General features: G+C 73.0%; 57 protein-coding genes (1 of these 57 cut by a window edge). 28 read left to right on the top strand and 29 right to left on the bottom strand.

Translation table 11 applies throughout. The features are described from left to right. From O7617_RS01780 to O7617_RS01770, 3 genes are all read right to left on the bottom strand, one after another. Window positions 1–549: the beginning of a cation:proton antiporter gene (locus tag O7617_RS01780; protein ID WP_282261035.1), read on the bottom strand. The gene continues 741 nt to the left of window position 1, outside the view; 549 of the gene's 1,290 nt are visible here — the first part of the coding sequence; the start codon lies at window positions 547–549; its stop codon lies beyond the left edge, outside the window. 106 nt (window positions 550–655) lie between these two features. After that, on the bottom strand, window positions 656–1,336 hold the full coding sequence (locus O7617_RS01775; protein ID WP_282261034.1) for an HAD family hydrolase: 681 nt from the start codon (window positions 1,334–1,336) through the stop codon (window positions 656–658). 29 nt (window positions 1,337–1,365) lie between these two features. Next, entirely contained in the window at window positions 1,366–3,504 is a 2,139-nt protein-coding gene (locus O7617_RS01770; protein ID WP_282261032.1) for a SpoIIE family protein phosphatase, read from the bottom strand. Between the two features lie 199 nt (window positions 3,505–3,703). On the opposite strand from O7617_RS01770, the gene O7617_RS01765 reads away from it, so the two are divergent. After that, on the top strand, window positions 3,704–4,513 hold the full coding sequence (locus O7617_RS01765; protein WP_282261031.1) for a hypothetical protein: 810 nt from the start codon (window positions 3,704–3,706) through the stop codon (window positions 4,511–4,513). A 101-nt stretch (window positions 4,514–4,614) separates the two neighbouring features. On the opposite strand, the gene O7617_RS01760 is transcribed toward O7617_RS01765, so the two are convergent. Next, window positions 4,615–4,968, bottom strand: a complete 354-nt coding sequence (locus O7617_RS01760) for a DUF6401 family natural product biosynthesis protein (protein WP_282261030.1) — start codon at window positions 4,966–4,968, stop codon at window positions 4,615–4,617. Between the two features lie 163 nt (window positions 4,969–5,131). Between O7617_RS01760 and O7617_RS01755 the strand changes: the two genes are divergently transcribed. After that, a complete protein-coding gene (locus O7617_RS01755) occupies window positions 5,132–5,623 on the top strand; it encodes a hypothetical protein (RefSeq protein WP_282261028.1) in 492 nt (163 codons plus the stop codon). Here O7617_RS01755 and O7617_RS01750 read toward each other — a convergent pair. Beyond that, window positions 5,620–5,829 carry a hypothetical protein gene (locus O7617_RS01750; RefSeq protein WP_088990443.1) on the bottom strand — a complete coding sequence of 70 codons (210 nt, stop codon included), beginning with the start codon at window positions 5,827–5,829 and terminating at the stop codon, window positions 5,620–5,622. The genes O7617_RS01755 and O7617_RS01750 overlap by 4 nt on opposite strands. A gap of 157 nt (window positions 5,830–5,986) precedes the next feature. Between O7617_RS01750 and O7617_RS01745 the strand changes: the two genes are divergently transcribed. Then, entirely contained in the window at window positions 5,987–7,279 is a 1,293-nt protein-coding gene (locus O7617_RS01745) for an MFS transporter (protein WP_282261026.1), read from the top strand. Here the strand turns inward: O7617_RS01745 and O7617_RS01740 are convergent. The 4 genes from O7617_RS01740 to O7617_RS01725 form a co-directional block, all read right to left on the bottom strand. Further along, window positions 7,237–7,497: a hypothetical protein gene (locus O7617_RS01740; protein ID WP_282261025.1), complete on the bottom strand. Its 261-nt coding sequence runs from the start codon at window positions 7,495–7,497 to the stop codon at window positions 7,237–7,239. The genes O7617_RS01745 and O7617_RS01740 overlap by 43 nt on opposite strands. A gap of 109 nt (window positions 7,498–7,606) precedes the next feature. Further along, window positions 7,607–8,068 (bottom strand): SRPBCC family protein, encoded by a 462-nt coding sequence (locus O7617_RS01735; protein WP_088990440.1) that lies wholly within the window; start codon window positions 8,066–8,068, stop codon window positions 7,607–7,609. A gap of 51 nt (window positions 8,069–8,119) precedes the next feature. Further along, the gene (locus O7617_RS01730; RefSeq protein WP_203149384.1) at window positions 8,120–8,536 is read right to left on the bottom strand and encodes a DUF2795 domain-containing protein; all 417 of its coding nucleotides are present in this window, start codon (window positions 8,534–8,536) and stop codon (window positions 8,120–8,122) included. Window positions 8,537–8,626: 90 nt separating this feature from the next. Next, a complete protein-coding gene (locus O7617_RS01725) occupies window positions 8,627–9,613 on the bottom strand; it encodes a YihY/virulence factor BrkB family protein (protein ID WP_282261023.1) in 987 nt (328 codons plus the stop codon). A gap of 173 nt (window positions 9,614–9,786) precedes the next feature. On the opposite strand from O7617_RS01725, the gene O7617_RS01720 reads away from it, so the two are divergent. After that, window positions 9,787–10,188 (top strand): ChaB family protein, encoded by a 402-nt coding sequence (locus O7617_RS01720; protein ID WP_282261022.1) that lies wholly within the window; start codon window positions 9,787–9,789, stop codon window positions 10,186–10,188. 54 nt (window positions 10,189–10,242) lie between these two features. Here the strand turns inward: O7617_RS01720 and O7617_RS01715 are convergent, their stop codons facing one another. Then, window positions 10,243–11,676: an aldehyde dehydrogenase family protein gene (locus tag O7617_RS01715; RefSeq protein ID WP_282261020.1), complete on the bottom strand. Its 1,434-nt coding sequence runs from the start codon at window positions 11,674–11,676 to the stop codon at window positions 10,243–10,245. A 72-nt stretch (window positions 11,677–11,748) separates the two neighbouring features. Here O7617_RS01715 and O7617_RS01710 point away from each other — a divergent pair, with 72 nt between their 5' ends. Beyond that, window positions 11,749–13,356, top strand: a complete 1,608-nt coding sequence (locus O7617_RS01710) for an NAD(P)/FAD-dependent oxidoreductase (RefSeq protein ID WP_282261019.1) — start codon at window positions 11,749–11,751, stop codon at window positions 13,354–13,356. A gap of 279 nt (window positions 13,357–13,635) precedes the next feature. On the opposite strand, the gene O7617_RS01705 is transcribed toward O7617_RS01710, so the two are convergent. From O7617_RS01705 to O7617_RS01695, 3 genes are all read right to left on the bottom strand, one after another. Further along, the gene (locus O7617_RS01705) at window positions 13,636–14,403 is read right to left on the bottom strand and encodes a polyprenol monophosphomannose synthase (RefSeq protein ID WP_282261018.1); all 768 of its coding nucleotides are present in this window, start codon (window positions 14,401–14,403) and stop codon (window positions 13,636–13,638) included. 188 nt (window positions 14,404–14,591) lie between these two features. Further along, a complete protein-coding gene (locus tag O7617_RS01700; protein WP_282261016.1) occupies window positions 14,592–15,593 on the bottom strand; it encodes an SDR family oxidoreductase in 1,002 nt (333 codons plus the stop codon). 2 nt (window positions 15,594–15,595) lie between these two features. Beyond that, window positions 15,596–16,018: an SRPBCC family protein gene (locus O7617_RS01695; RefSeq protein WP_348774165.1), complete on the bottom strand. Its 423-nt coding sequence runs from the start codon at window positions 16,016–16,018 to the stop codon at window positions 15,596–15,598. A gap of 171 nt (window positions 16,019–16,189) precedes the next feature. Between O7617_RS01695 and O7617_RS01690 the strand changes: the two genes are divergently transcribed. The 8 genes from O7617_RS01690 to O7617_RS01655 are packed head-to-tail and all read left to right on the top strand — an operon-like array spanning window position 16,190 to window position 24,826. Beyond that, a complete protein-coding gene (locus O7617_RS01690) occupies window positions 16,190–17,878 on the top strand; it encodes an HAD-IIIA family hydrolase (protein WP_282261014.1) in 1,689 nt (562 codons plus the stop codon). Next, on the top strand, window positions 17,875–18,849 hold the full coding sequence (locus tag O7617_RS01685) for a glycosyltransferase (RefSeq protein WP_282261011.1): 975 nt from the start codon (window positions 17,875–17,877) through the stop codon (window positions 18,847–18,849). The genes O7617_RS01690 and O7617_RS01685 overlap by 4 nt, the downstream gene beginning before the upstream one ends. Beyond that, window positions 18,834–20,051 (top strand): glycosyltransferase, encoded by a 1,218-nt coding sequence (locus tag O7617_RS01680; protein WP_282261010.1) that lies wholly within the window; start codon window positions 18,834–18,836, stop codon window positions 20,049–20,051. The genes O7617_RS01685 and O7617_RS01680 overlap by 16 nt, the downstream gene beginning before the upstream one ends. Beyond that, window positions 20,048–20,740 carry an SIS domain-containing protein gene (locus O7617_RS01675; protein ID WP_282264605.1) on the top strand — a complete coding sequence of 231 codons (693 nt, stop codon included), beginning with the start codon at window positions 20,048–20,050 and terminating at the stop codon, window positions 20,738–20,740. Before O7617_RS01680 ends, O7617_RS01675 begins: the two co-directional genes overlap by 4 nt. A gap of 16 nt (window positions 20,741–20,756) precedes the next feature. Continuing rightward, window positions 20,757–22,211, top strand: coding sequence for a PfkB family carbohydrate kinase (locus tag O7617_RS01670; protein WP_282261009.1), 1,455 nt, complete (start codon window positions 20,757–20,759; stop codon window positions 22,209–22,211). After that, window positions 22,208–22,909, top strand: a complete 702-nt coding sequence (locus O7617_RS01665; RefSeq protein ID WP_282261007.1) for an SDR family oxidoreductase — start codon at window positions 22,208–22,210, stop codon at window positions 22,907–22,909. The genes O7617_RS01670 and O7617_RS01665 overlap by 4 nt, the downstream gene beginning before the upstream one ends. Beyond that, the gene (locus tag O7617_RS01660) at window positions 22,906–23,859 is read left to right on the top strand and encodes a glycosyltransferase family 9 protein (RefSeq protein ID WP_282261005.1); all 954 of its coding nucleotides are present in this window, start codon (window positions 22,906–22,908) and stop codon (window positions 23,857–23,859) included. Before O7617_RS01665 ends, O7617_RS01660 begins: the two co-directional genes overlap by 4 nt. Continuing rightward, a complete protein-coding gene (locus O7617_RS01655; RefSeq protein WP_282261004.1) occupies window positions 23,843–24,826 on the top strand; it encodes a DNA topoisomerase IB in 984 nt (327 codons plus the stop codon). The genes O7617_RS01660 and O7617_RS01655 overlap by 17 nt, the downstream gene beginning before the upstream one ends. Before the next feature lie 155 nt (window positions 24,827–24,981). Here O7617_RS01655 and O7617_RS01650 read toward each other — a convergent pair whose 3' ends face one another. Both O7617_RS01650 and O7617_RS01645 read right to left on the bottom strand, forming a co-directional pair. Next, on the bottom strand, window positions 24,982–26,016 hold the full coding sequence (locus O7617_RS01650; RefSeq protein ID WP_282261003.1) for a helix-turn-helix domain-containing protein: 1,035 nt from the start codon (window positions 26,014–26,016) through the stop codon (window positions 24,982–24,984). Between the two features lie 10 nt (window positions 26,017–26,026). Beyond that, on the bottom strand, window positions 26,027–26,788 hold the full coding sequence (locus O7617_RS01645; protein WP_282260999.1) for a TetR/AcrR family transcriptional regulator: 762 nt from the start codon (window positions 26,786–26,788) through the stop codon (window positions 26,027–26,029). An 83-nt stretch (window positions 26,789–26,871) separates the two neighbouring features. On the opposite strand from O7617_RS01645, the gene O7617_RS01640 reads away from it, so the two are divergent. Beyond that, a complete protein-coding gene (locus O7617_RS01640) occupies window positions 26,872–28,461 on the top strand; it encodes an MFS transporter (RefSeq protein WP_282260998.1) in 1,590 nt (529 codons plus the stop codon). On the opposite strand, the gene O7617_RS01635 is transcribed toward O7617_RS01640, so the two are convergent. From O7617_RS01635 to O7617_RS01620, 4 genes are all read right to left on the bottom strand, one after another. Then, window positions 28,451–28,954 (bottom strand): hypothetical protein, encoded by a 504-nt coding sequence (locus tag O7617_RS01635; protein ID WP_282260997.1) that lies wholly within the window; start codon window positions 28,952–28,954, stop codon window positions 28,451–28,453. The genes O7617_RS01640 and O7617_RS01635 overlap by 11 nt on opposite strands. An 88-nt stretch (window positions 28,955–29,042) precedes the next feature. Continuing rightward, on the bottom strand, window positions 29,043–30,674 hold the full coding sequence (locus O7617_RS01630; protein ID WP_282260996.1) for a RecQ family ATP-dependent DNA helicase: 1,632 nt from the start codon (window positions 30,672–30,674) through the stop codon (window positions 29,043–29,045). 76 nt (window positions 30,675–30,750) lie between these two features. Further along, window positions 30,751–31,701, bottom strand: coding sequence for a TIGR03557 family F420-dependent LLM class oxidoreductase (locus O7617_RS01625; protein ID WP_282260995.1), 951 nt, complete (start codon window positions 31,699–31,701; stop codon window positions 30,751–30,753). Between the two features lie 128 nt (window positions 31,702–31,829). Beyond that, window positions 31,830–31,955: a hypothetical protein gene (locus tag O7617_RS01620; RefSeq protein ID WP_255421242.1), complete on the bottom strand. Its 126-nt coding sequence runs from the start codon at window positions 31,953–31,955 to the stop codon at window positions 31,830–31,832. 216 nt (window positions 31,956–32,171) lie between these two features. Between O7617_RS01620 and O7617_RS01615 the strand changes: the two genes are divergently transcribed. Beyond that, on the top strand, window positions 32,172–33,662 hold the full coding sequence (locus O7617_RS01615; protein ID WP_282260994.1) for a glycoside hydrolase family 3 N-terminal domain-containing protein: 1,491 nt from the start codon (window positions 32,172–32,174) through the stop codon (window positions 33,660–33,662). A gap of 100 nt (window positions 33,663–33,762) precedes the next feature. On the opposite strand, the gene O7617_RS01610 is transcribed toward O7617_RS01615, so the two are convergent. Both O7617_RS01610 and O7617_RS01605 read right to left on the bottom strand, forming a co-directional pair. Next, a complete protein-coding gene (locus tag O7617_RS01610) occupies window positions 33,763–34,050 on the bottom strand; it encodes a GNAT family N-acetyltransferase (protein WP_145783975.1) in 288 nt (95 codons plus the stop codon). After that, a complete protein-coding gene (locus O7617_RS01605) occupies window positions 34,047–35,273 on the bottom strand; it encodes a cysteine desulfurase-like protein (RefSeq protein ID WP_282260988.1) in 1,227 nt (408 codons plus the stop codon). Before O7617_RS01605 ends, O7617_RS01610 begins: the two co-directional genes overlap by 4 nt. A gap of 76 nt (window positions 35,274–35,349) precedes the next feature. Between O7617_RS01605 and O7617_RS01600 the strand changes: the two genes are divergently transcribed. The 7 genes from O7617_RS01600 to O7617_RS01570 all read left to right on the top strand — a co-directional run bounded on the left by O7617_RS01600 (window position 35,350) and on the right by O7617_RS01570 (window position 39,826). Further along, window positions 35,350–35,715: a hypothetical protein gene (locus tag O7617_RS01600; protein ID WP_282260987.1), complete on the top strand. Its 366-nt coding sequence runs from the start codon at window positions 35,350–35,352 to the stop codon at window positions 35,713–35,715. Window positions 35,716–35,776: 61 nt separating this feature from the next. Beyond that, on the top strand, window positions 35,777–36,598 hold the full coding sequence (locus tag O7617_RS01595) for a DUF1206 domain-containing protein (protein WP_282260985.1): 822 nt from the start codon (window positions 35,777–35,779) through the stop codon (window positions 36,596–36,598). A gap of 83 nt (window positions 36,599–36,681) precedes the next feature. Beyond that, a complete protein-coding gene (locus O7617_RS01590; protein ID WP_282260984.1) occupies window positions 36,682–37,869 on the top strand; it encodes a mechanosensitive ion channel domain-containing protein in 1,188 nt (395 codons plus the stop codon). Window positions 37,870–38,273: 404 nt separating this feature from the next. After that, entirely contained in the window at window positions 38,274–38,708 is a 435-nt protein-coding gene (locus O7617_RS01585; RefSeq protein WP_282260983.1) for a phage holin family protein, read from the top strand. After that, a complete protein-coding gene (locus tag O7617_RS01580; RefSeq protein ID WP_282260982.1) occupies window positions 38,705–39,067 on the top strand; it encodes a DUF3618 domain-containing protein in 363 nt (120 codons plus the stop codon). The genes O7617_RS01585 and O7617_RS01580 overlap by 4 nt, the downstream gene beginning before the upstream one ends. Then, complete coding sequence (locus tag O7617_RS01575) at window positions 39,064–39,336, top strand: DUF4235 domain-containing protein (protein WP_088990412.1); 273 nt, start codon at window positions 39,064–39,066, stop codon at window positions 39,334–39,336. Before O7617_RS01580 ends, O7617_RS01575 begins: the two co-directional genes overlap by 4 nt. 286 nt (window positions 39,337–39,622) lie before the next feature. Then, a complete protein-coding gene (locus tag O7617_RS01570; protein ID WP_030338233.1) occupies window positions 39,623–39,826 on the top strand; it encodes a cold-shock protein in 204 nt (67 codons plus the stop codon). A gap of 105 nt (window positions 39,827–39,931) precedes the next feature. On the opposite strand, the gene O7617_RS01565 is transcribed toward O7617_RS01570, so the two are convergent. Both O7617_RS01565 and O7617_RS01560 read right to left on the bottom strand, forming a co-directional pair. Further along, window positions 39,932–40,126, bottom strand: coding sequence for a hypothetical protein (locus tag O7617_RS01565; protein ID WP_282260980.1), 195 nt, complete (start codon window positions 40,124–40,126; stop codon window positions 39,932–39,934). 88 nt (window positions 40,127–40,214) lie between these two features. Then, window positions 40,215–41,198 (bottom strand): aldo/keto reductase, encoded by a 984-nt coding sequence (locus O7617_RS01560; protein WP_282260978.1) that lies wholly within the window; start codon window positions 41,196–41,198, stop codon window positions 40,215–40,217. An 82-nt stretch (window positions 41,199–41,280) separates the two neighbouring features. On the opposite strand from O7617_RS01560, the gene O7617_RS01555 reads away from it, so the two are divergent. Both O7617_RS01555 and O7617_RS01550 read left to right on the top strand, forming a co-directional pair. Then, window positions 41,281–42,102, top strand: a complete 822-nt coding sequence (locus O7617_RS01555) for a trans-aconitate 2-methyltransferase (RefSeq protein WP_282260977.1) — start codon at window positions 41,281–41,283, stop codon at window positions 42,100–42,102. Continuing rightward, window positions 42,099–43,121 carry an adenosine deaminase gene (locus O7617_RS01550; protein ID WP_282260976.1) on the top strand — a complete coding sequence of 341 codons (1,023 nt, stop codon included), beginning with the start codon at window positions 42,099–42,101 and terminating at the stop codon, window positions 43,119–43,121. Before O7617_RS01555 ends, O7617_RS01550 begins: the two co-directional genes overlap by 4 nt. A gap of 232 nt (window positions 43,122–43,353) precedes the next feature. On the opposite strand, the gene O7617_RS01545 is transcribed toward O7617_RS01550, so the two are convergent. Beyond that, complete coding sequence (locus tag O7617_RS01545; RefSeq protein WP_282260975.1) at window positions 43,354–44,754, bottom strand: HAMP domain-containing sensor histidine kinase; 1,401 nt, start codon at window positions 44,752–44,754, stop codon at window positions 43,354–43,356. Window positions 44,755–44,783: 29 nt separating this feature from the next. Next, on the bottom strand, window positions 44,784–45,473 hold the full coding sequence (locus O7617_RS01540) for a response regulator transcription factor (RefSeq protein WP_282260974.1): 690 nt from the start codon (window positions 45,471–45,473) through the stop codon (window positions 44,784–44,786). A gap of 73 nt (window positions 45,474–45,546) precedes the next feature. On the opposite strand from O7617_RS01540, the gene O7617_RS01535 reads away from it, so the two are divergent. Beyond that, complete coding sequence (locus tag O7617_RS01535) at window positions 45,547–46,461, top strand: ADP-ribosylglycohydrolase family protein (protein WP_282260973.1); 915 nt, start codon at window positions 45,547–45,549, stop codon at window positions 46,459–46,461. Window positions 46,462–46,554: 93 nt separating this feature from the next. Here O7617_RS01535 and O7617_RS01530 read toward each other — a convergent pair whose 3' ends face one another. Beyond that, a complete protein-coding gene (locus tag O7617_RS01530) occupies window positions 46,555–47,436 on the bottom strand; it encodes a DUF1775 domain-containing protein (protein WP_282260972.1) in 882 nt (293 codons plus the stop codon). 177 nt (window positions 47,437–47,613) lie between these two features. Between O7617_RS01530 and thrS the strand changes: the two genes are divergently transcribed. Then, on the top strand, window positions 47,614–49,623 hold the full coding sequence (gene thrS, locus O7617_RS01525; protein ID WP_282260971.1) for a threonine--tRNA ligase: 2,010 nt from the start codon (window positions 47,614–47,616) through the stop codon (window positions 49,621–49,623). A gap of 44 nt (window positions 49,624–49,667) precedes the next feature. Here the strand turns inward: thrS and O7617_RS01520 are convergent, their stop codons facing one another. Beyond that, window positions 49,668–50,396, bottom strand: a complete 729-nt coding sequence (locus tag O7617_RS01520) for a D-Ala-D-Ala carboxypeptidase family metallohydrolase (protein ID WP_282260969.1) — start codon at window positions 50,394–50,396, stop codon at window positions 49,668–49,670. 178 nt (window positions 50,397–50,574) lie between these two features. Between O7617_RS01520 and O7617_RS01515 the strand changes: the two genes are divergently transcribed. Then, the gene (locus tag O7617_RS01515) at window positions 50,575–51,087 is read left to right on the top strand and encodes an HIT domain-containing protein (RefSeq protein ID WP_282264604.1); all 513 of its coding nucleotides are present in this window, start codon (window positions 50,575–50,577) and stop codon (window positions 51,085–51,087) included. Between the two features lie 32 nt (window positions 51,088–51,119). Here the strand turns inward: O7617_RS01515 and O7617_RS01510 are convergent, their stop codons facing one another. After that, window positions 51,120–51,602 (bottom strand): hypothetical protein, encoded by a 483-nt coding sequence (locus tag O7617_RS01510; RefSeq protein ID WP_282260968.1) that lies wholly within the window; start codon window positions 51,600–51,602, stop codon window positions 51,120–51,122. Between the two features lie 97 nt (window positions 51,603–51,699). Here O7617_RS01510 and O7617_RS01505 point away from each other — a divergent pair, with 97 nt between their 5' ends. Next, window positions 51,700–52,758, top strand: a complete 1,059-nt coding sequence (locus O7617_RS01505; RefSeq protein ID WP_282260967.1) for an aldo/keto reductase — start codon at window positions 51,700–51,702, stop codon at window positions 52,756–52,758. A gap of 14 nt (window positions 52,759–52,772) precedes the next feature. Here the strand turns inward: O7617_RS01505 and O7617_RS01500 are convergent, their stop codons facing one another. Beyond that, the gene (locus tag O7617_RS01500; RefSeq protein WP_282260966.1) at window positions 52,773–54,929 is read right to left on the bottom strand and encodes an elongation factor G-like protein EF-G2; all 2,157 of its coding nucleotides are present in this window, start codon (window positions 54,927–54,929) and stop codon (window positions 52,773–52,775) included. Window positions 54,930–55,138: the final 209 nt, after the last annotated feature.

The raw sequence follows: 55,138 nt of genomic DNA, 5'->3' as shown, positions 1-55,138 counted from the left end.
CGAGGCGATGGCGATGGCGGCGTAGACGAACGGGAACGCCAGCCCGTCGTTGAGCCCGGCCTCGGAGGTCAACGCGAAGCGGACCTCGTCCTCGGAATCCTCCACATCGGTCGGCTCGCCGACCTGCACGTCGGCGGCGAGCACCGGGTCGGTCGGGGCCAGCGCGGCACCCAACAACAGGGCGGCGGCCGGGACCAGCCCCGCCCACCACCAGCCGAGCAGGGCGACCGCCGCGATGCACAGGGGCATCGCGATCGCCAACAGCCGCCAGGTGGACGACCACCGCCGCCAACTCAACGGTCGGTCGATCTTGAGCCCGGCGCCCATCAGCGCGACGATCACGCCGATCTCGGTGAGGTGAGTGGCCAGCTCCGGGTGGGCCAGCGGGTCGGGTGTCGGCAGCCCCACCGGCAGCAGGAACACCAGCATGCCGAGGGCGAGGAACGCGATCGGCATGGACAGGGGACGCTGCTCCAGGATCCGCGGGAGGATGCCCGCGAGCAGAGCGCCCACACCGACCAGCGCGAACGCCACATCTACCGGCTCCACGGCACCACCTCTCGGCCGCACCCGCGCGGCGCGGGCAGGTGGTGACAGACCTTGCCCCGCACGGGCTCGCGCTATGCGCGGACCGGCGGGTGAACCGGAGGGAGACTCACCCGCTGCGGCGGGCCAGCGGTGACTGCGCCAATTCGCCCAGCAACGCGGCCGGGTCGTCGTACACCGCCACCGCCCCGGCACCGGCCAGCTCGCCTCGGCTGGTGCCGCCACAGGTCAGCCCCACGCACGGGATGTCGAGCTTGCCGGCCGCGACGACGTCCCACACCGAGTCGCCGACGAAGACCACCCGCTCGGCCGCCAACCCGGACTGCTCCAACGCCGCGACCAGGATGTCCGGGGCGGGCTTGCTCTGCTCCGCGTCCGCCGAGGAGGTGATCGTGTCGATCACGTCGTCGACGGCCAGCGCGCGACGCAACGCCCCGACCTCCGGTTCCGAGGCGGAGGTGGCGAGCACGATCCGTAACCCCCGCTCCGCGCAGGCGCGCAGCAGGTCGGCCGCTCCGGGCAGCGGCGTGAGCCGCTCCCAGTACTCGGCGTACAGGGTGTCGTGCGCGTCGCGCAGCCTGGAGTCGCCGTCGCGGTCCCGCTCGGGACCGAGCAGGTGGTCCAGCAGTTTGTCCGAACCCATCCCGATCGAGCGGTGCACCGTGGCCATCGGCACCGGCTGGTCGGTCTGGCGCAGCGCCTCCCACCAGCTCACGGTGTGCAGGTAGGTGGTGTCCACGAGAGTGCCGTCGACGTCGAAGAGGACCCCGGCGGGTGTGTCGGTACGCATGGGCGTCCTCCTACCCGTTGGGGTGGTTTTCAGGCCGCGCCCGGGGCTCGGGTGCGGATCTCGAACCAGACCGTGGAACCGCGGACCGACGGGTCGGTGCCCCAGGCGTCGCTGAGCTCCTCGATCAGGCCCAGACCGCGCCCACGACTGCTCAACGTGTCGGTGCGGGCCCGGGTCACGGTGCCCCGGGTGCCGGAGTCGGCGACCGAGACCAGCAGCCGCTCGGGGCTGAGGTCGATCTCCACCCGGGCCGCGGTGCCGGCGTGCAGCAACGCGTTCGTCGTCAACTCGCTGGTGCACAGCACCGCCGCCCCGATCACCGACTCGGCCACCTGCCACTCGGTGAGCTGACCGGTCATCCAGTGCCGGACCCGGCTGGGCGCGGTCGGCTCCGCGGGCATCTCCATGCTCGCCGACCGGCTCGGCTGGAGGGCGTGTTCGACGGCGAGGACCGCCACGTCGTCCTCGGTGCCGCCCGGCACCGCCGCGGTCGCCACCGCGCAGAGGGCGCGCGGGTCACCGCTGCCGGCCTTGGCGACGGCGTCGCCGAGGGTGGTCAGCCCGGCGGTGAGGCTGTGCCGGCGGCGCTCCACCACCCCGTCGCTGAACAGCAGCAGGGTGTCACCGGGGCGGAACGGGACCGTCGTGGTGCCCGGCCGACCGCCCAGGCCCAGCGGAGGGCCGGGCGGGACGTCGAGGTATTCGGCGTGCGGGCGGCCGGCCGCGTCGCCGCGACGGATCAGTGGCGCGGGGTGCCCGGCGCTGGCCAGGGTCAGCTCCCGCCGCTCCGCGTCGATCACCCCGAACACCACGGTGACGAACAGCTCGTGAGTGCCGGCCTCCACGCCCAGGCTGGTGACCAGCCGGTCCAGCCCGGTCAGCACGGCGGCCGGGGCCGGGTCGGCCAGAGCCAGCGCGCGCAGCGCGGCCCGGACCTGACCCATCCGCGCGGCGGCCTGCACGTCGTGGCCGGCGACGTCACCCAGCACCACGCCGAGCGCACCGTCGGGCAACAGGAAGGCGTCGTAGAAGTCGCCGCCGGCGGCGTTGCCGTCGACCCCCGGGTCGTAACGGGCCGCGACCCGCAGCCGGGGCAGGTCCGGCAGGTGCTCCGGCAGCATGCTGCGTTGCAACAGCTGGGCGGTGCCGTGCTGGGTCTCGAAGCGGCGGGCCCGCTCGGCGGCCTGACCGATCAGCTCGGCCGAGGCGGCCAGCAGGGCCCGCTCGGCCGGTGACCAGGTGTGCGGAATCTGGTAGCCGACCGCCAGCCCACCGCGCACCACCGACGTGCCCAACGGCAGGGCCGCCACCGAGCGGACCTTCTGGTCGTGGCGGTCGACCGCGGTGTCCCGCAGTGGTTGCCCGTCCCGGACGAACGACGGGCGACCCGAGCGGGCCGCCTGCACCACGGGCGTCGACCAGTCCGCCGGTGCGCGCCGCCAGAGCGGGGGGAGACGTTCGTCGGCCTCGTCCAGCAGTTCGCCGCGGACCCGGCGCACCATCCGCCAGCCGCCGCCGCCCTCGTCGACGACGAACGAGGCCTGGTCGGGGTCGAACGTGGTGATCGCGTACCGCAGCGCCACCCGGGCCACGTCGTCGAGGGTGAGCGTGCCGGCGAGCGCCGCGGCGACCTCGCTGAGACTCTGCAACTGCTCGGTGACGTGCGTCGTCTCGGCCGCGACCGTCAGCACGCCGACGGTCCTCCCGACGCTGTCGCGCACCGGCGAGTAGCCACGGGTGAAGACCGCCTGCTCCGCCGTGGGGGAGTGGCCACGGACCAGTGGCAGGGTCGACTCCTTCTCCAGGAACGGCACACCCTGCCGGTAGCAGCGTTCGATCACCGCGCCGACGCCCGGAAGCGCCCAGATCTCGGCGAACACCTCGGCGGCCGGGCGGCCGAGCGCGCCCGGGTGTTTGGTGCCCAGCAACTCGGCGTAACCGCTGTTGTAGAGCAGCACCAGGTCGTCGCCGTACGCGAGTGCCATCGGCATCGGCGAGGCGAGGATCAGCTCCACCGCTGCTCGGACCGCCACGTCCCAACTCTGCGGCGGGCCCAGCGGGGTGCCGGCCCAGTCGTGGGCGAGCACGGCAGCACCCACACCGGACCCGGGGGACGCGCCCGGGCCGGGAGTTGCTGGCGTGGGGACCCGCCCGACCGTTCCTGGCATGTCCGCAGCCTAGTCGGCCGGTGGGAAAAGGCATCCGATCATGACCGCGAGCCGTCGTCGCCCCCGGCCGCGACGGACGTTCGGGCAGTTCAGGGCCCCTGTCGGGTGGCTTGTCGTAAAAATGTCGGCGCTCCTCGCGGACTGCCGCACCGGTTGCCGGGTATGCGCCCGGCGCAGTCCATGCGACAGGAGGGACATCATGCTGAAAACCCTCGCGGTCCGGCAGGCCGACATCGGCGATGCCATCGCCGACACCTGGAGGTCAGTGCTGCTCTTCATCCCGAAGGCAGTGGCCTTCATCGTCATCCTCGTGGTCGGCTGGCTGATCGCCAGAGCCGTCCTCAAGATCGTGGATTCGGTGCTGGAACGGGTGCGCTTCGACCAAGCGGTCGAACGCGGCGGGATCAAACGGGCCCTGGAGAGAACGAAGTACGACGCCAGCGACATCCTGGCCAGACTCGCGTACTACGCCGTACTGCTGTTCACGCTCCAGTTCGCCTTCGGAGTCTGGGGACCCAACGCGATCAGTGACCTGATCAGCGGCGTGGTGGCCTGGCTGCCGCGTGCGTTCATCGCGATCGTCATCGTGGTGGTGGCGGCCGCGATCGCCAACGCCGTCCGGGATCTGGTCACCGGCGCGCTGGGAGGGCTCTCGTACGGCAAGGTGCTGGCCGACCTGACGGCGATCTTCATCATCGCTCTCGGTGTGATCGCCGCGCTGAACCAGGTGGGTATCGCCACCACGGTGACGACCCCGGTGCTGATCGCGGTGCTCGCCACGGTGGCCGGCATCCTGATCGTCGGTGTCGGTGGTGGTCTGGTGAAGCCGATGCAGAACCGTTGGGACGGTTGGCTGCGTCGGGCGGCCGAGGAGGCGCGGGCGGTGCAGCAGCAGCGTGCGGCGACGACGGCCGGGCGCAGCGACGTGGAGCGGCAGATGGCCGACCGCGGCGGCGATCGTACCCAGGCGATGCCTCGGGTGGACGAAGCCCAGCAGTACCGCTCGTAGGCGGGCGGAACGGCACGGCTGGTGGGGAGGGTGTTCCGCGGACGACGCGGCACGCCCTCCTCGCGCCGTACCCGGGCGGTGGCCGCCGGGCCGGCCGGCCGTCAGGCCCGGTCGAGCGAGCGGGCCAACGCGCAGACCGCGAGTAGTCGGGTGAGCAGCCACTCCGGGTGGCTCCAGTCCACCGGCCCGGCCGGTGGCGTCCACCCGTGCTCCAGGGCGGCCGTGCGGACCCCCTCGGCGTAGCCGGCGAGCATCGCCTCGCTCAGCGGTCGGCGGTCCCCGTCGAGACTGTCCCGCACGGCGGCCGCGTGCTGGTCGACGAGGGCGAGCAGCCCCGGTCGCGCGGCAGCGGCGGCGAGGCCGACGGTGCCCACGGAGACGGTGAGGGCGGCCAGGGTGTACCGCGCCGAGTCGACGGCGGTACGGGAGGCGACCCGGGTGAACGGCACACGCATGGTGACCGAGGCTAACCGACGGGTGACAGCGTCGACCTCGGCCGGTCGGCGGATGTCGGCTACGCCACCGGACGACCGGGTGCTGACCGTGGGGGTTGATCCGGCACAGACGGGGCAGCAGGAACAGCACCCGCAGACGGCGGCATACGGCACGGAGGCACGAATGGCACAGCAGGTGGACGGTCCGGACGAGCGGCACCGGCGGCCGGCCGGCGTGAGCGACGCGACGGTCGCCGCGCTCGGCAAGCTCAGCGAGGCGTTGGAGTGCGTGGAGCGGGCCCGGGGGCACCTGTACTCGATGCACCAGTTGATCGGGCACGCCGACCTGATGCTCGACGACGCGGTGGAGCAGTTCCGCGCCGCCGGGCATCCGCGAATCGCCGAGCGGATCGGCACCCAGCTGCGGGGTCGCAACGTCATCGCCGGGCGGTGGACGTTCCAGATCGTCGAGGACTTCGACGACGGTTACCACGCGCTGTTCCGGGAGCTGGACCGACAGGCCCGGGACGAGTTGGTGGGCGGGCGACGGCACCTCTACGAGGCGGAGATGAAGGAGCGCCGCCGCAGCCCGGGTCGGCCGGGACACGAAGCCCGGCCGAGCGAGACGAACTGGTCGCCGGCCGGTCGCGTCGGCCGGGCGGGCGAGACGAACTAGTCGCCGGTCGCGTCGGCCGGGCGACGCCGCGCCGCGTCGTCGGCGATGATCACGACGGCCACCATCAGTGCGACACAGAGGCTGAACAGCCACGACTCGTCGGCGACGAGCCAGGCGGACACGGGCGCCTGCAGCGCGGCGAGCAGGAAACCGAGCCAGGCGAGCCGGCGCTGACGCGGGGAGAGAACTCCGGAGCCTTGATGCATCCCGAAATTCTTACGCGAACACGCCGGATTGCCGTCCTCCGATCGGCCGATTCTGGATGAGCTGTCCGTTTTCTCGACCGTCCGGACACGACTTCTTTCCGCAGCGGGCGACCGGGTGCCGACCGCGCTAGGGTGCCCTGCGGCAGGATGGTGTCTCGTGTCCACCACGCCATCACGCCCCCGCGCCGCACTGCTCCTGCTGGCCTACCTCGGTTTCGTCAGCCTCGGCCTGCCGGACAGCCTGCTCGGTGTGGGCTGGCCCTCGATCCGGAGCGACTTCGACGTACCGACCGAGGCGGTCGGATGGGTGCTCACCGCCGGCACGGTCGGTTATCTCACCTCCAGCGTGCTGGCCGGGTTCACGTTGGCCCGGGTCGGCGTGGGCGTCCTGCTCGCCGGGAGCACACTGCTGGCCAGCCTGGCGCTGACCGGGTACGCGGTGAGCCCGACGCTGGCCGTGTTCGTGGGCTGTGCGCTGCTGGTCGGGCTGGGGTCGGGCGCTGTCGACTCCGGGCTCAACGCGTACGCGGCCTCGGCGTTCGGGCCGCGCCACATGAACTGGCTGCACGCCTTCTTCGGTCTGGGCGTGGCCATCGGTCCGCTGATCATGACCGGCGTGCTCAGCGCCGGGCTGGCCTGGCGCTGGGGTTACGGCATCGTGGCCGCCGCCCAACTCGGCCTCGCCGTCGCGTTCGCACTCACCGTGCGGGCCTGGCAACGGGGCGTCCCGGCCGCCACCCCGGTCGGCGACGCCGCCGGACCCGCACCCGCCACGTCGGCGGTCGTCCGGGTTCCGGTCCGGGAGACGCTGCGGATGCCCGCCGTCTGGTCCGGGACGCTCGCCTTCGCGCTGTACGTGGCCATCGAGGTGTCCGCCGGCCTCTGGGCGTTCCTCCTGCTGACCGAGGGGCGCGGGCTGAGCGCGGCGGTGGCCGGCGGCTGCGTCTCCGCGTACTGGTTCAGCCTCTTCGTCGGCCGGATCGTGCAGGGTGTGGTGGCCGAGCGGTTGGGTTCCGGCCTGGTGCTGCGGGCCAGCCTGGCCGGCATGGCGGTGGGCGCGGCGCTGATCGCCGTCCCCGGACCGGCCGTGCTGGCGGTGTGTGGTCTGGTCGTCGTCGGTTTCGCCGCCGCGCCGGTGTTCCCGCTGCTCACCCTCACCACCGCCGACCGGGTCGGCGTGGCGCACGCGGACCGGGCGATCGGACTGCAGATCGGCGCGTCCGGCGTCGGCGCCGCGCTCGTCCCGGCCGGGCTCGGCGTGCTGATCGCCAACACGTCGGTGCAGGTGCTGGGATCGGCCCTGGTGGTGCTCGCGCTGGGGCTGATCGCGCTGTACGAGTGGGGTGCCCGTCGACCCACCGCAAGGCCGCCCGCGCCGGTGGTGCCCGCCCAGCCCGGCGTGGACGATCAGACGTCCGGTCCGGTCCGTCCGGTCGTGGACGGGCGGTAGGCGCGCTGCGGGTCGGTGGCCTCCCGGGTGTTGCCCTGGGCCTGCCCCTCCCGGTCGGACGCGGCCGGCCCGTGCCCGAACGCGGCCTCTTCGCCCGCGTCGTTGCCGGTCACGTCGTCGGACTGCCCGTCGAGGCTGGAACCGGACACGGCCCGTTCCAACTCCTCCAACGGGAGTCGTTCCTCGTCGCGCCACACCCTGATGTCGTCGTCGGTCATGCTCTCAGCCGTACCCGGGCGCGATGATCGCAAACTGTGTCCCGTGGGCGGGCTCGGAGACGGCGATGGCCGCCGGGGATCCGGCGGCCATCGGTGACGCTGTGCGCGGTCACGGCTGCGGGCGGTCCACCGACCCCCGCCAGGCACCGGTCTCCTGACCGCGCCGCTCGATGTACGTCTTGAAGCGCTCCAGGTCGCCCTTGGCGCGCCGGTCGACGATGCCGAGCTTGTCGCCGGCCTGCTCGACCACGCCGTGCGGCTCGAACTCGAGCTGCAGGGTCACCCGGGTCTTGTCCGCGTCGAGCCGGTGGAAGGTCACCACGCCGGCCTGCTGCGTGCCGTCGGTCGAGCGCCACGCGACCCGCTCGTCCGGAAGCTGTTCGGTGATCTCGGCGTCGAACTCGCGCTTCACCCCGGCGATGTCCACCTTCCAGTGGGTCATCGTGTCGGAGAGCTGCCGGACCTCCTGCACACCCTCCATGAACTCGGGGAACTCCTCGAACTGCGTCCACTGGTCGTACGCGGTGCGTACGGGCACGGACACGTCGACATGTTCGGTAACGCCACTCATCAGAGAACCTCCCTCAGTCGCTAATGGTCGTCGGGTCGGGGGGCGACCCGGTCACCAGCGAGTCGTCTCGTTCTTGTTGCCGAGCGCGGCCCACACCTCGGAGACGGTCTGGTAGACGGTGCCCTCGGGTAGCCGTTCCAGTGCCGCCACGATGTCGTCGGGCGCCTCGTTCTCGCGGGCGCTGGCGACGAGCACCAGGCGGTCACCCGGCAGCGCGCTCATCGAGATGAACCGGCCGAGCCGGCTGCGCTGCTCGACGTCCGTCGAACTCATCCCCTGTGGGGTGCCGGTGCGCAGGTCGCCGGCCGGGGCGGTGGTCGTCTCCGGCTGGTCCTCGCCGGCCGGTTCCGGCACCCGCGACTCGTCGACCCGTGAGCCGCCGGTCCCCGGCCCCTGCACGAGGCCGCTGACCTCCTGGCTCATCTGTTCGTCGATCCTCGGTCCGTGCTTGCTGTTGCCACGCTCCATGCCTTCTGCGCTACCCGGCACCCGGGCCGATAAACCGGCACCGGCCCTCGGTCCGGTCGGGGGCCGGACATCCGGGCCGGAAACGGAGGCTCAGTCGTCGGCGGGCTCGCGGGGCGGCAGCACCGGGTCGTCCGGGTCCGGGTCGCCGGCCTGCAACTGCCGTCCGCGCTGCACTTCGGCGTTGATCTGCACCCCGAGCATGAGCGCGGAGTTGCTGAGGTAGAGCCACACCAGGAAGGCGATGGCCGCGCCCAGGCTGCCGTAGGTGGTGTTGTACGAGCCGAAGTTCGCCACGTAGAGGCCGAAGCCGAAGGAGACCGCGGCCCAGGAGACCAGGGCCACCGCGCCGCCCGGGGTGAGCCAGCGGAACCGGGGCTGCCGCACGTTCGGCGCGATCCAGAACAGCAGGGACAGCAACACCATCATGATCAGGGCGAGTACTGGCCACTTCGCCACGCTCCACACCGTGCGGGCCAGACCACCGGCGTTGATCAGATCCCCGACCGCGTCGGTGACCGGACCGCTGACGATCAGGCCGAGGGCGACCACCGCGAGCAGCACCAACGTGATCGCCGCCAGGCCGATCTGGAGCGGTCGGAGCTTCCACACCGGGCGGCCCTCGGTCACCCCGTAGACGGCGTTGGAGGCCCGGGTGAACGCGCCGATGAAGCCCGACGCGGACCAGAGCGCGCCGAGCAGGCCGAAGCTCAGCAGCAGCTCGGGATTGCTCTGGTCGAGCACCACGGTCTTGATCACCCCGACCACGCCGCCGTTCTCCGTCGTCAGCACCGACCCGGCGCCCACCTGGTTGGCCAGGTCGACCACCGTGTCCAGGGTCCGCTCCCCGTCGGAGACCAGACCGACGAGCGCCACCACCACGATGGCGGACGGAAAGAGCGCCAGGACGCCGTAGTAGGTGAGCGCGGCGGCCCAGTCGGAGCAGTTGTCGGTGACGAAGTTCTGCACGCTGCGGACCAGCACGCCTCGCCAGGTCCGCCAGCTCAGCTGCCGCATCCGCCGGGGCACCGGAGTGCCCGGGGTGCCGTCGACTGTCGTACCGGGGTCCGTGGTAGTCATGCCCGCTCCCTGCGCCCCGGCCGCCGGATGACCGGTCGTCCGGTCTGGCCTGGACGCGGCGGTACCCCGACGGCGAAATCGGCAAACCCCACCGCCGCTCGGTGCCGCCGGGGTTTGCCGTCGCGTCTCGGGGGAACTCACACAGTCACCCTGTCGACACGGAGGAGGACGAGATGCCCGGGCGCGAAGACCTGCCCAGCACGCTGCGACGCTCCCCGGAGAAGGCGCAGCGCACCTGGGAGAAGACGCACGACTCGGCGGTCGAGACCTACGGCGAGGGGGAGCGGTCGCACCGGACCGCCTTCGCCGCGGTGAAGCACCAGTTCGAGAAGGTGGGCGACCACTGGGAGCCGAAGGGCCGCAAGGGGCCGAGCGACCAGCAGGCCGCCGGCGGCGGACCGGAGCGGCGCGCACCCACCGCCGGTGGGGTGGACGCCAACGCCAGCAAGGACCACCTGATGTCGGTGGCCCGCGAACTGGACGTCCCCGGCCGCTCCAGCATGAACAAGCCGGACCTGGTCAAGGCGATCCAGAAGGCCAACGACCGGGCCACCCGCAAGGCTCGCGGGGACTGACCCGACAGACGACGGTACGGGCGGGCGCACCACCCCTGCGTCCGCCCGTTCCGTTCACCACCGGCCGCCTCCGGGCGCTTCGATGTGCACCGCCTTGGTGGCGGTGAACTCGTCCAGCAGTTCCGGGCCGTACCCGAAGCCCTGTCCGCTGGCGCGGCGCGGATGCGCGGCGCCACCCGGCGCGCCGCCGAACACCGCGTTGACCTTGACGGTGCCGACCGGCAACTCCCGCCAGGCCTGCTGCGCGTGACTCATCGACGGGGTCAACACGGTGGCGGCCAGCCCGAACGGGGAGTCCGCGGCGCAGCGCAGGGCCTCGTCGAACGAGTCGACGACCACCACCGGCGCCACCGGTCCGAACGTCTCCTCGCGGACCAGCGGCATGTCGTGCCGGCAGTCGGTGACCACCGTGGCCGGGTAGAACGCCCCCGGCCCGTCCGGCACCTCGCCGCCGACCCGCACCCGCGCGCCGGCCGCCACCGCCGCCGCCACCTGCCCGTGCACGTGGTCGCGGTGCCGCCGGTCGACCAACGGGCCCAGCTCGGTGCCGGGGTCCCGGCCCGGTCCGACCCGTAGCGCCTCGGCGTGCCGCGTCAGGGCGGCCACGAAGTCCCCGGCCACCTCCCGATGCACGTAGATCCGCTCCACCGCCACGCAGATCTGCCCGGCGTTGGCGAACGCGCCGAGCGCGGCCTGCCCCGCCGCCCACTCCGGGTCGACGCCCGCGTCGACGACCAACGGATCGCTGCCCCCGTTCTCCAGGAGCACCTTCGCACCGGTGCGGGCCGCGGCGGCGGCGATCGCCCGCCCGGTCGCCGTCGAACCCACGTGCGCCACCACGTCGACCTCCTGCGCGGCCAGCGCCGCACCGACCTCCGGACCCCCGGTGAGCAGGGACAGCACGCCCGGCGGCAGCGCCTCGTCCAGCGCCCGGGCCAGCAGCCAACCCGTCGCCGGTGCCCGTTCGCTCGGTTTGTAGAGCACCACGTTGCCGGTCACCAGGGCGGCGCCGAGCAGCCCGCAGGAGACCGCCACCGGGTCGTTCCACGGGGTGATCGCGGCGACCACACCACGCGGCTGCGGGGTCAGGAAGTCCAGCGCGTCGACTCCGCCGTTGAGGGTCCGCCCTCCCCGCAGCGGGGCCAGCTCCGCGTACTGTCGCAGGGTGCCGATGCCCGCCTCGACGCCACCGCGGGCGTCCGCCGACGGCTTGCCCATCTCCGCCGTGACCGCCTCCGCCAGTTCCTCGGTGGCCGCCGCCACCGCGTCCGCGGCCCGGTGCAGCGCCGCCGCCCGTTCGGCCGGCGCGGTCGCCGCCCACGCCGCCGCCGCGTTCCGTGCCGCCTGGGCCGCCTTGCCGACCTCGTCGGCGGTGGCCACCGGCACCGTGCTGACCGGCGCTCCGTCCGCCGGGTCACACACCACGAGTTCACCGCCGTCGCCGCCCGCGCCCCACACCCCGCCCACCAGCTGCGCAACCGTGTACATGCGGCGCTGGATGCCCGGGTCCGCGCGGGACAAACGCGTTTCGCCCGGTTGTACGCCGGGTAGGCGGATCGGATGACCACCACCGCCGCGCAGAGCGCGGACGCCGTCATCGTCGGGGCCGGCCACAACGGTCTGGTGGCGGCCAACCTGCTGGCCGACGCCGGCTGGGAGGTGGTCGTGCTGGAGGCCACCGCCGCGCCCGGCGGCGCGGTCCGCTCCGCCGAGGTCACCGCGCCCGGCTACCTGAGCGACCTCTACAGCTCGTTCTACCCCCTGGGGTACGCGTCACCGGTGCTGACCGGTCTCGACCTGGGTCGGCACGGGCTGTCCTGGCGACACGCGCCGGACGTCCTGGCGCACCTGCTGCCGGACGGCCGAGCCGCGGTGATCAACCGGGACCCGGACGTCACCGCGGCCTCGCTGGAGCAGTTCGCCCCCGGTGACGGCAAGCGCTGGCTCAACGCGTACACCGACTGGGTCGAGGTCGCCGAGCCGATGCTGGACGCGATCACCTCGCCCTTCCCGCCGGTGCGGGGCGGGTTGCGTCTGCTGCGTCGGCTGCGGGTCGCCGGTGCGCTGCGACTGGCCCGACGGCTGGTGGTGCCGGTGCGCAAGCTCGGCGACGAACTCTTCGACGGCCCCGGCGGGCCGGCCCTGCTGGCCGGCTGCGCCCTGCACACCGACCTGTCCCCGGAGGACGCCGGCTCCGGGGTGTACGGCTGGTTGCTGGCCATGCTCGGTCAGCAGATCGGTTGGCCGGTGCCCGAGGGCGGCGCACAGCAGATCACCAACGCGCTGGTGGATCGGTTGCAGGAGCGCGGTGGGGTGGTCCTCTACGGCGCTCACGTCGACCGGGTGCTCACCGCACGGGGCCGGGCGATGGGGGTCCGCACCGTCGGCGGCGCGCTGTGGCGGGCCCGCCGGGCCGTCCTCGCCGACGTGCCGGCGCCGGCGCTCTACCTCGACCTGGTCGGCGCGGCGGCCCTGCCGTCCCGGCTGGTGGAGGATCTGGCGCACTTCCGCTGGGACGGTTCGACGCTGAAGGTGGACTGGGCGCTGTCCGCGCCGGTGCCGTGGACCAACCGGGAGTTGGTCGGCGCCGGCACCGTGCATCTGGGCGCGGACCTGAACGGGTTGACCCGGTACGCGGGCGAGCTGGCCCGCGGCGAACTGCCCCGGGACCCGTTCCTGCTGGTCGGGCAGATGTCCGTGGCCGAGCCGAGGCACTCCCCGCCGGGCACCGAGTCGCTCTGGTCGTACACCCATCTGCCGTTCCGTCGGGGCTGGCGGGCCGAGGACGTCGCCGGCCACGTGCAGCGCATGGAGGACGTGTTGGAGGCGGCGGCCCCGGGTTTCCGGCAGCTCATCGTCGGACGGCACGTGGCGGGGCCGGCCGACCTGGAGAAGGACAACCCGAGCCTGGTCGGCGGCGCGCTCGGCGGTGGCACCGCCGCCGCGTACCAACAGTTGTTCCTGCGCCCGATCCCGGGCCTGGGCCGGGCGGACACCCCGGTGGACCGGCTCTTCCTGGCCAGTGCGTCGGCGCATCCCGGCGGTGGGGTGCACGGCGCGCCCGGCGCGAACGCGGCCCGCGCGGCGCTGGCCCGCGACCGTGCCCTGACCGGCCGGGCCTACGCCGCAGCCATCGCGACGGCCCACCGAGCGGTCTACCCCGACTGACCCGCGCCCCGCTTCCGCGCGCCGCGCGCCGCGCGCCGCGTGCCGCTTCCGCGCGCCGCGCGCCGCGTGCCGCTTCCGCGCGCCGCGTGCCGCCCGCCGCTTCCGCGCCCGCCGCGTCCCGCCCGCAAGATCCGCGCAACTTCCCCGATGTTGCTGCCTCCGAGACGCGGGAAGCAGCAACATCGCTGATGTTGCGCGGATCTTGGGCGTGGCGGCGTGGCGGCGTGGCGGCGTGGCGGCGTGGCGGGGTGGCGGCGTGGCCGGGCGCGCGGGTGGGGTTCAGTTGGTGATGTTGCGGTGCTTGCTGCGCAGGCGGAAGGGCATCAGGGCGCTCTCCACCTTGGTCGCGGTCGTCATCTTGGACGCGCCCTCCTGGCGCTCCTCGAAGCGGATCGGCACCTCCAGGATGGTGTGCCCCAGCTTGGTGGCGAGGTAGTGCATCTCCACCTGGAAGCTGTAGCCGTTGGACTGCACCCGCTTCAGGTCGATGTCCCGCAGCGCGTCGGCTCGCCAGATCTTGAAGCCGGCGGTCAGGTCGCGGATGCGCACCCGCAGCAGGGTGTGCACGTAGAGGTTCGCCCAGCCGCTGAGCGCCCGGCGGTACAGCGGCCAGTTCTCGTCCAGCTCGCCACCCGGCACGTAACGGGAACCGATCACCACGCTGGCCTGGGTGGAGAGCAGCGCGCCCAGCATGCCCGGCAGTGCCTCCGGCGGGTGCGACAGGTCGGCGTCCATCTGCGCCACGTACTCGGCGCCGCCCTCGAGCGCCCGCCCCATCCCGTCGACGTACGCCCGGCCGAGGCCCTCCTTGCCGGCACGGTGCACGACCTCGATCCGCTCCGGGTGCTCGATGGCCAGCTTGTCGGCCACGTCACCGGTGCCGTCCGGGGAGTTGTCGTCGGCGACGAGGATGCGCAGGCCGGGCAGCGGCAGTGCGAGTAGCCGCTCCACAAGTGTGGGCAGGTTGCCCGCTTCGTTGTAGGTGGGCACGACGACGGTCAGGCGTACGTCCCGCCACGGCGACGGCAGCTGCACAGGCTCGATCATGCGGACATCCTCGGTTTGCGGACAGGGGGCTCCTGGAAAGGGTATCCAGTTGTCACATTCGGGTTGAAGAGGCACCCCTTCCGGGTGTTGCGGGACCCGATGGACAGCCGTGTCCGATCATCGATCCGCTGGTGGTGGGGTTGCCAGGCCAGCGGCCGTGAGGGCCGGGCCGCGCCGGTCACGGTCGGTCAGCGCCGCAGTCGTGCCGCGGCGGCGAGGGTCAGTGCCGCGACCGTGAGTACGGCACCGGTCAGCGCCGGCTTGTGGGTGCCGACCCAGAGCGCCGCCGAACGGTCGCGGGCCCGGTCGGAGAAGATGCCCGCCGCGCCCCGGTCGGTGTCCTCGTCACCGGGATGGTCGAGATTGTCCCGCCAGGCGGCCGGATCGATCTCCCCGTCGGTCTGCTGGCTGTCGTAGCCGTCGCGGGCCAGCTTCCGGTCGAGCAGCCCGGGGAACAGGATGTCGGCGAGCCGTGCCTGCCACGTCGGGCCGCCCACGTTCAGCTCGCGGGTGCCGCGCTCGGCGGCCCAGACGATGGCTCGGGCGGCCAACTCCGGGGTGAAGATCGGCGGCACCGGCTGTGGATGCCGGGGCAGCCGGGTGCGGACCCAGGAGAACTGCGGGGTGTTGACAGCGGGCAACTGCACCATCGACAGCTTCACCCCCGGGCTGTCGTGCAGCAGTTCGGCGCGCAGCGAGTCGTTGAAACCCTGCACCGCGTGCTTGCTCGCGCAGTACGCCGACTGCAGCGGGATCCCCCGGTAGGCCAACGCGGAGCCCACCTGCACGATCGTGCCCCGCCCGTGCGCCCGCATGTGGCGCAGCGCCGCCAGGGTGCCGTGCACCGTGCCCAGGTAGGTGACCTCGGTGACCCGGCGGAACTCGCGCGCCGGGATCTCCCAGGCGGGCGCGAACACCGACACCATGGCGTTGTTGATCCACAGGTCGATGCCGCCCCACCGGTGCACCACGTCGTCGGCGGCCTGCTGCACCGCTCCCGCGTCAGCCACGTCGACCCGGTAGGCGCGTACGTCGGTCGCGCCGCGCAGCCGGCACTCCCGCTCGGCGGCGGCGAGGCCCGCGTCGCCCCGGGCCAGCAGCGCGAGCCGGGCGCCCCGGGCCGCGTACGCGTGGGCGACGGCCCGACCGACACCGGCGCTCGCTCCGGTCACCACCACGGTCTGCGTCACGGTCACCCCTTCTGTCGGGTGGCGATGTCGGCGAGCCGGTCCAGCGTCTCCCGGTTGCGCAGGTGCAGCACCAGGTCGTTGAGCTTGGTGTGGAGCCAGCGCAGCGGGCCGGCGGCGAAGTCCTCCCCGATGCGCACCCGGGTGGCGTCCTCGCCGACCGGTTCCAGCGTGAAGGCCACTATCGCCTCACCCGCGGGCCAGAGGCCGGCCTTGAGGACGAGCCGGTGCGGCGGTTCGCAGACCAGCACCGTCGAGGCGTCCTGCAGCGAGAACGGCCACGGCCCGGCCCGGTGGTGCAGTCGGCTGCCCACCCGGGGCCAGGTGCCGTCGACGTCGCGCATGTGTGCGGTGCCGACCACCCAGTCGCTGTACGTCCATCCGTCGGCCAGCACGTCGAACACCTGCTGCGGGGGAGCTTGGATCACTTTCTCCACAATCGCCACTGGACTCCCATACCCGCGCCACGGCGGCGCTAACGACCGGCGCGTTAGCTTCTCCGGCGCGACGGGTAAGGCCGACCGGGGCGCCGGAGGTGGCGCTGGCCCACCCCCTCGGCGACGACGTTTACTCCTTCGGGCGCAGGGAACCCGCCGGCTGTGCGACAGGACCAGGAGGAGCCGTATCAGCGCAGGTCAGCCCGGGTGTACGCCGCTGCTGACCGCGCCGGTTCCGCCGGGTCGCGGCACCTGACCGCACGCCCCCGGGGCGTCCTGTACGACGCGGTGCTGCTGGACCGCGACGGCACGCTGATCGAGGACGTCCCGTACAACGGCGACCCGGAGAAGGTGCGACCCGTGCCGGGAGCGCGGGCCGCGCTGGACCGGCTGCGGGCGGCCGGGCTGCGGCTGGCGGTGGTCACGAACCAGTCGGGCCTGGCCCGGGGCTACTTCACCGGGGAGCAGATGCGGGCGGTGCACGCCCGCGTCGAGGAGTTGCTGGGACGGTTCGACGCCTGGCTGGTCTGCCCGCACGACGACGAGGACCGGTGCGACTGCCGCAAGCCGGCACCCGGTCTGGTGCACGCCGCCGCCCGGGAGCTGGGCACCACCGCGTCCCGGTGCGTGCTGGTGGGCGACATCGGCCGGGACGTCGCCGCCGCGCTGGCCGCCGGGGCGACGGGCGTCCTCGTGCCCACTCCGGTGACCCGACCGGAGGAGGTCGCCGCCGCCGGGTGGACGGCCCGTGACCTGCCGGCGGCGGTGGACGAGATCCTGCGCCGTCAACAGGCCGTACGGCCGGCGACCCCGCCCGCCGAGCCGGTACGGACCGCTCTGGTGGTGCGGTCGGACTCGGCGGGGGACGTGCTGGTCACCGGGCCGGCGATCCGCGCGGTCGCGGCCGGGGCGCAGCGGGTGGTGCTGCTGTGCGGGCCGCGGGGGCGCGCCGCCGCCGAACTGCTGCCCGGCGTCGACGAGATCATCGAGCACCCGCTGCCCTGGATCGACAGCACGCCGGGGCCGGTCGACCCGGAGGACATGCGGGGTCTGATCACCCGCCTCCGCGCGGTCGGCGCGGACCAGGCGGTGGTGTTCACCTCGTTCCACCAGTCCGCCCTGCCGCTGGCCCTGCTGCTGCGGATGGCGGGGATCGGCCGGATCGCGGCGATCAGCGACGACTACCCGGGCTCGCTGCTGGACGTCCGGCACCGGGTGCCGGTGGGCGTCCCCGAACCCGAACGCGCCCTCTCCCTCGCCGCCGCCGCCGGCCACCGGCTGCCCGAGGACGACGAACCGGTGCTCCGGCTCCGCCACGACGCCGTGGCGGCGCGTCCGTCCGGTCTCGGCGACCCGGGATACGTGGTACTGCACCCCGGTTCGGCCGCGTCGAGCCGGGCGTGCCCGCCCGAGGTGGCGACCCGGATCGCCGGGGCGCTGACCGCCGCCGGGCACCGGGTGCTGGTCACCGGTGGCCGCGACGAGCGTGACGTCACCGCCCGGGTCGCGGCGGCCGGCGGCGTCGACCTGGGTGGACGAACCGACCTGGCCGGGCTGGCCGGGATCGTGGCGGACGCCGGTGCGGTGGTGGTCGGCAACACCGGGCCGGCGCACCTGGCCGCCGCCGCCGGGGTGCCGGTGGTGAGCCTCTTCGCGCCGACCGTCCCGTTCGGTCAGTGGGGGCCCTACCGGGTGCCCACCGTCCGGCTCGGCGACGCCGCGGCGCCGTGCCGGGACACCCGGGCCGCGAGCTGCCCGGTCCCCGGTCACCCCTGCCTCAGCGGTGTCGACCCGGACGAGGTGGTCGACGCGCTGCGGATGCTAGCCGTCGGTGGTGGTGGCGGCCGATGAACATCCTGCTCTGGCACGTGCACGGGTCCTGGACCACATCGTTCGTGCACGGCGACCACCGCTACCTGATCCCCACCACACCCGACCGCGGCCCGTACGGTCTCGGCCGGGCCCGCACCTACCCCTGGCCGGACAGCGCGGTCGAGGTCACCCCGGAGGATCTACCCGGCACCGACGTCGACGTGGTCATCCTGCAACGGCCCGAGGAGATCGACCGGGTCGAACAGTGGCTGCGTCGCCGCCCCGGACGCGACGTGCCCGCCGTCTACGTCGAGCACAACACCCCGAAGGGCGACGTCCCCAACACCCGGCACCCGATGGCCGACCGCGACGACCTGCTCATCGCCCACGTCACCGGGTTCAACCAGATCTTCTGGGACACCGGCACGACCCGCACCACAGTGGTCGACCACGGCATCGTCACCCCCGCCGTGTCCTACACCGGCGAGTTGGACCGGCTCGCCGTGGTGATCAACGAACCGGTCCGACGCGGCCGGGTCACCGGCACCGATCTGCTTCCCCGGTTCGCCGAGATCGCCCCGCTGGACGTCTTCGGGATGGGCGTCGCCGGGCTGGCCGGCCACCTCGGGTTGCCCGCCGACCGACTGATCAGCCACGACGACGTGCCCCAGCACCGGATGCACGCCGAGCTGGCCCGGCGGCGCGCGTACCTGCACCTGTGCCGGTGGACGTCGCTCGGGCTCAGCCTCATCGAGGCGATGGCGATCGGCATGCCGGTCGTCGCGCTCGCCACCACCGAGGCGGTGATGGCGGTGCCGCCGGAGGCGGGGGCCCTCGCCACCCGGACCGACACCCTGCTCGACGCCGCCCGCCGGTTCATCGACGAACCGGCGACCGCACGTCAGGCCGGAGCGGCGGCGCGGACCGCCGCCCGCGACAGGTACGGCCTCGACCGTTTCCTCGCTGACTGGGACCGGCTGCTGGAGGAGGAAGTATGCGGATCGCGATGATCTCGGAGCACGCCAGCCCGCTCGCCGTCCTCGGAGGGGAGGACGCCGGCGGCCAGAACACGCACGTCGCGGAGTTGTCCGCCGCGCTCGCCGCCGCCGGGCACGAGGTGCGGGTCTACACGCGCCGGGACGCGCCCGACCTGCCGGTGACGGTCCGCAGCCCGGACGGGTACGACGTGGTGCACGTGCCCGCTGGGCCCGCCGAGCCGGTGGCCAAGGACGCGCTGCTGCCGCACATGCGGGAGTTCAGCCGCTGGCTGACCGAGCGCTGGCGGGGCGGGGACTGGGTGCCCGAGGTGATTCACGCGCACTTCTGGATGAGTGGCCTGGCGGCGCTGACCGCCGGTCGGCAGACCGGGGTGCCGGTGGTGCAGACGTACCACGCGTTGGGCACGGTGAAGCGCCGCTACCAGGGGGTGCAGGACACCAGCCCGGCCCGGCGGGTGTCCTACGAGCGCGAGTTGGGTCGCTCGGTGGACCGGATCGTCGCCCAGTGCCGCGACGAGGTGGGCGAACTCGTCCGGATGGGGGTGCCCCGGTCCCGGATGACCGTCGTGCCCTCCGGGGTCAACCTCGCCACGTTCGCCCCGCTCGGACCGGCCGCCGACCGGGAGCCGGGTCGGGCGCGGATCCTTACCGTCGGCCGGCTCGTCGAACGCAAGGGCTTCCAGACCGTGATCCGTGCCATGGCGCTGGTCGCGGACGCCGAGTGCGTGGTCGTCGGCGGCCCGCCCGAAGGGTTGCTGGAGACCGACCCGTACGCCCGGCGGCTGCGGGCCCTCGCCGAGTCGTGCGGGGTGGCCGACCGGGTGCACCTGGTCGGCGCGGTGCCTCGGGAGGAGATGGGCCGCTGGTACCGCTCCGCGGACCTGCTGGTCGCCGCACCCTGGTACGAGCCGTTCGGGTTGACGCCGTTGGAGGCGATGGCCTGCGGTGTGCCGGTCGTCGGCACCGCCGTCGGCGGCATCCGGGACACCGTGGTCGACGGCACGACCGGTGACCTCGTACCGGCGCGGGACCCGCATGCTCTGGCCGCCGCGATCCAGGGGTTGCTCGACGACCGGATCAGGCGTTTCGCGTACGCCACGGCGGCCCGCGAGCGGGCCCGGACCCGGTACTCGTGGGCGGCCACCGCCGAGCGGCTGGTCGAGGTCTACAGCGAGGTGGCCGCCGTCCGTCGGCCGACCCGGGTGGTGGCCTGATGCCGGCGGGTAGCCTGCTCGACACCCACCTGACGAATCTCGCGGCGGCGCTGGTGCCGTACCGGCGGTGTGAGTCGCAGTTGGCGCGCTGGGGTGCCGACCTGGCCCACCGGCTGGCCAACGGGGGTCGGCTGCTGGTCGCCGGCAACGGCGGCAGCGCGGCCGAGGCGCAGCACCTCACCGCGGAGCTGGTCGGCAAGCTCCACGACGACCGGCAGCCGCTGTCGGCGATCGCGCTGCACGCCGAGACGAGCGCGCTCACCGCGATCGCCAACGACTACGGCTACGACGACGTCTACGCCCGGCAGGTGCGCGCCCACGGCCGCCCCGGTGACGTCCTGCTGCTGCTCAGCACCAGCGGGGCCAGCCCCAACCTGGTCCGCGCCGCGCAGGCCGCCCGCGTCGTCGGCGTGACCAGTTGGGCGCTCACCGGGGCCGTCCCCAATCCGCTCGCCGACGCCTGTGACGACGTGCTGGCCGTCGTGTCCGGTGACACCCAGGTCGTCCAGGAGCTGCACCTCGTGACCAGTCACCTGCTGTGCGAGTACCTGGAACAGGAATTGCCCGCCGCGTTGGCCGCGGCCGACGCGGCGGCTGTCATCCGCCGCCTGCCGGGGGAGCCGGGGTCGGTGCGCGCCGGGGTCGACGTGGTGCTCGACGGCGGGGCCGCACAGCAGGTCGACGCGTGAGGATGAGGAGGCAAGCGTGAGGGGACCCGTCGTGGTGCTCGGCGACACCCTGCTCGACCGGGACGTGGAGGGGGTGGTGAACCGTCTCTGCCCGGACTCCCCGGTGCCGGTGCTCGACGAGACCTCGGCCGTCGACCGGCCCGGTGGCGCCGGTCTGGCCGCCGTGTTCGCCGCCGCGCGGGGCGCCGAGGTGGTGTTGGTGACCGCGCTCGCCGACGACGCCGGTGGCGCCCGCCTGAGCGCGCTGCTCGCCGCCGCCGGCGTCCAGGTGTACCCGCTGGCCCTGCCCGGTGCGACGCCGGAGAAGATCCGGCTCCGGGCTCGGGGCCGGGTGCTGCTGCGGCACGACCGAGGAGGCGCGTCCGGGGATCCCGGCGAACCGTCCGAGGAGGTTCTCCGGGTGATCGGCTCGGCGTCGGCGGTGCTGGTCAGCGACTACGGCCGGGGGGTGGCCCGGCAGCCCGCGCTGCGCGACGCGTTGGCCGCGACCCGTGCGCCGGTGGTGTGGGATCCGCACCCGCGTGGCCCGGAGGCGGTGCCGGGCGTGCACCTGGCCACCCCGAACGAGTCGGAGGTACGCGAGCTGGTCCCGGCGGTGCCCGGCGCGTCCCGGCTGGCCACCGCGTCGCGGGGGGCGCAGGGGCTGCGGCGGCGCTGGCGGGCCGGCGCGGTGGCGGTGACGTTGGGCGGCGACGGCGCGCTGCTCTGTCACGCCGGGTCGACGCCGCTCGTGGTGCCGACACCGGGCAGCGCCGAGGGGGACACCTGCGGGGCCGGCGACCGGTTCGCGGCTGCCGCCAGCCTCGCCCTGGCCGAGGGTGCGCTGGTCTCCGAGGCGGTGCAGGCGGCGGTCGCCGAGGCGTCCAGGTTCGTGGCGGGTGGGGGAGTGGCCGCGGCGCTGCCGACCGATCTGGCGCCCGCGCGGAGCGCGCCCGCCCGGGGAGCCCTCCGAGCGCTACCGAGAGGCGTCGTGGCGAGCGATCGGGTGGGAGTCGCCGCGGTGGCAAACCTCCTGCAGGAGGTACGCGCCGCAGGTGGCACGGTGGTGGCGACCGGCGGTTGCTTCGACCTCCTGCACGCCGGGCACGTGGCCACCCTGCAGGCCGCGCGGCAGCTCGGCGACTGCCTGATCGTCTGCCTGAACTCCGACGCCAGCGTGGCCGGGTTGAAGGGCCCGGACCGGCCGGTGATGTCCGAGGATGACCGCAGTCGGGTGCTCACCGCTCTGAGCTGCGTCGACGCCGTCCTCGTCTTCGACGAGCCGACTCCGGACGCGGCGTTGTCCTGGGTACGCCCCGACATCTGGGTGAAGGGCGGCGACTACGCCACCGGCGGCGGGGACGACGCGACGACCCTTCCGGAGGCGGAGGTGCTGCGCCGGTGGGGTGGGAACACGGTGGTGGTGCCCTACCTGGACGGTCGGTCCACCACCGACATGATCGTCCGTACGCTCGCGGAGCGGACCCGATGACCGCCACGCGGCAGGGAGCCGGGCCGACGGTCCTGGTCACCGGCGGCGCGAGCGGGCTCGGCGCGGCGGTGGTCGCGGCGGTGGCCGCGTCCGGTGGTCGACCGGTCGTGCTGGACCGGCAGGCACCGGCCGACGGGGTGTCCTGGACCGAGTGCGACCTCGCCGACACGCGGGCCGCCGAGGTGGCCACCCGGCACCTCGCCGAGCAGGCCGGCGGCCTGGACGCGGTGGTCACCGCCGCCGGCATGGACGTGCCCGGTCGACTCCTCGACGTGCCGGGGGAGACCTGGGATCGGATCGTCGCGGTCGACCTGCTGGCCACCGCGGCGGTGATCCGGGCCGCGTTGCCGTTCCTGCTGACGTCGCGGGGTCGCATCGTCACGGTCGCCAGCACCCTGGGGGTCAAGGCGGTCAGCGACGCCACCGCGTACTGCGCGGCGAAGTTCGGCGTGGTGGGCTTCACCCGTGCCCTCGCCGCCGAACTCGCCGGTCAGGTCGGCGTCACGCTGCTCATTCCGGGTGGGATGCGCACCGCGTTCTTCGACGAGCGCGATCCGCAGTACAAGCCGGGACCGGACGCGATCCTCAACGACCCCGTCGACACCGCTGCCGCGATCATGTTCGCGTTGAACCAGCCTCCCGGCTGCGCGGTGCGCGAGCTGGTGGTCTGCGCCGAGCAGGAGACGTCGTACCCGTGATCCTCGTGCTGCGCGCCCTCGGCGTCGGCGACCTGGTGACCGCGGTGCCCGCCCTGCGGGCGCTGCGGGCGGCGTACCCCTCCCAGGAGCTGGCGCTCGCCGCGCCCGCCGGGTTGGCTCCGCTCGTCGACCTGGTCGGCGGCGTGGACCGGCTGGTGGACACCGCCGGGTTGGACCGGCCCGTCCGGGTCGGTTCGGTCCCGCAGGTCGCTGTCAACCTGCACGGCCGCGGTCCGCAGTCGCACCGGTCGCTCGCGGCCACCCGACCCGGTCGGCTGCTCGCCTTCGCCAACCCGGATGCCGGCCACGCCGACGGTCCGCAGTGGTCCGACGACGAGCACGAGGTGGACCGGTGGTGCCGGCTGTTGTCCTGGTACGACGTCGCGGCCGACCGGGCCGACCTCGGCCTGCGCCGCCCCGCTGTGACCGGGCTGCCCACCGGTGTGACGGTGCTGCATCCCGGCAGCAAGATCCCCGCCAAGCGGTGGCCGGCCGAGCGGTTCGCCGCGCTGGCCCGGGCATTGACCGACCAGGGGCACCGGGTGCTGCTCACCGGCTCGGCCGACGAACGGGCCCTGACGGCCCGGGTGGCCGAGGCGGCGGGCCTGGGGTCCGACGCCGTGCTGGCCGGCCGGACCGACCTCGGCACGCTCGCCGCGCTGGTGGCCGACGCCCGGCTGGTGGTCAGCGGGGACACCGGGGTGGCTCATCTGGCCACCGGGTATGGCACCGCGTCGGTGGTCCTCTTCGGGCCGGTGCCACCGGCGCACTGGGGACCGCCGCCGGACCGGCCCCGGCACCGGGTGCTCTGGGTCGGCGAGGGGGATTGGCCCAGGTGGGATGGGGTAGGAAGCCACCCGACGATGGCGGCGCTGCGTCTCGACGAGGTGCTGGCCGCCGTTGCTGAGGTGGAGAGGGTGGTGCGGGTCTCCGGTGCGGTTGCGGCGTAGTGACCCGGGACGACCGGGGTACGGACGGCGTCGGCGCGGGCGGGGCTGGCATTTCGTCGACCCGACCGGCGCTCCGGTCCGGGACGCGGAGGTCCTGGCCCGGCTGCGGGACTTGGTCATCCCTCCGGCCTGGCAGGACGTCTGGATCTCGCCGTACCCGAACGGGCACATCCAGGCGATCGGGATCGACGCGGCCGGACGCAAGCAGTACGTCTACCACCCACGGTGGCGGGAGAAGCAGGACGAGGCGAAGTTCGACCACATGCTGGAGGTGGCCCGCCGGCTGCCGGCGCTGCGGGAGCGGGTGGGTCGCGACCTGGACGGCCGGGGGTTGAACCGGGACCGGGTGCTCGCCACGGTGGCCCGCCTGCTGGACATGGGGATGTTCCGGGTGGGCAGCGACCAGTACGCGGCCGGCGACGACCCGACGTACGGGGTGTCCACCCTGCGGCCCGAACACGCCCGGTCGCGGGGCGGCTGCGTCGTCCTGGTGTTCCCGGCGAAGGGCGGCATCGAGCAGGTACGCCGCATCGAGGACCCGGAGTTGTGCCAGGTGCTCGTCAATCTGCGCCGTCGGCGGCGGCGGGCCGACCGGTTGTTCGGCTACTGGGACGGCCGGGACTGGCGGGACGTGCGCAGCGACGAGGTGAACGGCTACCTGCGCGATGCCAGTGGTGGGGAGATGACCGCCAAGGACTTCCGTACCTGGCACGCGACGGTGCTCGCCGCGACCGAGCTGGCCACCGCCGCCCCGGCCCGCTCGGTGACCGCGCGGCGCAGGGCGGTGGTCTCCGTCATGCGTGCGGTGGCCGAGCTGCTGGGCAACACACCGACGGTGGCTCGGGCTTCCTACGTGGATCCGCGGGTGGTGGACCTCTACCACGACGGGGTGGTGGCGTCGGTGGACCCGCAGGCGTCGCGCGAGGAGGCCGAGCGGGTCGTCCTGGAGCTGTTGGAGAAGGCCTGACCGGCCCCGCCGACGATCCTGGGGGGAAGTGGCGGGGCCGGAGACTCGGGCGTGATCGGGCGGCCACCGGGCGGCCGCCCGCCGCGCCTACGCGCGGCGGGCGCCTCGCCACGGCCCCCGTTGGCGGCCCACCGCGAGCGGTCGGCCACGTGGTGTCAGTCTGCCCGCCTCGTGTTGACCATGGACGCCGCGCGGTTGACGATCCGCGCCGGATGCGAGGTGCTGTCGCGATGTTCCTGCGGGCTCACCCCGTAGGCTGTCCGGAACGCCCGGCTGAAGTGGGCTTTGTCGGAGAACCCCCAGCGCGCCGCGATGGTCTGCACCGGTTGGTTGCGCAGCGCCGGGTCGGACAGGTCGCGTCGGCACCGGGTCAGCCGCAGATCGCGGATGTACGACGCCACGGTCGTCTCTTCGGCCTCGAACAGCCGGTGCAGCGACCGCACCGAGATGTGGTGGGCGTCGGCGACGACCCGAGGGCTGAGCGTCGCGTCGCCGAGGTGCCGGTGGACGTACGACTGCACCTGGGTGAGCAGTGCCCGGCGGCGGACCTCGGTGGGTACGGCGTCCTCGGCGACCAGGTGCCGGCCGAGCATGGTGGTGGCCAGGTCGAGCCCGACCGCGCCGAGTCGGCTCGCGTCGGCGGCATGGTACTGCTCGGGGTGCCTGGTCACCTGCAACAGGAACTGCGCCAGCAGCGCCCCGATCCCCTCGCTGCCGGACATCCGCCCGCCGTAGAGCGCTGCCATCCGCTGCGGTGGCAGCGGCAGCGCGGCGTGCGGGATCAGCGTGATGATCGAGCTGGCCTGGTGCCGCTCCGGCTCCGTCGCCTGGTGGCCGAGGTCGTGCGGACGCGACGCGTTGTAGAAGGTGAACTCACCGACCTGGATCTCGCTGCGGCGACCGTCCTGGCTGGACGTGCCGACGCCGCCGGTGGTGAGGGCGAGAATGTACACCTCCGGATCCGACTGGCGAATGAGTTTCGGGGTCCGGAAGGCGTCCAGAGACGGGTAGTCGTAGCTGACCAGCTGGATCGGCCCGAGGTCGACGAAGTCGGCCCGGGCGATGAAGTCCTCGTCGTGCTCGGACCGGACCTGCATCGGCGCCGAGGTGCGGGCGACCAGGTCCAGCCACATCCCGAATCGCTCACCGGGTGGCAGGACGGTCGTGTCGAAGGTTTCGCTCGGGAGCATCCGGGCTCCCTCAGTCCGCTCGTCTGTGGATCAGTGCCTCGATGCCGTCGAGGATCCGGTCCAGGCCGAAGACGAATTCGTCGTCCGGGTCGTCGTCCTGGTCGATGCCACCGGCGCTGAGCACCCGGTGCAGCGCCGGAAAGCGGGTCGGGTCGATGAGCCGGGTCAGCATCCGGCTGTAGGCGGGCATCATCTCGTTCGGCGTGACGCCGGAAACCTGGGCGCCCTCGGCGATCTGCGACGTGAGCGTGGCCTCGTTGCGGACGTACCCGGTGATCAGGAGCAGCGTCGACATCTTCTCGCCCTCGGCGAGCGTGGTGCCGTCGAGGCAGCGCAGCCCGTCCTCCAGCCAGCCGAGCTGCTGCGGGGTGATCGGCGGACCGCTGATCGGCACGTGTAGCAGCCAGGTCCGGCGGCGCAGCACCTCGTGCTCGGCCCAGGCCCATCGGGTCAGGCCGGCGCGCCAGTCGTCCTGCGGTGCGGGTGGGCCGGGTGGTGGGCCGTAGCCGGTGTCCACCATGAGCAGGAGCAGCTCGTCCTTCGAGCCGACGTACCGGTAGAGCGCCATGGTGGCGGCGCCCAGCTCCTTGGCCACCCGGCTCATGGAGACGGCGGCCAGCCCGTCGGCGTCGGCCACGCGTACGGCGGTGTCCACGATGGTGGACACGCTCATCCCCGGTCGGGGCCCCTTGGGTGGTCGCTCCCGCAGCCCCCAGGCGCTCTCGATGGCCGGCGGGAGCACTGGCCCGCTGTCGTCTGTCTGTGCCGCCACTTTTCCTCCTTGCCTCGCCATCCTAGTTCTGCGTATGGTCTACGCATTACAGCGTACGTCATACGCAGAAAGAGGGAATGATCATGATGACCACCACCACACCGGCGCCCCGAGCGGGCCGCCGGGAGTGGACCGGGTTCACGGTGCTGATGCTGCCGCTGCTCCTGGTCTCGATGGACGTGTCGGTGCTCTACTTCGCCGTTCCGTTCATCAGCGAGGAGCTGCGCCCCACCGGCACCCAGCAGCTCTGGATCTTCGACGTCTACGGGTTCGTACTGGCCGGGCTGCTCATCACCATGGGCGCGCTGGGCGACCGGATCGGCCGACGTCGGCTCCTGCTGATCGGCGCCACCGCGTTCGGGGCGGCATCGCTGCTGGCGGCGTACGCGGACAGCGCCGAGACACTGATCGCCGCGCGTGCCCTGCTCGGCGTCGGCGGGGCCACCCTGATGCCCTCCACGCTCGCCCTGGTGCGCAACCTGTTCCACGACGCCCGGCAGCGGGCCACCGCCATCGGCATCTGGACCGCCACGCTCACCGGCGGCATCGCGACCGGCCCGGTGCTCAGCGGCATCCTGCTGGAGCACTTCTGGTGGGGGTCGATCTTCCTGATCAACATCCCGGCGATGCTGATGCTGCTCCTGCTCGCCCCGGTCCTGGTGCCCGAGTCCCGCCACCCGGCGGCCGGACCGTTCGACCTCGTCAGCGGGGCGCTCTCCCTCGCGGCGCTGCTCCCGGTGATCTACGGCATCAAGGAGATGGCCCGCGACGGCGTCAGCCCGGCGCGGGTGCTCGCCATCGTCGCCGGCCTGCTGGTGGGCGCGCTGTTCCTGCACCGGCAGCGCAGCCGCGCGTACCCGATGATCGACCTCGCCCTGTTCCGTGGCCGGGGCTTCGCCGGGGCGCTCGCGGTCAACCTGCTGGCGATGTTCGCCCTGGTCGGCTTCGCCATCTTCACCACCCAGCACCTCCAGTCGGTGCTCGGCCTGAGCCCGCTGCGCGCGGCACTGTGGAGCCTGGTGCCGTCGCTCGCCGTGGGCGGAGTCGCGCCGGCCGCCGCCGCGCTCGCCCAGCGCGTCGAACGGGCGTACCTGATCGGTGCGGGTTTCGCGATCGCCGTGCTCGGCTTCGTGGTGCTGACCCGGGTCACGCCGGAGTCGCCGCTGTGGCTGCTCCTCGTCGGTGCCAGCGTCTACGCCGGTGGCCTGGTCATGGTGATGTCCCTCGTCACCGAGCTGGTCCTCGGTGCCGCGCCCGCCGAGCAGGCCGGTGTCGCGTCGGCGTTGACCGAGTCCAGCAGTGAGTTGGGCGGCGCGCTGGGGATGGCGATCCTCGGCAGCGTCGGCGCGGCGGTCTACCGCCGCGAGATCCTCGACGGCCTGCCCGCCGGACTGCCCGCCGACAGCGGCGACGTCGCCCGGGAGACGCTGGGAGGTGCGCTCGCGGTGGCCCAGGAGCTGCCGGCGGACCTGGCCGACGCGGTGCTGCACGCGGCCCGGGCGGCGTTCACCGACGGGCTGCACGTCGCCGCCGTCGCCGCCATGGTGGCGATGCTGCTGGGCGCGGTCACCGCGTTGGTGACGCTGCGCGGCGTCCGGCCGGCCGACCCCGCGGCGCCGGCCGCCGAGTCGACCGGTCCGGCCGACACGTCGCTGTCCTCGATCAGTCGTTGAGCACGTGGGCGAGCCGGTCGCGGAAGCGCCGCTCGGAGTCGCTGACGGATTCGCCGCCGATGCCCAGCACGCCACCGCTGGACGCGGCGCCCACCACCTGCTCGGCGATCTGCACGAGCCAGTGCTTGTACGCGCCGGCCTCGCCCTCGTCGACCCGCTTGGCCAGCAGGGCCGCGGCCTCACCGGCCCGCAGCAGCACGTCGTCGATGAGCGCGCGCGGGTCGTCGGGTGCGATGACCGGCAACTCGGCGCCGGCCTCCGGGTCGCCGACCCGGGTCACGATCTCACCGGCCACGGCGGCGACCAGCGGGCTGGCCGACTCCCGGCCGGCGGAGATGGTCTCCAGACCGGCCGCGGTCTCCGCCATGGTCCGGCGGGTGCCGTCGGACTCGGCGGCGCTCGCCGCGGTCAGGACCGACTGCGGCAGGCCGACCAGCAGCCCCCACTCCCCGTCGGAGAAACCGAAACCGGTGTACGCCGGTTGCTCGATCACGGCAACGCCCCTTCCGCCCTGCTCTGCTTGGTCAATCGGTGCTCTGGTCAGTCGATCCACCGGGCCCGACACCGGTGCCCGGGTCAGGCTAGTCGAGGGTCAGCAGGCCCTGTTCGGACACCACGCGCACCGACAACGTCTTGTACCCGACCTCGTCGAAGAGAACCGTCATCTTGTCGTCCTCGTAGGAGAGCACCAGGCCCGGGCCCCACTCCGGGTGACGCACCCGGCTGTGCACCGGGAACGGGCCGACCGCGCCCTGGTCGGCGACGCTCGTGCCGCTGTGGCAGTTGTCGCAGTGGCCGCAGACCGCGCTCATCTGCTCGCCGAAGTAGGCCAGCAGGGTCTGCCCCCGGCAGGCGTTGGTCTCGGCGAAGGCCCGCATCATGTCGGTGCGGGACCGGGTGACCGTCTGTTGACGCTCCGCCTCGGCCAGCGCCGCCGCGGCGGCGTCGACCGGCGTGGGGGAGTAGCGCGGGGCGCCGATGCGCTGCCGGGCGCGCGGCTCGGCGGCACCGATCTGCTCCAACAGGGCGAGATACTGGCCCAGCTTGCGCGGCCCGAGGCCGGTGGCCTCGCGCAGCTCGGTCTTGGTGGCCGGCTTGCGGCGTAGCAACGCGGCCAGGTCGCGCAGTTCGTCGACGTCCGGCAGGCCACCGCTGAAGAACCGTTGCAGGCCCACGTCCTCGGCCCGCCACAGCAGCAGCACCCGGGCCGGCTCCCCGTCGCGCCCGGCCCGGCCGATCTCCTGGAAGTAGCTGTCCGGTGAGTCGGGCAGCGCCATGTGCACCACCCAGGCGATGTTCGGCTTGTCGATGCCCATCCCGAAGGCCGAGGTCGCCACCATGATGGGGACCTGGTCGGCGAGGAACGCCTCGTGCAGTTCCGCGCGGGCACCGACCGGCATCCCGCCGTGGTAGAACAGCGCCGGGAAGCCGGCGTCGGTCAGCCGGGCGGCCAACTCCTCGGAGGCGCGGCGGGTCGGCACGTAGATGATCCCCGGCCGCCCCTCGTCGCGCAGCAGCGTCATCAGCCGCCGCCACCGGTAGTCCTCGTCGGGGCAGTGCGCCACCTCCAGGAACAGGTTGGGCCGGTCCAGCCCGGAGATGACCACGTCCGGGTCCCGCAGCCGCAGGCGGGCGATGATGTCGTCGCGTACCGGTGGGGAGGCGGTGGCGGTCAGCGCGACCACCGGCGGCCGGCCGATGCCCTCGATCAGGTGCCCGAGCGCGAGGTAGTCGGGGCGGAAGTCGTGCCCCCACGCGGAGATGCAGTGCGCCTCGTCGATCGCCACCAGCGCGGGCTTCAGGGAGGCGACCTCGGCCATCCGGTCGGGGTTGCTGAGCTGCTCCGGGGTGATGAACAGGAACTCGGCCCGGCCCTCGCGGACCTCGGTGATCGCCTCGGCCTGCTGGGCGGCCGACTCGTTCGAGCTGATCCGCACCGCCCTCAGCTCCGGGCGTTGCCGCTCGTTGAGGGCGGCGATCTGGTCCTGTTGGAGCGCCAGCAGCGGGGAGATCACCACGGTGGGGCCGGGGATCAGGCTGGCCGGAATCTGGTAGATGGCCGACTTGCCGGCGCCGGTGGGCAACACCACCAGGGCGTCCCGTCGCTTCATCACCGCGCGCATGGCGGCCAACTGGTTGGGCCGCAGGGCCTTCCAGCCGAAGAGGCTCCGGGCGGCGCGGCGCAACGTCATCGAATGCGTGGACAGTTTCATCGAGGGCCGGAGGTACCCGAGCCCATGACCGCCGAAACAAGTCCGGGCGATCATGGGCTGTCGGGCCCTGGCCGGCTCAGCGCAGCCGGGGTAGGACCTCGCGCTGGTAGAGATCGAACAGGCCCTGGTGGTGCGGGCCGGTGTTGGCCACGTAGACCTCGTCGAAACCGGCCTTGGCGTACTTGTCGATCATCTCCAGGTGCGCGTCGACGCTGTTGCCGCAGACGAACGCCTCCTTGAGCATCTCCGGCTCGACCAGCTCGGCGGCCTGCTCGAAGTGGCGTGGTGAGGGCAGCACCTGGGACAACTCGCCCGGCACGCCCGCGTTCGGCCACCGCTCGTACGCGATGCGCATCCCCTCGTCCTCGCTGTCCGCGTACGCCGCCTTGAAGCCGGCCTGGCAGGGCTTGTCGCCGCCGCCGTTCTCGCGGAAACGCCGGACCATGTCGCCGTCGGGCATGGTGCTCACGTAGCCGTCGCCGATGCGCGCGGCGAGGTCGATGGCCTTCGGGCCGAAACCGGAGACGTAGATCGGCGGGGGAGTGTCGGGCAGCGTGTAGATCCGGGCGTGCTCGACCGTGTAGTGCTTGCCGTGGTGGTTGACGAACCCGCCGCCCCACAGCTCGCGCAGCACCTCGACGGCCTCCTCCAGCATCTCCAGGCGGACGTCGGCCTGCGGCCAGGCGTCGCCGAAGATGTGCTCGTTGAGGGCCTCGCCGGTGCCGACGCCGAGCACGAACCGTCCGCCGTGCAGCACCGCGCTGGTCGCCGCCGCCTGCGCGATCACGGCCGGGTGGATCCGCACCGTCGGGCAGGTCACGGCGGTGGTCACCGGCAGCGAACAGACCTGGCTGAGCGCGCCGATCATCGACCAGACGAAGGGGCTCTGGCCCTGCGCGTCCACCCAGGGGTGGTAGTGGTCGGAGATCCACAGCGCCTCGAAACCGGCCCGTTCGGCGCCCTGCGCCTGCTCCAGCAGCTCGGCTGGCGTGAACTCCTCACTGGACAGAAAGTATCCGATCTTCATGGTCTCCCCTTCGGCGCGCGGACCTGCTGATGGGGAGAGCCGTACCCCGGGCGTGGTCGGCCACACCGGACGGCCGGGGCCCGTTCGCTCGGCGTCGGCCGGACCGGCCGTCCTGTGGGGTCGTTCGCTCAGCGTCGGCCGAACATCGCCCGGATCGCGGCGAGCAGCAGCAGGGCGCCGACCACCAGGCCGAGCAGGCGTACGCCGGGGATGTCGGCCGGGCTCGTCGCGTCGGCCAGCAGGGCGGGATCCATCCCCGCACTCTCCCGGCGGCAGGCCCCTGAGGCAACTGTAAGGTTTATTGACTATTGAATCGCCCGGTGTGACCATGGCATGACCGCCTGCCGGTGGCGGTGCGCCGATGGCGTGCGAGAGATGGGGTACGGGGGCCGCATGAGCGAGCGCAACCAGCGGGTCGACGGGGGCGCACCGACGCCGGTGATCGAGATCGATCGTTCCGAGGGGGCGGCGTGACCACTCCCGCCGGCCACCTCCCGGCGCTCGCCGCCGCCGTCCTGCAGCCCGGGTTCGTCGGCACCACCCCGCCACCGTGGGTGTGCCGCTGGCTCGGCGAGGGACTCGGCGCCGTGGTGCTCTTCGCCCGCAACGTCGTCGACCCCGCCCAGGTGGCGGCGCTCACCGCGACGCTGCGCGCGGAACGGCCCGACGTCATCGTCGCGATCGACGAGGAGGCCGGCGACGTCACCCGACTGGAATCGGTGCACGGCAGCTCCCGGCCCGGCAACCTCGCCCTCGGCGCGGTCGACGACCCGGAGCTGACCGAGGCGGTCGCCCGGGACCTCGGCGTCGAGCTGGCCGCCGCCGGGGTGACGCTCAACTACGCCCCGGACGCCGACGTCAACTCCAACCCGGACAACCCGGTGATCGGCGTACGCGCCTTCGGCGCCGACCCCGCGCTCGTCGCGCGACACACCGCCGCCTGGGTGCGCGGGCTCCAGGCCGGGGGCGTGGCCGCCTGCGCCAAACACTTCCCGGGGCACGGCGACACCCACGTCGACTCCCACCACGACCTGCCCCGGATCACCGCCGACCGGGACCGCCTCGACGCCTGCGAGCTGGCCCCGTTCCGGGCTGCTGTCGCCGCCGGGGTGCAGGCGGTGATGACCGGCCACCTGCTGGTGCCGGCCCTCGACCCGGAACTGCCGGCCACGCTGAGCCAGCGCATCCTCGGCGGGCTGCTCCGCGACGAGATGGGCTTCTCCGGTGTGGTGGTGACCGACGCGATGGAGATGCGCGCGGTCGCCGACCGGTACGGGTTCGCCGGGGCCACCGTCCGCGCCCTGGCGGCGGGGGCGGACGCGATCTGCGTCGGCGGCGAGCGGGCCGACGAGCAGGCGGCACGCGAGCTTCGCGACGCCGTCGTCGCCGCCGTCGTCTCCGGTGAGCTGCCCGAGGAACGGCTCGCCGAGGCTGCCAAGCGGGTCGGACAGCTCGCCGCCTGGACGATGGCCGCCCGCACCGCCGGGTCGGCGGGGCGACGCGACGCCGCCGACGTCGGACTGGTCGCCGCCCGCCGCGCCGTCCGGGTCACCACCTCCCGGACCGCGGCGACCGCGCTGCCGCTGACCCGCCCGGCGTACGTCGTCGAGTTCGAGCCCCTCCGCAACATCGCCATCGGCGCGGAGACCCCGTGGGGCATCGGCGCGCCCCTGGGCGAGTTACTGCCCGGCACCAGCACGGTCCGCTACGCCGAGACCGACGTACCGGCCGACCCGGGCGCGGGGGCGGGCAGCCGCCCGCTCGTCCTGGTGGTCCGCGACCTGCACCGGCACGAGTGGATGCGCTCCGCCGTGCACCGGGCGTTGGCCGCCCGGCCGGACGCGCTGGTGGTCGAGTTGGGCGTGCCGGAGTTGGTGACCGGGTCGGTGCACCTGGCCACCCACGGCGCGACCCGGGCCAGCGGACGGGCCGCCGCCGAGGTGCTGACCGGCGCCCGCTGACCGGCCCCCGCGTGTTGGCCGACCGGCGCCCGCTGTCCGGCCCGCGCGTGTTGGCCGACCGGCGCCCGCTGTCCGGCCCGCGCCCGCTGTCGGGCCCGCGTTACGGCAGGTCGGCCACCAGGTCGGCGTACTCGGGGTGCTTGTCGATGAACGCCGCCATGAAGGGGCACTGCGGCACCACAGTCGCGCCCCGGGCACGGACCTCGTCCAGGGTGCCCCGGATCAGCGCGCCGCCCACGCCCTTGCCCTGGAAGCCCCGGTCCACCTCGGTGTGGGTGAAGACCAGGACCTCCCCGCGCATCAGGTAGGCGGTGAAGCCGGCCAGCGCGTCGTCGACCAGGATCTCGAAGCGGCGCTTCGCCGGGTTGTCCTCGACCAGGGTGCTCATCCGGCCATTGTCCCCGCGGCGTCGGCCAGCGCGTCGAGTTCGGCGAGCAACCGGTCCACCTCGTCGGCCGTGTTGTAGTGGTAGATGCTGGCCCGCACCGCGCCGCCGCTGTCGCGCAGACCCATCAGCTCGAAGTACTCGTAGGCGTAGTAGTCGCCGACGGAGAGGCAGAACCCGGCGGCGCCCAACGCCTCCTGGGTGGCCGCCGGGGTCACGCCGGCGACCCGGAACGAGACCGTCGGGCAGCGCCGGGCCGGCGACCCGTAGACGGTGATCGCCGGTTGCTGGGCCAGCCCGGCGAGCAGGCGGTCCAGCAGTGCCTCCTCATGCGCCTGCGCGGCGGCCAGCCCGGCCCGCAGCCGCGCCCGCCGGTCCCCGACCGCGTCCGGATCCAGCCCCGCCAGGTGATCCACCGCCGCCGTGACACCGGCGAGCAGCGGGAAGCTCGGCGTGCCGTACTCGAACCGGTCCGGCACCGCGTCCGAGGACGGCACCAGCTTCGCCGGGCGCAGCGCCTCCCACCGGGCCGGGTCGGCCACCATCGCCGCCAGGTGCGGGCCGGACCACTTGTACGCGCTGGTCACCAGCACGTCGGCACCGAGCGAGGCCAGGTCCGTCGGTCCGTGTGGAACCGAGTGCACCCCGTCGACACAGACCAACGCGCCGACCGCGTGCGCGATCTTGGCGATCGTCGGCACGTCCGGCACGGTGCCGATGGCGTTGCTGCCGGCGGTCACCGCGACCAGCCGGGTCCGCTCACCGACCAGGTCGGCGTACTGGGCGGCGGGCAGCTCACCGGTGCCCCTGTCGACCTCGGCCCAGCGCACCGTCGCACCGGCCGCCTCGGCGGCCTGCACCCACGGCCGGATGTTCGCGTCGTGGTCGAGGCGGGACACCACCACCTCGTCACCCGGACGCCAGCTCGCGCCGAGCGTACGGGCCAGGGTGTACGTCAGCGCGGTGGCACTCGGACCGAGCACCACCCCGGCCGGGTCGGCGCCGAGCAGGTCGGCGACCGCCGAGCGGGCCTCGGCCACCAGCTCCAACGACCGGCGACCCGGTACGGAGGCGGCGCTGCGGTTGCCGACCGCCGACCGCATGGCGTCGGTGACCGCGTCGATCACACCCGCCGCGGTCTGGGTGCCGCCGGCACCGTCGAAATGGACGAAGCCCTCGGTCAGGGCGGGGTACGCGGCCCGGGCGCGGGCGATGTCGAACGGCATGTAGCGGACCCTAGCCGGGGCGCTCCCGGCGCTCGCCGTCGCCTCGGCGTCGCGGGCGTCTCGTACTCTTGGCGGGGTGACGAACCGACCCGCCACCATGCCCATGCCCCCCGTCCGCCGCGCCGCCGGTCTCTTCGCCGGTCTGGCGCTCGGCCTCGCCGTGCTCGCCGGTTGCAGCTCCCAGGGCGCCTCCACAGACTGCGCCGTGGACGCCTGCACGGTCACCTTCGATCGGGGTGTCGAAGCCCGGACCACGATCCTGGGCGTCGAGGCCAAACTGGTCGGCGCCGAGGGCGACCAGGTGACCGTCGAGGTCGCCGGGGAGCAGCTCACCCTGACCATGGGCCAGCAGGCCGCCGAGGCCGGCGGTTTCGCGGTCACCCTGGACAGCGTCACCGACCAGCAGGTGAAGGTCCGCGTCTCGCGCAACCCCGGTAACTGACCTCACGCGGGGAGGCGGTGGCCGACGTTTGGGAATCTTCGTAATCGGAGATTGTGACGCCATGTCACTCACCCGTAGCGCGCAAGCCACCGCCTCCCGAACGGCGGACAGCCGGTGGCTGGAACTCCTCGCCCGGGCCGGCTTCATCGGCTACGGCATCGTCCACCTCCTCTTCGCCTGGTTGGCGTTGCAGATCGCGTTCGGCACGTCGTCCGACGACGGCGACCAGTCCGGCGCGCTGCGTACCCTCTCCGAACAGCCCCTGGGTAAGTTCCTGGTCATCGCCGTCGCCGTCGGCCTGCTCGCGATGGCGATCTGGCAGGCGTTGGAGGCCGCCGGCGGGCACCGCGCCGAGCGGGGCAGGGAACGGGTCATGGAACGGGTCGCCTCGGCGGGCCGGACCGTCGTCTACCTCTACTTCGCCTGGACCGCCTTCAAGGTCTTCAAGGACGCCGGGTCGAACAGCGCCGACCAGCAGGAGGCGCTGACCGGAAAGCTGATGACCTCCAGCGGTGGCCGTTGGCTGGTCGGCCTGGCCGGTCTGGTGCTCGCCGCGATCGGCATCGGCCTGGTCATCTACGGTGCCCGCAAGAAGTTCGAGAAGCACCTGAAGACCGGTGAGATGAGCCCGAAGACCCGCCAGTCGGCCCGCCGACTCGGCATGGCCGGCTACATCGCCAAGGGCGTCGCGTACGGCATCGCCGGTCTGCTGGTCATCGTGGCCGCGGTCAACTACGACCCGGAGAAGGCCCGTGGTCTGGACGCCGCGCTGCACACCCTGCGCGAGCAGTCGTACGGCATGTTCCTGCTGACCCTGGTCGCCCTGGGCATCGCCGCCTTCGGCGTCTACTGCTTCCTCCAGTCCCGGTACCGCAAGGTCTGAGCTGGTCGATAGCACGGACATCGGGCACTCTTGGGCTTTTGCCCGGAGTGCCCGACGTCTGATCGAAGGGAAGCAACGGAGCCGTGCAGAACTATCTCGAAACGGCCGTCGCCACGCTCGTCGCGGCGGCGGTCGCTCTCCTCCTGGTCGAGGTCGTCCACCGGCTGACCCGGCGTTTCGGCCGTCGGTCGCAGCTGCTGACCGAGTTGACCGACCACGCGCACCGACCGTTCCAGGTCGCCGGGACGGTCCTCGCCGTGCAGTTCGCCGTGCGCTTCAGCACCGGGTACGCGGTCGGCGAGAGCTGGCGTCGCCTGGTGCTGCACCTGCTCGTGCTCGCCGTCATCGCCACGGTGGCCTGGTTGGTGGCCGCGCTGCTGGTCGTCGTCGAGGACACCGCGCTGGCCCGGTTCCGGGTCGACGTACCGGACAACCGGCACGCCCGGCGGGTCCGGACCCAGGTGGTGATGCTGCGCCGGCTGACCATCGCGGTGATCGTCATCCTGACCATCGGCGTGATGCTGATGACGTTCCCGAGCGTACGGGGCATCGGCGCGGGTGTGCTGACCTCGGCCGGTGTGGTCGGTGTGGTGGCCGCCCTCGCCGCGCAGAGCCTGCTCGGCAACGTCTTCGCCGGCCTCCAGCTCGCCTTCAGCGACGCCGTCCGGCTCGACGACGTGGTGGTCGTCGAGGGGGAGTGGGGTCGCATCGAGGAGCTGACCCTGAGCTACGTGGTCGTGCAGATCTGGGACGACCGGCGGTTGATCCTGCCCACCTCGTACTTCACCAGCAAGCCGTTCCAGAACTGGACGCGCACCGAGTCCGCGGTGCTCGGCACCGCCGAGTTCGACGTGGACTGGGCGGTGCCGGTGCAGACCATGCGCGAGGAGCTTCGCCGCCTCGTCGAGGGCACCGAGCTGTGGGACGGGCGGGTCTGCGTCCTGCAGGTCACCGACGCCACCGGCGGGATGGTCCGCGTCCGCGCGTTGGTCAGCGCCGCCGACGCGGGCAGTCTGTGGGACCTGCGGTGCCTGGTGCGGGAGCACCTGGTGGCCTGGATCCGGGACAACCGGCCGACCTCGATGCCCCGGATCCGTACCGAGCTGGGCGACTCCACCAGCAACCTGCCCTGGCAGTGGGTGCAGCCGCGGCGGCCGGTCCGCCGCCGCCCCGACACCGAAGCGCCCGACGATGCCCGCGTCTTCGGCGGCAGCGACGACGGCGACGCCCGAAGCGAAGCCTTCGTAGGCCCCGAAGAAACCCGCCCCTGACCCCCACCCCCACCCGGCCCCCCTTGAAGGGGCCCGCGCAAGTTCGGTGATGTTGCTGCCTCCGAAGCGCTCGAGGCAGCAACATCGGTGATGTTGCGCGGATCTTGGGCGCGGGGCCGGGCCCGGCCGGGTGCGGGCCCGGGCGGGTGCGGGCCCGGGCGGGTGCGGGTCGGCGGGGGTGCGGGCGTGGGGCCGCGACACCCGGCTCTGGTCCGTTGCGGGAGGTTTGGTCGGGCTTGGGTGGGGGATGTGCTGCCGGACGTCTCTGCCTCGATCACCGCATCAACCGGCGTGTCCGCGGCGCGGCGTCCCGACAAGGGGCACGGTCGGGCGCTCGGCGCGCTTTAGGATTGACGGGCGGCGACTCCGGGCATACAGCGCGGTGATGAGGAAAGGAGGACAGCATGGCTGACGTGGCGAACGCCCGCACATCCCACAACGGGAGCGAGCCCTCCACCGCCGAGTTGGTGCAGCGGGCCACCGAACAGGTCTCCCGCCTCGTGCGGGACGAGCTGGCGCTGGCCCGAGCGGAGTTGACCCAGAAGGGCAAGCACGCCGGCATCGGCCTCGGCCTCTTCGGCGGCGGCGGTGCCCTGGCGTTCTTCGGCCTGGGCGCGTTGGTCGCCACGGCGATCCTGCTGCTCGACCTGGTGTTGCCCGCCTGGGCCGCCGCGCTGATCGTCGCGGTGGCCTGTTTCCTGGTGGCCGGCATCCTCGCCCTGGTGGGCAAGAAGCAGGTCAGCCGTGCCGTTCCGCCCGTGCCGGCGGCGACGGTCCGCAGCCTCCGGGCCGACGTGGACACTGTCACGGCCGCGGTGAAGGACAGGGGGCGGCAATGACCGGCAACGGGACCGGCGACACGGAGGCGCTCCGCGAGGAGATCCGTCGCACCCGGGTCGAGTTGGGCGAGACGATGGAGGCGTTGGCCGCCAAGGCCGACGTCAAGGCGCGTTTGAAGGAGTCCGCCGGGCAGGCGAAGGAGCGGATGCGCGAGCAGGCGGCACAGACCGTCGCCCGGGTCCGCGGGCAGGCCGTGCGGGGCGCCGGAATGGCGCGGGCACAGGCACACCAGAAGGGTGGGCTGGTGCGCGACAAGGGTGAGTTGGTGCGCCGCAACCCGGTGCCGTGGGCGGCCATCGCCGCCGGTGCGGTGGCGACCGTGGTGGTGTTGATGATCGTGCGGGGGAGGCGTAGGTGAGCAAGAGCATCAGCCGGGTCGCGTACCGGCCGGTCGGCGTGTTGTTGGGTATCGCCGCAGGCACGGTGGCCGGGGCGATCTTCCGGCAGGTCTGGAAGGTCACCGCGGGCGACGGCGAGGCGCCGAACGCGACCGACGAGGATCGCGGCTGGGGCGAGATCCTGGCCGCCGCGGCGCTGCAGGGCGCGATCTTCGCGGTCGTCCGGGCCGCCGTGGACCGAGGTGGGGCGGTCGGCGTACGCCGGATGACCGGCTCCTGGCCGGACTGACCACAGCGACTTCAGCCCTCTTCCCGCATTGATGGGAAGGGGGCTTTCGCATGGCTTCGGACGCCACCCAGCGGATCTGAGGCATCCGTCAGGTCACATGTCGGAGAAATTCGTCGGGAAGGTCGTGACAGACTTTTTGCGTACGTGATTTGCTGGTCCACGCTGTTGAGAGATGGCGTGGGTTGAGAGAAGTCTCCTTCGTGGGGCCGCCTCAGGCGCCGCTGCTCGAAAACGGCCAATCGGCCGGACGGCGTGCACGGCCACCAGTTTTTAGAGGGAGATACACATGGCTCAGGGAACCGTGAAGTGGTTCAACGCTGACAAGGGCTTCGGCTTCATCACCGTCGATGGTGGGGGTGCTGACGTGTTCGTCCACTTCTCGGCCATCCAGACCAGCGGCTACCGTTCGCTGGAGGAGAACCAGCGGGTGGAGTTCGAGATCGCTCAGGGTCAGAAGGGCCCGCAGGCCGAGCAGGTTCGTCCCATCTGAGTGAGACGGCCGGCCCCCGCCGGCCAGTGGGACGATCCGGCCAGGGTCGTTGAAAGCCCTGCACCCCTCTTGAGGGTGCAGGGCTTTTCCACGCGTTCGGGTTGCTCAGCTACGGCGACGTGAGCGCAGACCGAACCAGAGCACCACCAGCCCGGCCAGCGACACGAGCGGGCCGAGCACTGCCCAGATCCTCTGCCCGGTCATCAGGCTGCCGGTGACGTAACCGAGGCCCTGTACCGTCCACACCGCACCGACCACGACGGCCAGCAGACCGAGGGTGAGTGGAAGCCAGCCCCTCATCGATTCCCCTCTCCGCTGCCCGAGGCAGCGCGCCGCCGTCCAGCATCGCCGGTCGTGCGGCGCGATGCGAGCACCCCGGGTGCGTGGGTCACCACCGGTCGTGCACCTGCGGGCGGATCAGCTCGTCGTAGACCTCGCGTACGGCGGTCAACTGGTCGTCGGTGAGCGGCGACAGGGCCGCCGTCGCGGCGTTGCGCCGGGCCTGGTCGGCGTCGCGGGCACCGGGGATGACCACTGTGACGCCCGGCTGGTCCAGCACCCACCGCAGCGCGAACTGCGCCATCGTGCGGTCCGCGTCGACCAGCGGCGCGAGCCGGCGTACGGCGGCGAGCCCCTGCGCGAAGTCGACCCCGGAGAACGTCTCGCCGACGTCGAAGGCGGCGCCCTGCCGGTTGTAGTTGCGGTGGTCGTCGGCGGGGAACTCGGTGTGCTCGTCGTACCGTCCGGAGAGCAGGCCGCTGGCCAGCGGCACCCGGGCGATGATGCCCACGCCGGCGTCCGCGGCGGCGGGCAGGACGCGCTCCAGCGGCTTGTGGCGGACCGCGTTCAGGATGATCTGGACGCTCGCCACGCCCGGCCGGGCGATCGCGGTGAGGGCCTGGTCGCAGGTCTCGACGCTGACGCCGTACCCGGCGATGGCCTTCTCGGCGACCAGGGTGTCCAGCCCGTCGAAGACCTCGTCGGAGGAGAACACGGCGGTGGGCGGGCAGTGCAGCTGGACCAGGTCCAGCGTGTCCATTCCCAGGTTGGCCCGGGAACGGTCGGTCCACTGCCGGAAGTTGGCCAGGGTGTACGCCTCCGGCCGCTGCTCGACGCGGCGGCCCATCTTGGTGGCGACGGTGAGCCCGGCGTCGGGTCGGGAGCGGAGGAAACGACCGATCAGTTGCTCGCTGCGGCCGTCGCCGTACACGTCGGCGGTGTCGAGGAAGGTCACTCCGGAGTCCACGGCGGCGGTGAGCACCGCCATCGCGTCGGCCTCGCTGACGGTGCCCCAGTCGGCGCCGAGTTGCCAGGCCCCCAGGCCGACCGCGCCGACGGTCCGGCCGAGCCGGGTGAAGCTGCGCTGTTCCATGCCCCGAGCCTAGTGATCGGGTTGCCGAGGTGCCACGCGAGCCGTACCGTAAAAAAAGACGGACGTACGGTTTGGAGGCGAGATGTGGGATCCGACGACCTACCTGCGCTACGGCGACGAGCGGTCCCGGCCGTTCCACGACCTCGTCGCACGGATCCCCGCCGCGCGACCCCGGGCCGTGGTCGACCTCGGCTGCGGCCCCGGCCACCTCACCGCCACCCTCGCCGAACGCTGGCCGACGAGCCGGGTCATCGGCCTGGACTCCGCACCCGAGATGATCGACCGGGCCGCCACCCTGGACGCTCCCGTCGACTTCGCGGTCGCCGACCTGCGCGACTGGCGTCCGACCGGCGACGAGGACGTGGTCGTCAGCAACGCCGCCCTGCAGTGGGTGCCCGGCCACCAGGAGCTGCTGCGCCGCTGGGCCGCCGAGCTGCCCGCCGGGGCGTGGCTCGCCATGCAGGTCCCCGGCAACTTCGAGGCTCCGTCGCACCGCGCGCTCCGCGAGGTCGCCGACCGGCCCACCTGGCGCGGTGCTGTCGCCCCGCTGCTGCGCGCGGACCCCGTCGACGACCCGACCGACTACGCGGCGCTGCTGACCACCGCGGGCTGCGCGGTGGACGCCTGGGAGACTACCTACGTGCACCTGCTGCCGGCTCGGCCCGCCGCCGAGCACCCGGTTCTCACCTGGATGGAAGGCACCGCGCTACGCCCGGTCCGGGCCGCGCTGGACGCCGCCGGCTGGTCGGCCTTCCGGGCCGAGCTGGGGGTACGGCTCACCGCCGCGTATCCGGCGCGGCAGGGTCAGGTGTACTTCCCGTTCCGCCGCGTCTTCGTCGTCGCCCACACCGGCGACCATGACCTCGTCGCCCACACCGGCGACCATGCACAGGAGAACCCGTGACCGATCTGACCACCTTCATCGCCGGCCTGCCCAAGGTGGAGCTGCACGTGCACCACGTCGGCTCCGCCTCGCCCCGGATCGTCGCGGAACTGGCCGCCCGCCACGAGGGGCGCACCCCCGTGCCGGCCGACCCCGAGGCGCTCGCCTCCTACTTCGAGTTCCGCGACTTCGCGCACTTCATCGAGGTGTACCTGAGCGTGGTGGACCTCATCCGGGACCCGGAGGACGTCTGGATACTCACCCACGAGGTGGCCCGGGAGCTGGCCCGCCAACAGGTCCGCTACGCGGAGCTGACCATCACCCCGTACTCGCACGTGCGACGGGGCATCCCCGCGCCGGCCTTCTGCGAGGCCATCGAGGACGCCCGCCGGCGCGCCCTCGCCGACTTCGGCCTCGACCTGCGCTGGTGCTTCGACATCCCCGGCGAGGCGGGTCTGCCCGCCGCCGAGGAGACGCTGCGCATCGCCCTGGACGAGCGCCCCGACGGGCTGGTCAGCTTCGGCCTGGGTGGCCCCGAGATCGGCGTACCCCGGCCGCAGTTCCGGCCCTACTTCGACCAGGCCCGCGCGGCCGGTCTGCACTCCGTCCCGCACGCCGGGGAGACCACCGGGCCGCAGACGATCTGGGACGCGCTGAACGAGCTGGGCGCCGAGCGCATCGGGCACGGCATCTCCGCCGCCCAGGACCCGAAGCTGCTGACCTACCTGGCCGAGCGGCAGATCGGGATGGAGATCTGCCCGACGTCCAACGTACGGACCCGGGCGGTCGCCGACCTCGACGAGCACCCGCTGCGCCAGCTCGTGGACGCCGGGCTGCTGGTCACCATCAACTCCGACGACCCGCCGATGTTCGGCACCACCCTCAACGACGAGTACGCGGTGGCGGCCCGACTCCTCGGGGCCGACCGCGAGGGCCTGGCCGGGCTGGCCCGCAACGCGGTGAGCGCATCCTTCCTCGACGCCGCCGGCAAGCAGCGGATCACCGCCGAGATCGAGGCGTACGTCGCCACCGCGCGCTGACCCGACGCGACCCGGTCGACGGGGGAGAGCAGGGCGCGCGGCGGGAGCGTGGGTGTGGGGGGACCTGAGACTCCCGCCGCGCGCGCGGCTTCACCGGCCGTGGGTGCATGGTGCGCTCGACCGGTGAAACTGGTGGGTTCGTGCTCTGATCCTGTCAGCCCGCAGGCGTTCCAGCTCGGTCGTTAACCGCGATCTAAGGAAGACTTGCATCGGGGCACAACCGGCCCGCCGGTCACTCGTCGGTGGGGCGCTGGCGGGGCCAGCGACGGCCGCTGGCCTTCGTGTCCCGGGCGTCGCGGGCCATCCGACCGACCAGGCCGAAACGGCTCACCTGCCGGGGCGTCGCCTCCGGATCGGCCAGCAGCATCACCACACTGGCCCCGCCCAGTCGCGCGCGGTCGATGCTCACCGAACCGTTGGCCTGCAACGCCACCCGCTTGGCGATGTCCAGACCGAGCCCGGTCGAACCCTGGTCACTGGCGCCCCGGCGCAGCGCCCGGTCCGGGTTGGCGATGCCCGGTCCGGCGTCGTCGACCCGGATCGCCACGTACCCGTCCCGCCGCGACACGGCCACCTCGAACGCGGTGCCCTGCGGGGTGTACCGGAAGACGTTTCCGATCACCGCGTCCAGCGCGGCGGCCAGCTCGGCCCGCGGCACCGGGGCGGGGATGCGCAACTGTGCGCCGTTCACCCGGTGTGGCCGGTTCTGGTCGCCGGCCAGCGCCGCCCAGAACACCATCCGGTCCCGGACCACCTCGCTGACGTCGCACATCGCCGGCCCGGCCTCGTGCGCCACCGCCTTGCGGGTGGTCTTGATCAGCACGTCGATCTCACCCTCCAGGGTGACGATCGCCTGCCGGATCCGCCGGATGCCGCGAAGCCGATCCAACTCCGCCGGACTGAACGAACCCACGCTGGTGTCGTCGGACTCCAACGCCTCCGCGTCCAACCGCAACACCGTCAACGGGGTACGCAGACGGTGCGACAGGTCGGCCACCAGCTCCCGCTCGTCGGTGCGGGCCGCGTCGAGGCGGTCGGCCATCCGGTTGAAGGCGTACCCGGCCTCGGCCAGTTCGCGGGGACCGGTCGGCTCGACGCGTACCCCCGCATCGCCGTCGCCCACGGAGAGCGCGGCCTTGACCAGACCCCGGGTCGCGTCCACCGCGCGGGCGGCGACCCGATCGACGACCAGCACCGCCGCTCCGACCATCGCCGCGCCGACCGCGAACAGGAGCAACCAGGTGCCGCCGCCCTCGCCCAACGTCGAATCCGGCAGGAACACCTCGACCACCGCCGTCCGGTCACCGAGGACCACCGGGTCGAGCCGCACCACGCCGCCGTCGACGTCGACCACCAGCGACCGCTTGTCGGCTCGGGCGCGGTCCAGGTCGCCGCCGCCGGCCCGACCGGCGGACTCGTCCAACCCCAACCCGTGCACCACGGGACGGGTCGGGGCCCCCTCGGCGCTGGCCACCACGGCACGCTCGACGACCGCCGGATCGGTGCTCACCGCGAGCGCGCCGGTCACCAACGCGCTGCGCCGAGCCGCGTCGGCGATCGCCTCGTCCCTGCTCTGCTCCCGCAGGCTGAGCCCGAGCGGGATCAGGAAGGCGAGCGCGACGAGACTGCACATGCCGGCCGTGAGCAGGGCCAGCGCCGTCCTCAGTCCGGCGCCACCAGCCGGAACCCGACCCCCCGCACGGTGCGCAGGTAGCGCGGCTTCGCCGCGGACTCGCCCATCTTTCTGCGCAGCCAGTACAGGTGAACGTCGATTGTCTGGTCCTCGCCGACCGATGGCTGCCGCCATACCTCCTCCAAGAGTTCCCGGCGGGACACTACCCGCCCAGGTCGCGCGGCGAGATACGCCAGCAGGTCGAATTCCTTGCGGGTCAGCGCCAGTGGCTCCCCGTCGAGCTGGGCGCTGCGCTCGCCCACGTCCACCCGCAGCCCGCCGACGCTGTGCACCGCCGGCTGCACCGCCCGGCTGGCCCGCCCGGCCCGGCGCAGCACCGTGGTGATCCGCGCGTCCAGGTGCGCCCCGGTGAACGGCTTGACCATGTAGTCGTCGGCACCGGCGCGCAGCAGTTTGACGACCGACTGCTCGTCGTCGCGGGCCGTCGCGATGATGATCGGGACATCGGTGATGCCGCGCAGCATCCGCAGCGCGTCCGAGCCGTCCAGGTCCGGCAGGCCCAGGTCCAGGACCACCAGGTCGGGTGTCTCCGCGGCGACCCGACGCAGCGCGTCCAACGCCGTACCGACGGCGTGCACGGCATGCCCCCGGTCGGTGAGGGACCGCAGCATCGCGCCGCGTACGACGTGATCGTCTTCGACCAGGAGCACGGAGGCCACGACAAGACCGTACTTGGCCTGGCAAGTTGATCGCGTTGCGACGTGCCTGAGGAGCGGGCAAGCTGGTACGACGATGTTCTTCACGCTGTTCGTCGATGCCCGCCTGGCGCTCGCCCGGGACAGCCTCGCCGGTCTCTCCACCGGTGACGCGCTCGGCGAACGGTCCGCGTCGTCGGCGTCCGTCGATCTCGCCGAGGGCGCACTGCCGCCGGCTCCCTGGCGGTGGACCGACGACACCGAGATGGCCTGCTCGGTCCTCGCCGCCCTGGTCGACGGCGGCGACATCGACCGGGACCGGCTGGCCCTGGCCTTCGCCGAACGTCGCGACCCCCGCCGGGGCTACGGCGACGGCGCCACGGAGATCCTGCGGCTGATCCACGGCGGCACCCCATGGCCGTTGGCCGCCGCCTCCGCCTTCGACGGGCAGGGCTCCTGCGGCAACGGCGCGGCGATGCGGGTCGGCCCGCTGGGCGCGTACTTCGCCGACTCGACAGCCCGAGCCGCCGCGCAGGCCCGCGCCTCGGCCGAGGTGACGCACGCGCACCCGGAGGGCATCGCGGGGGCGGTCGCGGTCGCCGTCGCCGCCGCGCTGGCCGCCCGGTCCCGCCTCGACGGGCACCGGCCGGCCCCGGAGCGGCTGCTCGCCGGGATCGCCGCCGCGCTCGATCCGGGCACCGAGGTGCACCGGAGCGTGAACCGGGCCGCCGGGCTGCTCGGCCGGCCACTGACCAGCGTGGTGGCGGCGCTGGGCAACGGCTCCCGGATGACCGCCCAGGACACCGTCGGCTTCACCCTCTGGGTGGCCGCCACCCACCTCGACGACTACCCGGCGGCGATCCGGACGTGCGTACGGGCCGGCGGTGACGTGGACACCACGGCCGCCATCGCCGGTTCGGTGGTGGCTGCCCACACCGGCGTCGGCACCCCGGGCGGCGTGCCCGAGCCGTGGCTGGCCGCCCGCGAACCACTACCGCCCTGGGCGCCCTGACGGCCATGGCGTCGTGGCGTGATCGACTCGGGTTTCCGGAAGTCGGGCTGTCCACGCGACCTGGATGCCGCGGTTTCCGGAAACCCGAGTCGATCAACGAGAAGCAGGCACCGCCTCCGCCGGGGTCGCGGTCTCGGCGGTGCGGCCGGTGACCTCGGCGAGGGTGGGGAGTTCGTCCGTGTTCCCGGTCACCTCGGCGAGTGCGGCGGCCTCGTTCGGGTCGCGCCGACGCCAGCGGCTGATCAGCCAACCGATGGCCGCGCCGCCGCCGAGCCCGGCGAGCAGGCCGGCGGCCAGCATCCCGTCGGCGCTGCCGGACTCCTCGTCGGCGCCGCCCGCACGATCCGCCGGGCCGCCGTCGACACCGCTACCCGGATCGGCGGGCGCACCGGCGGCCGGGGCGCCGTGGCCCCCGCCGTGGGCGGCCGGTCCGGCGCCGGGGAGCGCCGGCAGCAGGGTCAGCACCGGGGCCCGGTGCGGGCCCGTGGCGTCCGCCCACCGGACGGCCGTGCCGTCGGCGTACGTCTGGACCACCTCGAAGGTGAGCCGCTCCGCCTGCGGCATCGGTCCCATGGACAGCGCCAGGCGGGCCGGACCGGGGCCGCCCTCGCCGACCCGGACCCAGGTCACCGCCGTGGTCACCGTGCTCACCCCGGAGGAGTGGATTCCGGCCAGCGGCTTGTCGAGGGTGCGGGAGCTGAGCCGGGGCGCCCAACCGTCCACCGACATCGGGTAGACCTCGGCGATCGGCGCGTCGGCCGGCAACCGGATCTCGATCTGCTTGGTCTTCGTGCCGGCGCGCTCCTCCGGCACGGTGAACTCGAGGCGTACGGCGTCGCCCTGCCGAACCTCGGTCGGGGTGGTCGTCACGTCCGCCGCGTCCGCCGTGCCGGACCAGAACAGCAGCCCGGCGGCGGTCAGCGCGGTCACCGCCGCGATCCGCCGTCGACGCTCGCCGCCGTGCGTGCTCGCCATCTCGTGCCCCCATCCGTCTCCGCGCGGCCGGCACCGGTTTTCCGGCCACACCTGGTAGTTCGGCTGCGAGGCGCGAAAGGTTCAACGCGAGCCGTCCGGAAGGCGGCGACGGCGCGACCGATAGCATCGGCAGGAGCCGAGGATCGGCACCGTTTCGTACCGCTTGGAGGAGTCATCGTGTCCGCACCCCGTACCCCCGCCGTGGCCGACCCCGTCGTCGTCGCCGCCGGGACGACGGCGGCCGACGCGGTGGCCGCGGCCGGACTGCCCGCGAACGGCCCCAAGGCGATCGTCGTGGTCCGCGACCCGGAGGGTCAGCTGCGTGACCTGGACTGGGCGCCGGCCGAGGAGACCGTCGTCGAGCCGGTCAGCCTGGACTCGCCCGACGGGCTCAACGTGCTTCGCCACTCCACCGCGCACGTCCTCGCCCAGGCCGTGCAGGACGTCTTCCCCGAGGCCAAGCTGGGCATCGGCCCGCCCATCGAGAACGGCTTCTACTACGACTTCGACGTCGACAAGCCGTTCCAGCCCGATGACCTCAGCAAGCTCGAGAAGCGCATGCAGGAGATCATCAAGTCCGGGCAGCGGTTCCGCCGCCGCCGCTTCGGCAGCCTGGACGAGGCGCGCTCCGAGCTGGCCGACGAGCCGTTCAAGCTGGAGCTGATCGAGGTCAAGGGCGAGGGCCTGGACACCGACGAGGTCATGGAGGTGGGCGGCGGCGAGCTGACCATCTACGACAACCTCGACGCCAAGGAGGACAAGGTCTGCTGGTCGGACCTGTGCCGGGGCCCGCACCTGCCGACCACCCGCCTGATCGGCGCGTTCAAGCTGATGCGGTCCGCCGCCGCCTACTGGCGGGGGTCGGAGAAGAACCCCCAACTACAGCGGGTGTACGGCACCGCGTGGCCGACCCGGGACGAGCTCAAGGCGTACCTCAAGTTGTTGGAGGAGGCCGCCCGGCGCGACCACCGCAAGCTCGGCGCGGACCTCGACCTGTTCAGCTTCCCCGACGAGATCGGCTCCGGCCTGGCGGTCTTCCACCCCAAGGGCGGGATCATCCGGCGGGAGATGGAGAACTACTCCCGGCAGCGGCACGAGGCCGCCGGGTACGAGTTCGTCAACACCCCGCACATCACCAAGGCGCAGCTGTTCCAGACCTCCGGTCACCTGCCGTACTACGCGGACACCATGTTCCCGCCCATGCAGCTGGAGGGCGCTGACTACTACCTCAAGGCGATGAACTGCCCGATGCACAACCTGATCTTCAGGTCGCGCGGGCGGTCGTACCGTGAGCTGCCGCTGCGGATGTTCGAGTTCGGCACCGTCTACCGGTACGAGAAGTCCGGCGTCGTGCACGGCCTCACCCGGGTCCGGGGTCTCACCCAGGACGACTCGCACATCTACTGCACCCGCGAGCAGATGGCCGGTGAGCTGTCCACGCTGCTCAGCTTCGTGTTGGACCTGCTGCGTGACTACGGCCTGGACGACTTCTACCTGGAGTTGTCGACCCGGGACGACTCGCCCAAGTTCATCGGTGCCGACGAGGACTGGGAGGAGGCCACCGAGGCGCTGCGGACCGCCGCCGCGACCTCCGGCCTGGAGTTGGTGCCCGACCCGGGCGGCGCGGCGTTCTACGGGCCGAAGATCTCCGTTCAGGCCCGCGACGCGATCGGCCGGACCTGGCAGATGTCCACCATCCAGGTCGACTTCAACCAGCCGGAGCGCTTCGGGTTGGAGTACCAGGCCGCCGACGGCAGCCGCCAGCGACCCGTCATGATCCACCGGGCGTTGTTCGGGTCGATCGAGCGGTTCTTCGGGGTGCTCACCGAGCACTACGCCGGGGCGTTCCCGGCCTGGCTGGCGCCGGTGCAGGTGGTGGGTATCCCGATCCGCGAGGACCACACCGACTACCTGCACGGTTTCGTGGCGGCGCTGCGCGCCGAGGGTGTCCGCGCCCAGGTGGACGCGGGTGACGACCGGATGCAGAAGAAGATCCGTACGGCGCAGCAGCAGAAGATCCCGTTCATGGTCATCGCCGGCGACGACGACGTGGCCGCCGGGACGGTCTCCTTCCGCTACCGCGACGGCTCGCAGCGCAACGGCGTACCGGTCGCCGAGGCGGTGACCCACATCCTCGACGTGGTCGGCTCCCGCACCAACATCGGTCCGTCCGCCGCCGCAGAGTAACGCCCCGGTGCGTGCCCGGCCGACCGGCCGGGCACGCACCGGCGTCAGATGCCGCAGTTCGGCGCCGACCAGCCGCCTACCGCCGCGACGTGCGTGTGGTCGTTGTGGTCCGGGTAGCCGGGGCCGAGGATCTGGCCGAAGCCGTGGTAGCGGGCCTGCTGGGCCAGTCGGCAGAACGACGGTGACCCGACCAGGTCGACCCCGTCGCCGTACAGGTGTCGGCTGTTCGACGCGCCGCCGACCGCGCTGTTGCAGGCGTAGCTGCGGAAGCTGCTGCTGATCACGATCGACACGTCACCGAGGGCGTGCCGCATGGCCTGGAGCTTCCACATCGAGACGAGCGCGTTGGCGCGGGCGGTGCTCGCCGAGACCGCGCCACCGGACCAGTCGCTGTTGCACTTGTTCAGCTCGGCGTAGCTGAAGTTGGCCGGTGTGCAGTCGTCGTCCTGGAGGGCGTAGAGCCGGTTGTACGTCTGCGGCCCGGCGATCCCGTCCGCGGGCAGCCCGTACGCCTGCTGAAAGCGGATCACCGCCGACCGGGTGGCCGGGCCGAACGCGCCGTCGAGGCCGAGCACCGCGCCGTAGCCGGGGTAGCCGGCGACGCGGATCTGGAGTTGCCGGACGTCCTCACCGGATGCCCCCTGGGACAGGGTCCGGCCCCAGGTGTAGCAGCCGTCCGCCTGGGCGGCGCCGGCGGTGAGGGTGATGCCGGCCACTGTGGTGGCGGCGGTCAGGGCGAGTGCCGCGAGGAGCCGGCCGAGCCGTCGGATCATGTAACCCTCCATCAACGCATGGAAGTTTCTGGATGCATGGAATCTTCAGGTCTTGCTATTGATCCGTCAAGAACTTGCAGGGTGACGTTTTCCCGTCCGACAGGTGTCGCGGCGCGCCTCAGGTGCTCCGTAGGATCGGCTCGTGACAGGGGAGGAACAGCACACGGACATCGGCGGCATGGCGGACGGCCTGGAGCGGCTCTGGACGCCACACCGGATGACCTACATCTCCGGCGAGGACCGCCCGGCCGAGGGCTACGAGAAGCCGACCGGTTGTCCGTTCTGCCGGGGCCCCGAGCTGCCGCCGGAGGAGAGCCTGGTGGTGGCCCGCGGCGAGCACGTCTTCGTGGTGCTCAACCTCTATCCGTACAATCCAGGGCATCTGCTGGTCTGCCCCTACCGGCACGTCGCCGACTACACCGACCTGGACGTGCCGGAGACCACCGAGCTGGCGTCGTACACGCAGACCGCGATGCGGGTGATCCGCAAGGTGAGCAACGCCCACGGCTTCAACCTGGGCATGAACCAGGGCGGGGTGGCCGGTGCGGGCATCGCCGCACATCTGCACCAGCACGTGGTCCCGCGCTGGGGCGGCGACGCGAACTTCATGCCGGTGATCGGCCGCACCAAGGTCCTGCCGCAACTGCTGCACGACACCCGCGACCTGCTGGCCCGCGCCTGGCCGTCCTGACCGTCGGCGACACGCCGGGCCCGCGCCGCCCGCTAGTCGGCGCGCAGCAGCGGGGTCAGCTCCGGCCAGCTCTCCACCCGGTGTACGAGCGGCAGCAGCGCCTCGCGGGCCGCGACCTCCGCCGGGCGGGGCCGGAACAGGTAGCGGTGCGGCACCGAATCCAGGTAGCCGAGCACCTCCAACTTGTCGTCCACGAAGTGGGTCAGCCCGAGGCGCTCGGCGATCGGTGCCTTGTCCGGCCGGGTACGGCAGAAGTGAACCCGCTCGACCGGGATGCCGGTGCGCGCCGGGAAGTCATGGTGGGCCAGCCACTCCCGGGTGCGGCGCTCGGTGGTTTCCCCACACTTGGAGACCAGATGCACCTCGTCGAACTCCGGCCCGAGCGCCGCGAGCGCGTCGAACGCCCCGTCGACCACCGGCGTACGCAGGTAGTGCGCCCCGAAGAACGAGGTGTCGGCGTCCTCGTCGGCCGGCTCGATGATCACTCCGCCGACGTCCACACCCAGCCTCCGCATGCGGCCGATCATGCCGTACCGGTCGGTCGGCTCGCACGCGCGATTCCGGCCCCGGGATCTGCTACGCCCCCGTCCGTGGAGGTGGCACGATCGGCCGATGGCAGTCACGACACGGACGTTGGGACGCAGCGGCATCGAGGTCAGCGCCCTCGGCATGGGGTGCTGGGTGATCGGCGGCCCGTGGGCCGAGGGCACCCAACCGCTGGGCTGGGGTGCGGTCGACGACGACGAGTCGGTGCGTACGGTCCGCCGCGCGCTCGACCTGGGCGTCACCCTCTTCGACACCGCCGACACGTACGGCGCCGGGCACAGCGAGCGGGTCCTCGGCCGGGCGCTGGCCGGTCGCCGGGACGAGGCCGTGATCGCCACCAAGTGGGGTTACACCTTCGACGAGGCGAGCCGACAGGCCACCGGAGAGGACGCGTCGCCCGCGTACCTGCGGAGGGCCGTGACCGACTCGCTGCGCCGGTTGGGCACCGACCGGATCGACCTCTACCAGCTGCACCTCGCCGACCTGTCGGTGCCCCGCGCGCAGGCGCTGATCGGCGGTTGCGAGGAACTGGTCGCCGAGGGCCTGGTCCGGGCGTACGGGTGGAGCACCGACCGTGCCGACCGCGCCACCGCGTTCGGGCACGCCGCCGCCGGCGCCACCGCCGTGCAGCACACCCTGTCCGTGCTGCGGGACGCCCCCGAACTGCTCGCCGTCTGCGACAAGTACGACCTGGCCAGCGTCAACCGGGGCCCGCTGGGCATGGGGCTGCTCACCGGCAAGTACACGGCCGGGTCGACCCTGCCGCACGACGACGTACGCGGGCTGGCCCCCGGGTGGTTGGAGTGGTTCCGTGGTGGTCGGCCCGCGCCGGAGTGGCTGCGTCGGGTCGGCGCGGTCCGGGCGGCGCTCACCGCCGACGGGCGCACCCTCGCCCAGGGAGCGCTGGGCTGGATCTGGGCCCGCAGTGGCCGCACCATCCCGATCCCCGGTTGCCGTACGGTCGCCCAGATCGAGGAGAACGCCGCCGCGCTACACCGGGGCCCGCTGCCGGCGGACCAGTTCGTCGAGGTGGAACGCCAGTTGGCGGCGCTGCGCACGGCGGCGCTACGCGACGCCGACCGCCCGCACTGGCCCCCGCCCACCCACCCCACCGTCCATCCCTGACCCAAGCCCCGGGGTCAGGGGGTTTGTTCCTTGCGGATCTGGTCGGCCAGGTGGGCGGGCATCGGGTCGTGGCGGACGAAGTGACGGCGGAAGGTGCCGGTGCCGGCCGTCATCGAGCGCAGCTCGACGGCGTAGCGCAGCAGTTCGCTGGCCGGCACCTCGGCGCGGACGAGGGTACGGCCCTCGGCGTCCGGGTCCGGTTCGGTGCCGAGCACCCGGCCCCGTCGGCCGGAGAGGTCGCCCATCACCGTGCCCACCGAACCGTCGGGCACCCGGATGGTGACCTCGTCGATCGGCTCCAACAGTGCCGGCTGGGCCCGCTCGGCGGCGTCGCGCAGGGCCAGCGCGCCGGCGGTCTGGAAGGCCGCGTCGGAGGAGTCGACGCTGTGCGCCTTGCCGTCGACCAGGGTCACCCGCAGGTCCACCACCGGGTGACCGGCGACGAGGCCGCGTTCGAGCTGGGCGCGGATGCCCTTCTCCACGGAGGGGATGTAGTTGTGCGGCACCGCCCCGCCGACGACCCGGTCGACGAACTCGAAGCCGCCGCCCCGGGGCAGTGGCTCGACCTCGATGTCGCAGACCGCGTACTGGCCGTGGCCACCGGACTGCTTGACGTGCCGGCCGTGCCCCCGCGCGGGCACCGTCAGCGTCTCGCGCAGCGACACCTTGACCGGCTCGGTGTCCAGCTCGACGCCTCCGGCGCGGAGCCGGTCGAGCACCACGTCGGCGTGTGCCTCGCCCATGCACCAGAGGACCAACTGGTGGGTCTCCGGGTTGCGCTCCAACCGCAGCGTGGGGTCGCCCGCGACCAGGCGGGCCAGGTTGCGGGCCAGGGCGTCCTCGTCGGCGCGGCTGTGGGCGACGATCGCCACCGGCAGCAGCGGTTCCGGCATCTCCCAGGGGGCGATCAGCAGCGGGTCGGTCTTGGCCGAGATGGTGTCGCCGGTCTCGGCGCTGCCCGACTTGGTGATCGCGCAGATGTCGCCCGCCGCGCAGAGCGGCACCTCGCGAAGGGTGGCGCCCAGCGGGGTGTAGATGTGCCCGACCCGCTCGTCGGCGTCGTGGTCGGGATGCCCGCGTTCGGCCATGCCGTGCCCGGAGACGTGCACCGTCTGGTCGGGTCGCAGCGTGCCGGAGAAGACCCGGACCAGCGAGACCCGGCCGACGTGGCGGTCGACGGTGGTCTTGACGACCTCCGCGACGAGCGGCCCGGCCGGGTCGCACGTCAACGGCGGACGCGGTGACCCGTCCACGCCGGTCACCGCCGGCAGCTCGTGCTCCAGCGGCGAGGGGAACGCGGCGGTCAGCACCTCCAGCAGCACGTCCAACCCGACGCCGGTCTGGGCGCAGACCGGCACCACCGGGTAGAAGTGACCTCGGGCGACGGCCTTCTCCAGGTCCTCGATGAGCACCTCGTCGCTGATCTCCTCGCCGTCGAGGTAGCGGTCCATGAGGGTCTCGTCCTCGCTCTCGGCGATGATCCCCTCGATCAGCTCGTCGCGGGACTCGTCGATGGCCCGCTGGTGTTCCGGGTCGGGGGCGCGGACGTCGGCGGGCAGCCCGGCGCTGTAGTCGAAGACCCGGCGGGTGATCAGGCCGAGCAGACCCTCGGTGGACACGCCGTCGTCGCCGAGCATCGGCAGGTAGAGCGGCATCACGTTGTCACCGAAGAGGCGTTGGCAGAGCGCCACCGTCTCGTCGACGTCGGCGCGGGGCTGGTCCAGTCGGGCCACCGCGACCGCGCGGGGCATGTCGACCGCCGCGCACTCCTCCCACAGGGCGACGGTTGCGGCGTCCATGCCGCCCGCGGCCGAGACGACGAAGAGCGCGGCGTCGGCGGCCCGCAGCCCGGCGCGCAGCTCGCCGACGAAGTCGGCGTACCCCGGGGTGTCCAGCAGGTTGACCTTGATGCCGTCGTGCAGCAGTGGTGCGCAGGACAGGCTGACCGAGCGTTGTTGGCGTACCGCGGCGGGGTCGTGGTCGCCCACGGTGGTGCCGTCGACCACGGAGCCGGCCCGGCCGATCGTGCCCGTCGCCGCGAGCAGGGCCTCGACGAGTGTCGTCTTGCCCGCTCCGGAATGCCCGACGAGCACCACGTTGCGGACCCGCTCGGGTCGGGTCATGACCGGCGCGCCGCCGGTGGAACCCTTCTCCTGATTTTTCTGCGCCATCGGGCGCACCTCCCTCAGCCGGTGGTGGGTGGCGACCGCCGCGCGAGGTGGAAGCGGCCCGGGGCGAGAGCGCGGCGATATCCTCCGGTGGTCTGCTGCACAGCGGGAACGGGACGGGTTGACGGGTGAGCTGGCTCACCCCCTGGCTCGATCTCACACCCGTTGTCGGACAGGCACAAGCCTCTCGCGGGCGGGTCGCCGGGACCGTC

Origin of the sequence: Micromonospora sp. WMMD1155, assembly GCF_029581275.1 — a bacterium.
Lineage (GTDB): Bacteria > Actinomycetota > Actinomycetes > Mycobacteriales > Micromonosporaceae > Micromonospora.
Note: the sequence above shows the minus strand (reverse complement) of the source record. Positions and strands in the feature narration are given on the sequence as shown.

Excerpts from the sequence above, each read along its gene's own strand:
- O7617_RS01775 (WP_282261034.1), bottom strand. The coding sequence starts at position 1,336 with ATGCGTACCGACACACCCGCCGGGGTCCTCTTCGACGTCGACGGCACT.
- O7617_RS01770 (WP_282261032.1), bottom strand. The coding sequence starts at position 3,504 with ATGCCAGGAACGGTCGGGCGGGTCCCCACGCCAGCAACTCCCGGCCCG.
- O7617_RS01765 (WP_282261031.1), top strand. The coding sequence starts at position 3,704 with ATGCTGAAAACCCTCGCGGTCCGGCAGGCCGACATCGGCGATGCCATC.
- O7617_RS01760 (WP_282261030.1), bottom strand. The coding sequence starts at position 4,968 with ATGCGTGTGCCGTTCACCCGGGTCGCCTCCCGTACCGCCGTCGACTCG.
- O7617_RS01755 (WP_282261028.1), top strand. The coding sequence starts at position 5,132 with ATGGCACAGCAGGTGGACGGTCCGGACGAGCGGCACCGGCGGCCGGCC.
- O7617_RS01750 (WP_088990443.1), bottom strand. The coding sequence starts at position 5,829 with ATGCATCAAGGCTCCGGAGTTCTCTCCCCGCGTCAGCGCCGGCTCGCC.
- O7617_RS01740 (WP_282261025.1), bottom strand. The coding sequence starts at position 7,497 with ATGACCGACGACGACATCAGGGTGTGGCGCGACGAGGAACGACTCCCG.
- O7617_RS01735 (WP_088990440.1), bottom strand. The coding sequence starts at position 8,068 with ATGAGTGGCGTTACCGAACATGTCGACGTGTCCGTGCCCGTACGCACC.
- O7617_RS01730 (WP_203149384.1), bottom strand. The coding sequence starts at position 8,536 with ATGGAGCGTGGCAACAGCAAGCACGGACCGAGGATCGACGAACAGATG.
- O7617_RS01725 (WP_282261023.1), bottom strand. The coding sequence starts at position 9,613 with ATGACTACCACGGACCCCGGTACGACAGTCGACGGCACCCCGGGCACT.
- O7617_RS01720 (WP_282261022.1), top strand. The coding sequence starts at position 9,787 with ATGCCCGGGCGCGAAGACCTGCCCAGCACGCTGCGACGCTCCCCGGAG.
- O7617_RS01715 (WP_282261020.1), bottom strand. The coding sequence starts at position 11,676 with ATGTACACGGTTGCGCAGCTGGTGGGCGGGGTGTGGGGCGCGGGCGGC.
- O7617_RS01710 (WP_282261019.1), top strand. The coding sequence starts at position 11,749 with ATGACCACCACCGCCGCGCAGAGCGCGGACGCCGTCATCGTCGGGGCC.
- O7617_RS01705 (WP_282261018.1), bottom strand. The coding sequence starts at position 14,403 with ATGATCGAGCCTGTGCAGCTGCCGTCGCCGTGGCGGGACGTACGCCTG.
- O7617_RS01685 (WP_282261011.1), top strand. The coding sequence starts at position 17,875 with ATGAACATCCTGCTCTGGCACGTGCACGGGTCCTGGACCACATCGTTC.
- O7617_RS01680 (WP_282261010.1), top strand. The coding sequence starts at position 18,834 with ATGCGGATCGCGATGATCTCGGAGCACGCCAGCCCGCTCGCCGTCCTC.
- O7617_RS01665 (WP_282261007.1), top strand. The coding sequence starts at position 22,208 with ATGACCGCCACGCGGCAGGGAGCCGGGCCGACGGTCCTGGTCACCGGC.
- O7617_RS01650 (WP_282261003.1), bottom strand. The coding sequence starts at position 26,016 with ATGCTCCCGAGCGAAACCTTCGACACGACCGTCCTGCCACCCGGTGAG.
- O7617_RS01640 (WP_282260998.1), top strand. The coding sequence starts at position 26,872 with ATGATGACCACCACCACACCGGCGCCCCGAGCGGGCCGCCGGGAGTGG.
- O7617_RS01630 (WP_282260996.1), bottom strand. The coding sequence starts at position 30,674 with ATGAAACTGTCCACGCATTCGATGACGTTGCGCCGCGCCGCCCGGAGC.
- O7617_RS01625 (WP_282260995.1), bottom strand. The coding sequence starts at position 31,701 with ATGAAGATCGGATACTTTCTGTCCAGTGAGGAGTTCACGCCAGCCGAG.
- O7617_RS01620 (WP_255421242.1), bottom strand. The coding sequence starts at position 31,955 with ATGGATCCCGCCCTGCTGGCCGACGCGACGAGCCCGGCCGACATCCCC.
- O7617_RS01610 (WP_145783975.1), bottom strand. The coding sequence starts at position 34,050 with ATGAGCACCCTGGTCGAGGACAACCCGGCGAAGCGCCGCTTCGAGATC.
- O7617_RS01605 (WP_282260988.1), bottom strand. The coding sequence starts at position 35,273 with ATGCCGTTCGACATCGCCCGCGCCCGGGCCGCGTACCCCGCCCTGACC.
- O7617_RS01595 (WP_282260985.1), top strand. The coding sequence starts at position 35,777 with ATGTCACTCACCCGTAGCGCGCAAGCCACCGCCTCCCGAACGGCGGAC.
- O7617_RS01585 (WP_282260983.1), top strand. The coding sequence starts at position 38,274 with ATGGCTGACGTGGCGAACGCCCGCACATCCCACAACGGGAGCGAGCCC.
- O7617_RS01580 (WP_282260982.1), top strand. The coding sequence starts at position 38,705 with ATGACCGGCAACGGGACCGGCGACACGGAGGCGCTCCGCGAGGAGATC.
- O7617_RS01570 (WP_030338233.1), top strand. The coding sequence starts at position 39,623 with ATGGCTCAGGGAACCGTGAAGTGGTTCAACGCTGACAAGGGCTTCGGC.
- O7617_RS01565 (WP_282260980.1), bottom strand. The coding sequence starts at position 40,126 with ATGAGGGGCTGGCTTCCACTCACCCTCGGTCTGCTGGCCGTCGTGGTC.
- O7617_RS01560 (WP_282260978.1), bottom strand. The coding sequence starts at position 41,198 with ATGGAACAGCGCAGCTTCACCCGGCTCGGCCGGACCGTCGGCGCGGTC.
- O7617_RS01555 (WP_282260977.1), top strand. The coding sequence starts at position 41,281 with ATGTGGGATCCGACGACCTACCTGCGCTACGGCGACGAGCGGTCCCGG.
- O7617_RS01545 (WP_282260975.1), bottom strand. The coding sequence starts at position 44,754 with ATGTGCAGTCTCGTCGCGCTCGCCTTCCTGATCCCGCTCGGGCTCAGC.
- O7617_RS01535 (WP_282260973.1), top strand. The coding sequence starts at position 45,547 with ATGTTCTTCACGCTGTTCGTCGATGCCCGCCTGGCGCTCGCCCGGGAC.
- O7617_RS01530 (WP_282260972.1), bottom strand. The coding sequence starts at position 47,436 with ATGGCGAGCACGCACGGCGGCGAGCGTCGACGGCGGATCGCGGCGGTG.
- O7617_RS01520 (WP_282260969.1), bottom strand. The coding sequence starts at position 50,396 with ATGATCCGACGGCTCGGCCGGCTCCTCGCGGCACTCGCCCTGACCGCC.
- O7617_RS01515 (WP_282264604.1), top strand. The coding sequence starts at position 50,575 with ATGGCGGACGGCCTGGAGCGGCTCTGGACGCCACACCGGATGACCTAC.
- O7617_RS01510 (WP_282260968.1), bottom strand. The coding sequence starts at position 51,602 with ATGCGGAGGCTGGGTGTGGACGTCGGCGGAGTGATCATCGAGCCGGCC.
- O7617_RS01505 (WP_282260967.1), top strand. The coding sequence starts at position 51,700 with ATGGCAGTCACGACACGGACGTTGGGACGCAGCGGCATCGAGGTCAGC.
- O7617_RS01500 (WP_282260966.1), bottom strand. The coding sequence starts at position 54,929 with ATGGCGCAGAAAAATCAGGAGAAGGGTTCCACCGGCGGCGCGCCGGTC.